This window comes from Chitinophaga hostae (assembly GCF_018224885.1).
Lineage (GTDB): Bacteria > Bacteroidota > Bacteroidia > Chitinophagales > Chitinophagaceae > Chitinophaga > Chitinophaga hostae.
Genome location: NZ_JAGTXB010000010.1, coordinates 173,014 through 230,684, shown reverse-complemented (window position 1 = coordinate 230,684; position 57,671 = coordinate 173,014). Strand labels below are relative to the sequence as shown.

General features: G+C 47.2%; 41 protein-coding genes and 4 tRNA genes (2 of these 45 only partly in view). 28 read left to right on the top strand and 17 right to left on the bottom strand.

The window, feature by feature from the left end; genetic code table 11:
* Nucleotides 1-343: the end of a hypothetical protein gene (locus tag KE626_RS20755; protein ID WP_211974849.1), read on the top strand. The gene continues 416 nt to the left of window position 1, outside the view; the window shows 343 of its 759 coding nt (coding positions 417-759); its start codon lies off the left edge, out of view; the stop codon is at nt 341-343.
* Between the two features lie 33 nt (nt 344-376).
* Entirely contained in the window at nt 377-1,960 is a 1,584-nt protein-coding gene (locus KE626_RS20750) for a S41 family peptidase (RefSeq protein WP_211974848.1), read from the top strand.
* Nucleotides 1,961-2,016: 56 nt separating this feature from the next.
* Here KE626_RS20750 and KE626_RS20745 read toward each other — a convergent pair whose 3' ends face one another.
* The 3 genes from KE626_RS20745 to KE626_RS20735 all read right to left on the bottom strand — a co-directional run bounded on the left by KE626_RS20745 (nt 2,017) and on the right by KE626_RS20735 (nt 22,349).
* Nucleotides 2,017-4,269 carry a glycoside hydrolase family 20 protein gene (locus tag KE626_RS20745; protein ID WP_211974847.1) on the bottom strand — a complete coding sequence of 751 codons (2,253 nt, stop codon included), beginning with the start codon at nt 4,267-4,269 and terminating at the stop codon, nt 2,017-2,019.
* A 149-nt stretch (nt 4,270-4,418) separates the two neighbouring features.
* On the bottom strand, nt 4,419-4,712 hold the full coding sequence (locus tag KE626_RS20740) for a phosphoribosylpyrophosphate synthetase (RefSeq protein ID WP_211974846.1): 294 nt from the start codon (nt 4,710-4,712) through the stop codon (nt 4,419-4,421).
* Between the two features lie 99 nt (nt 4,713-4,811).
* Complete coding sequence (locus tag KE626_RS20735) at nt 4,812-22,349, bottom strand: HYR-like domain-containing protein (RefSeq protein ID WP_211974845.1); 17,538 nt, start codon at nt 22,347-22,349, stop codon at nt 4,812-4,814.
* Between the two features lie 427 nt (nt 22,350-22,776).
* On the opposite strand from KE626_RS20735, the gene rpmI reads away from it, so the two are divergent.
* Complete coding sequence (gene rpmI / locus KE626_RS20730) at nt 22,777-22,974, top strand: 50S ribosomal protein L35 (RefSeq protein ID WP_211974844.1); 198 nt, start codon at nt 22,777-22,779, stop codon at nt 22,972-22,974.
* A gap of 49 nt (nt 22,975-23,023) precedes the next feature.
* Nucleotides 23,024-23,368 carry a 50S ribosomal protein L20 gene (gene rplT / locus KE626_RS20725; protein ID WP_078673350.1) on the top strand — a complete coding sequence of 115 codons (345 nt, stop codon included), beginning with the start codon at nt 23,024-23,026 and terminating at the stop codon, nt 23,366-23,368.
* A 3-nt stretch (nt 23,369-23,371) separates the two neighbouring features.
* Here the strand turns inward: rplT and ispE are convergent, their stop codons facing one another.
* The 4 genes from ispE to KE626_RS20705 all read right to left on the bottom strand — a co-directional run bounded on the left by ispE (nt 23,372) and on the right by KE626_RS20705 (nt 26,793).
* A complete protein-coding gene (gene ispE / locus KE626_RS20720) occupies nt 23,372-24,181 on the bottom strand; it encodes a 4-(cytidine 5'-diphospho)-2-C-methyl-D-erythritol kinase (RefSeq protein WP_211974843.1) in 810 nt (269 codons plus the stop codon).
* Between the two features lie 73 nt (nt 24,182-24,254).
* On the bottom strand, nt 24,255-24,854 hold the full coding sequence (locus tag KE626_RS20715; RefSeq protein ID WP_211974842.1) for a bifunctional nuclease family protein: 600 nt from the start codon (nt 24,852-24,854) through the stop codon (nt 24,255-24,257).
* Between the two features lie 189 nt (nt 24,855-25,043).
* Entirely contained in the window at nt 25,044-26,015 is a 972-nt protein-coding gene (locus KE626_RS20710) for an electron transfer flavoprotein subunit alpha/FixB family protein (RefSeq protein WP_211974841.1), read from the bottom strand.
* Between the two features lie 37 nt (nt 26,016-26,052).
* A complete protein-coding gene (locus tag KE626_RS20705) occupies nt 26,053-26,793 on the bottom strand; it encodes an electron transfer flavoprotein subunit beta/FixA family protein (RefSeq protein WP_211974840.1) in 741 nt (246 codons plus the stop codon).
* A 135-nt stretch (nt 26,794-26,928) separates the two neighbouring features.
* Between KE626_RS20705 and KE626_RS20700 the strand changes: the two genes are divergently transcribed.
* Nucleotides 26,929-27,240, top strand: a complete 312-nt coding sequence (locus tag KE626_RS20700) for a tetratricopeptide repeat protein (RefSeq protein ID WP_211974839.1) — start codon at nt 26,929-26,931, stop codon at nt 27,238-27,240.
* 23 nt (nt 27,241-27,263) lie between these two features.
* Nucleotides 27,264-28,601 carry a tRNA lysidine(34) synthetase TilS gene (gene tilS, locus KE626_RS20695; RefSeq protein WP_211974838.1) on the top strand — a complete coding sequence of 446 codons (1,338 nt, stop codon included), beginning with the start codon at nt 27,264-27,266 and terminating at the stop codon, nt 28,599-28,601.
* Nucleotides 28,602-28,648: 47 nt separating this feature from the next.
* Here tilS and KE626_RS20690 read toward each other — a convergent pair whose 3' ends face one another.
* Both KE626_RS20690 and KE626_RS20685 read right to left on the bottom strand, forming a co-directional pair.
* Nucleotides 28,649-29,275, bottom strand: a complete 627-nt coding sequence (locus KE626_RS20690; protein WP_211974837.1) for a rhomboid family intramembrane serine protease — start codon at nt 29,273-29,275, stop codon at nt 28,649-28,651.
* A gap of 33 nt (nt 29,276-29,308) precedes the next feature.
* On the bottom strand, nt 29,309-29,782 hold the full coding sequence (locus KE626_RS20685; RefSeq protein WP_211974836.1) for a 23S rRNA (pseudouridine(1915)-N(3))-methyltransferase RlmH: 474 nt from the start codon (nt 29,780-29,782) through the stop codon (nt 29,309-29,311).
* 122 nt (nt 29,783-29,904) lie between these two features.
* Between KE626_RS20685 and KE626_RS20680 the strand changes: the two genes are divergently transcribed.
* The 11 genes from KE626_RS20680 to KE626_RS20630 all read left to right on the top strand — a co-directional run bounded on the left by KE626_RS20680 (nt 29,905) and on the right by KE626_RS20630 (nt 38,504).
* Nucleotides 29,905-29,978, top strand: a tRNA-Arg gene (locus tag KE626_RS20680).
* 245 nt (nt 29,979-30,223) lie between these two features.
* On the top strand, nt 30,224-30,667 hold the full coding sequence (locus tag KE626_RS20675) for an L-rhamnose mutarotase (RefSeq protein ID WP_211974835.1): 444 nt from the start codon (nt 30,224-30,226) through the stop codon (nt 30,665-30,667).
* An 89-nt stretch (nt 30,668-30,756) separates the two neighbouring features.
* The gene (locus KE626_RS20670; RefSeq protein ID WP_211974834.1) at nt 30,757-31,077 is read left to right on the top strand and encodes a hypothetical protein; all 321 of its coding nucleotides are present in this window, start codon (nt 30,757-30,759) and stop codon (nt 31,075-31,077) included.
* 135 nt (nt 31,078-31,212) lie between these two features.
* Nucleotides 31,213-31,286 (top strand) — tRNA-Arg (locus tag KE626_RS20665).
* A 349-nt stretch (nt 31,287-31,635) separates the two neighbouring features.
* Nucleotides 31,636-32,868 (top strand): NAD(P)/FAD-dependent oxidoreductase, encoded by a 1,233-nt coding sequence (locus KE626_RS20660; RefSeq protein ID WP_211974833.1) that lies wholly within the window; start codon nt 31,636-31,638, stop codon nt 32,866-32,868.
* A gap of 75 nt (nt 32,869-32,943) precedes the next feature.
* Nucleotides 32,944-34,056 carry an alkaline phosphatase family protein gene (locus KE626_RS20655; protein ID WP_211974832.1) on the top strand — a complete coding sequence of 371 codons (1,113 nt, stop codon included), beginning with the start codon at nt 32,944-32,946 and terminating at the stop codon, nt 34,054-34,056.
* A gap of 1 nt (nt 34,057) precedes the next feature.
* Nucleotides 34,058-35,062 carry a metallophosphoesterase family protein gene (locus tag KE626_RS20650; RefSeq protein WP_211974831.1) on the top strand — a complete coding sequence of 335 codons (1,005 nt, stop codon included), beginning with the start codon at nt 34,058-34,060 and terminating at the stop codon, nt 35,060-35,062.
* A gap of 21 nt (nt 35,063-35,083) precedes the next feature.
* A complete protein-coding gene (locus tag KE626_RS20645) occupies nt 35,084-36,685 on the top strand; it encodes an endonuclease/exonuclease/phosphatase family protein (protein ID WP_211974830.1) in 1,602 nt (533 codons plus the stop codon).
* A gap of 266 nt (nt 36,686-36,951) precedes the next feature.
* Nucleotides 36,952-37,028: transfer RNA gene (locus KE626_RS20640), tRNA-Arg, on the top strand.
* A gap of 141 nt (nt 37,029-37,169) precedes the next feature.
* Nucleotides 37,170-37,246: transfer RNA gene (locus tag KE626_RS20635), tRNA-Arg, on the top strand.
* Between the two features lie 250 nt (nt 37,247-37,496).
* Nucleotides 37,497-38,504 (top strand): glycoside hydrolase family 130 protein, encoded by a 1,008-nt coding sequence (locus KE626_RS20630; RefSeq protein ID WP_211974829.1) that lies wholly within the window; start codon nt 37,497-37,499, stop codon nt 38,502-38,504.
* Here KE626_RS20630 and KE626_RS20625 read toward each other — a convergent pair.
* From KE626_RS20625 to KE626_RS20600, 6 genes are all read right to left on the bottom strand, one after another.
* Nucleotides 38,489-39,238, bottom strand: coding sequence for an HAD-IIB family hydrolase (locus KE626_RS20625; RefSeq protein ID WP_211974828.1), 750 nt, complete (start codon nt 39,236-39,238; stop codon nt 38,489-38,491). The two genes, KE626_RS20630 and KE626_RS20625, sit on opposite strands and share 16 nt — an antisense overlap.
* 7 nt (nt 39,239-39,245) lie before the next feature.
* Complete coding sequence (tkt, locus tag KE626_RS20620) at nt 39,246-41,324, bottom strand: transketolase (protein WP_211974827.1); 2,079 nt, start codon at nt 41,322-41,324, stop codon at nt 39,246-39,248.
* 137 nt (nt 41,325-41,461) lie between these two features.
* Nucleotides 41,462-41,875, bottom strand: a complete 414-nt coding sequence (locus KE626_RS20615) for a hypothetical protein (protein ID WP_211974826.1) — start codon at nt 41,873-41,875, stop codon at nt 41,462-41,464.
* A 10-nt stretch (nt 41,876-41,885) separates the two neighbouring features.
* Nucleotides 41,886-42,248, bottom strand: coding sequence for a DUF1304 domain-containing protein (locus KE626_RS20610; RefSeq protein WP_211974825.1), 363 nt, complete (start codon nt 42,246-42,248; stop codon nt 41,886-41,888).
* Nucleotides 42,249-42,282: 34 nt separating this feature from the next.
* On the bottom strand, nt 42,283-42,666 hold the full coding sequence (locus KE626_RS20605; protein ID WP_211974824.1) for a ribosomal maturation YjgA family protein: 384 nt from the start codon (nt 42,664-42,666) through the stop codon (nt 42,283-42,285).
* Nucleotides 42,667-42,776: 110 nt separating this feature from the next.
* Complete coding sequence (locus KE626_RS20600) at nt 42,777-43,097, bottom strand: KGG domain-containing protein (RefSeq protein WP_211974823.1); 321 nt, start codon at nt 43,095-43,097, stop codon at nt 42,777-42,779.
* A gap of 269 nt (nt 43,098-43,366) precedes the next feature.
* Between KE626_RS20600 and KE626_RS34730 the strand changes: the two genes are divergently transcribed.
* The 3 genes from KE626_RS34730 to KE626_RS20585 all read left to right on the top strand — a co-directional run bounded on the left by KE626_RS34730 (nt 43,367) and on the right by KE626_RS20585 (nt 45,080).
* Entirely contained in the window at nt 43,367-43,771 is a 405-nt protein-coding gene (locus tag KE626_RS34730; protein WP_249207601.1) for a DUF6496 domain-containing protein, read from the top strand.
* A gap of 106 nt (nt 43,772-43,877) precedes the next feature.
* A complete protein-coding gene (locus KE626_RS20590) occupies nt 43,878-44,132 on the top strand; it encodes a hypothetical protein (RefSeq protein WP_211974822.1) in 255 nt (84 codons plus the stop codon).
* Nucleotides 44,133-44,198: 66 nt separating this feature from the next.
* Entirely contained in the window at nt 44,199-45,080 is an 882-nt protein-coding gene (locus tag KE626_RS20585) for a mechanosensitive ion channel family protein (protein WP_211974821.1), read from the top strand.
* On the opposite strand, the gene KE626_RS20580 is transcribed toward KE626_RS20585, so the two are convergent.
* On the bottom strand, nt 45,077-46,207 hold the full coding sequence (locus tag KE626_RS20580) for a histidine decarboxylase (RefSeq protein ID WP_211974820.1): 1,131 nt from the start codon (nt 46,205-46,207) through the stop codon (nt 45,077-45,079). The two genes, KE626_RS20585 and KE626_RS20580, sit on opposite strands and share 4 nt — an antisense overlap.
* 165 nt (nt 46,208-46,372) lie before the next feature.
* On the opposite strand from KE626_RS20580, the gene KE626_RS20575 reads away from it, so the two are divergent.
* On the top strand, nt 46,373-46,837 hold the full coding sequence (locus KE626_RS20575; protein WP_211974819.1) for an Lrp/AsnC family transcriptional regulator: 465 nt from the start codon (nt 46,373-46,375) through the stop codon (nt 46,835-46,837).
* Here KE626_RS20575 and KE626_RS20570 read toward each other — a convergent pair whose 3' ends face one another.
* Complete coding sequence (locus tag KE626_RS20570; protein WP_211974818.1) at nt 46,838-48,883, bottom strand: tetratricopeptide repeat-containing sensor histidine kinase; 2,046 nt, start codon at nt 48,881-48,883, stop codon at nt 46,838-46,840.
* 233 nt (nt 48,884-49,116) lie between these two features.
* Here KE626_RS20570 and KE626_RS20565 point away from each other — a divergent pair, with 233 nt between their 5' ends.
* The 7 genes from KE626_RS20565 to KE626_RS20535 all read left to right on the top strand — a co-directional run.
* On the top strand, nt 49,117-49,395 hold the full coding sequence (locus KE626_RS20565) for an Rdx family protein (protein WP_211974817.1): 279 nt from the start codon (nt 49,117-49,119) through the stop codon (nt 49,393-49,395).
* A gap of 86 nt (nt 49,396-49,481) precedes the next feature.
* Nucleotides 49,482-50,666 carry a BamA/TamA family outer membrane protein gene (locus KE626_RS20560; RefSeq protein WP_211974816.1) on the top strand — a complete coding sequence of 395 codons (1,185 nt, stop codon included), beginning with the start codon at nt 49,482-49,484 and terminating at the stop codon, nt 50,664-50,666.
* Nucleotides 50,667-50,746: 80 nt separating this feature from the next.
* Nucleotides 50,747-51,766, top strand: a complete 1,020-nt coding sequence (locus KE626_RS20555; protein WP_211974815.1) for an outer membrane beta-barrel protein — start codon at nt 50,747-50,749, stop codon at nt 51,764-51,766.
* A 177-nt stretch (nt 51,767-51,943) separates the two neighbouring features.
* On the top strand, nt 51,944-52,762 hold the full coding sequence (locus tag KE626_RS20550; RefSeq protein WP_211974814.1) for a DUF6630 family protein: 819 nt from the start codon (nt 51,944-51,946) through the stop codon (nt 52,760-52,762).
* Between the two features lie 88 nt (nt 52,763-52,850).
* On the top strand, nt 52,851-53,207 hold the full coding sequence (locus tag KE626_RS20545; RefSeq protein ID WP_211974813.1) for a hypothetical protein: 357 nt from the start codon (nt 52,851-52,853) through the stop codon (nt 53,205-53,207).
* Nucleotides 53,208-53,267: 60 nt separating this feature from the next.
* The gene (locus KE626_RS20540) at nt 53,268-54,653 is read left to right on the top strand and encodes a TolC family protein (protein ID WP_211974812.1); all 1,386 of its coding nucleotides are present in this window, start codon (nt 53,268-53,270) and stop codon (nt 54,651-54,653) included.
* 10 nt (nt 54,654-54,663) lie between these two features.
* Nucleotides 54,664-57,671: the 5' portion of an efflux RND transporter permease subunit gene (locus KE626_RS20535; RefSeq protein ID WP_211974811.1), read on the top strand. The gene runs 199 nt beyond the window's last position; the window shows 3,008 of its 3,207 coding nt (coding positions 1-3,008); its start codon is at nt 54,664-54,666; its stop codon lies off the right edge, out of view.

The following is a 57,671-nucleotide window of genomic DNA, read 5'->3' as shown; positions in this document are numbered from 1 at the left end:
TAACCTCAAGGAGATAAAAGTTGACGGGTTTGATAGTATCCCCAACGGCAATATTCCGGTACAGAATACGTTTGGTATTCTATCAGCAGCTGGTTATGAAGCATCCGGCAACCTGGTGTGTGAACTGGCAGTTCCGCTGAAAGTATTGGGTATACCAGCCGGCAGTGAACAACCCATCGCCTATCATTTTAAGGTGAATGCTATGAAGAAAGAGGATAAAAAAGAATTGGAGGCAAAACGAGAGAAAGGACAACCGGCTCCGATGCCTGGTGAATATGCTGATCATTTCGCTTTGTATTATTCTGCAGACTTCTGGACCAGGCAAACACTGGCCACCCACTAGCCTGCAAAACGCAAATCAGTCTTAACCGCTTTTATGTATAAGAAACTGTTTTATACGGGAACTAAAGCCATACTGGCCGGGGCTTTCTGTGCAGGGATGCTCGCGTCCTGTCACAAAGACAATAATCCTTCTCCGTCAAATCCAAATGACACTTCGCAGCTTTCGGCGTCATTGGCGGAAGATTCACTGAAGTATCTCATGTACCAGATCATGCAGGTAACCTATGGTGATGGCGGACGTACAGGCAGCACCGGGTTGCCGACCTACTTCTGGTACACGTCGGTACCTGCCCTGGATCCGTTCAGCAGCACCTATCCTAATGCCGATACCCTGCTCAACGTGATGAAAAGGTATGCGATCAACCCCGCCACTTCGGCGCCATATGATCATTACAGCTTCCTGGACAGGAATGGTACCCTGACCAATAAACTCATGAACGGTGTTTCTTCCCGTACCTTCGCTGCTACCAACAGCGACTTTGGACTGGAGTATGCACCGGTATTGGCAGCTGCCAACAGTAACCAGGTAAGGCTGTATGTGTTGTATGCCGATAAAAACAGCCCGGCAGGCAAAGCCGGAATCGACAGAGGATGCGAAATTACTTCGGTAAACGGGACTACTTCCTTTACCAATACCAGCAGCTCCCTGTCGTTTGTTTATAACGCAATTCTGAAGTCAACATCTACCGTAACACTGGGCATCAAACGGGCGGATAACACCACCTTTACCACCACGCTTAACCCGGTGGGCTACGATATAAACCCGGTGTTGTTTGATACCGTTTACACGGCAAACAACAATACCAAGGTAGGTTACTTTGGATTGTACACATTTGCCAGCGTCATTAATGATAAAGGACAGGCTACTTTTACCAAAACAGCGCTCGACAAAGTATTTGCCAGGTTTGCTTCCAGCGGTATCAAAAACCTGATCGTAGATCTGCGTTACAATGGCGGAGGGGCCACCACCACCGCCGAATACCTCGATAGCGCCATCGCACCGTCTTCGGCCGCCGGCAAAACAATGTATACCTATAAGTATAATGATAAACTTACTGCAAACCTGAAGGCCACGGGGTTAACAGAAACCGTTAAGTTCCCGGTAGGTACAGGTGGTTTAGCGCTCAATAATGTGTTTTTTATTACCAGCAGCAACACTGCTTCTGCCAGTGAACTAACATTGAACAACCTTAAGCCGTATGTAAAAGTATTGCTGGTGGGAGAGAAGACGTATGGGAAACCTGTAGGATTTATTGACTTCAATATCTCGGCCTATAATCCTTCCGGTTCGAAGAAATACCTGGCAGATCTTTATGCGATTAACTTTGCCACACATAATGCCGCCGGGACGGGCGACTATTACACCGGCATTCCAGTAGACAAAGACGCGATTGACTATGTAAATGTTCCCTGGGGTTCTACCGTTAATGATGATAACCTCAAAAAGATCATGAATTATATCAACACCGGATCTTTCCCAACTGCAAGGGCGGCACAGCTCAGTACTGAAACCATTGGCGGGCTGCGTACTGCTATCCCCAATGCGAAGCCGCTCAGCAGCTTCAATGGTATGGTCGATTATCGCCTCAGCAAAGAAATAGGAAAAAGAAACTTTTAGCTTTAAACGTTTAGGGTTTCTGAAACGCATTGTTTCAGAAACCCTAAACGTCTTTATCAATAAACGATGATTTCGTCTGCAAACAGAAAACCATGTTGTTCGTTCTTCGCGTGAACCCTGATAAACCGCGCTTTCTGACCAACCAGGTCAAATTTAAAATCCTTCAAAACAAGCGTCGAAAGACTGACAGGAACATCGTTGTTTAGCTGTTTCAACTGGTTGAAATTTTTACCATCTTCACTTGTCAGCAGCTCTACAAAAGCAGGGATGTATACACCAGGGCCGGTCAGTTGCATAAATGTAACGGATAAACGATGGAGGGAAGTAAGGTCGCCCATATCGATGGTGACATCCATATCCTTTCCTTCAAATCCTTGCCACTGGCCATCTCCATAGGTCAGCGAACCACGGTAACCATTTACCAGCGTGGCTTCCCGTTGCGCGGGATAACCTTTACTGTAAGGCAGATTGTAAATTACTTTTTTCCCGATAGCAATATGATCATCCAGTTGTAAAAAAGCGGGCTTGCCCTGTACCAGGCTGTCTTTAAAGATGGCCGCCGTTACAGGAGCGCTGCCCTTTACTTCAAACGGAGCGGTATATAACTGCGACTGGCTATCAGGTGTGCTGCCGTCGAGTGTGTAACGGATCTGCGGACGGTATTGCTCGGAAGTGAATGAAATCACGGTGCGGTGATGGGCGGCATCTATTTCCGGGTGGATAGTGATGCTATTGGAAGGGCGATAGTAATTTACGTTTAGCCGTTGGAGTAAGCGGTAATGAGTTTGCAACCGCCGCTGAAAATCGGGCAGGTTTTTATGTGCGGTATCAGACCATACCACTTCCGATAAAGCCAGCAAACGCGGATACACCATGTATTCCAGGTGATAAGTGGTTGGTATGTATTCCGTCCATATATTAGCCTGTGCCCCGAGTACGTGTTTGGCAGCTGCGGCGTCGAGTTCTTTTGGAATGGGCTCGTAGCTGTAAACTTTTTCCAGTGGAAGATATCCGCCGATGGCTTCCGGTTGGGTGGCGGGATCCGCCTGGTAACTATCAAAATAACAGTAAGCGCCAGGCGTCATGATCACGTTATGGCCTTCTCTGGCGGCCGCAATGCCGCCGCTTTCGCCGCGCCACGACATAACAGTAGCTTCGGGGGCGAGGCCGCCTTCGAGTATTTCGTCCCATCCCAGCAGTTTACGTTTATGCGCCAGGAGGAACTTTTCCATCCGCCGGATCGCATAACTCTGCAGTTCATGCTCGTCTTTCAGCTTTTCAGTGCGGATGCGTTGCTGGCATTTTGGACAGCCTTTCCAGGCTTTTTTATCTGCTTCATCGCCACCAATATGGATATAGGAAGATGGAAAAATGTCCATCACTTCCGTTAATACATTTTCCAGGAAGTTGAAGGTAGCTTCATTACCCAGGCATAGCTCCGAGTTTTTATAAGGTATGCCGGAGCAGGAAAGTTGCGGGTACACGGCCAACACTTCTTCTGAATGCCCGGGCATTTCTATTTCAGGAATAATGGTGATACCGCGTTGTGCTGCATAGGCCACTATTTCGCGGGCCTGGGCCTGGGTGTAATAACCGCCGTAGGCATTGGGATCATCTTCCTGTGAGTACCGCCGGCCTTTTGTCCACCAGTCTTTCCAGTTGCCATATTCGCGCCAGGCGGCTGTTTTCGTCAATTCCGGGTAACGTTTGATTTCCAGTCTCCAGCCGGCGCCGTCTGTAAGATGCCAGTGGAAAGTATTCATCTTATACAGGGCCATCAGGTCGATGAAACGTTTGATATACGGAGCAGGAAAAAAGTTCCTGGACACATCAAGGTGTACGCCGCGGTAGCCAAACCGGGGATGGTCTTCAATATCTGCGCAGGGCAGGATGCCGGGATCCGGCTGTAGCAGTTGCAGCTGCAATAATGATTGCATGGCATGGAGTGCGCCGGTTTGGGTGCGCGCCAGTACCAGTGTATTATTGGGGGTGATCTTCAGCCGGTATCCCGCAGTATCCGGAACAGCTGTTTTATCGGCCAGGCTGAATACAATACTGTGTACAGGAATTACTTTTGCCCTGGTCAGCGCGGGCTGCGGCAAATGGGCGGTTGCTGCAAACAATGATGCAACGGCTTTGAATGCCGGGTCAGTGTACACCCTGGTTTGGGGTGTAACCGCAAATGTTCCCTGGGCAGGCGACACTACTGCTGGCCTGGGAATCAGGTCGAGGTTGCCGGCAGACTGGCTATGGGCAGTGAGGCCGCAACCAAGTGCCAACACAGATAAAAAGCTGATACGTTTCAACATATACTTTATTGGTAACCCGTGAAAATAATGTGTTTTTTATGAAAAGGAAATGATACGATGAGAAAGTACCGGGAAGGGTGAAGATACTATAAAAGAAACAGGTCCGGGTACTACTACCCGGACCTGTTTCTTTTATTAATGATGGCTGGTTATTTTGATCCGAGCTTCCGGATCATGTCGGCAGACATATCTTCTGAATAAACACCATACCCGTACATCAATACTCCTTTGACGCCTGTTTTAGTTTCAATGGCATAAACCACTGCTTCATCTCCCGGATCGGTATCGCCCTCGAAACGGTAGGTTTCTGTGATGTCAAAATCCTGTGGATGAATTTTGGTTTCTCCTGCGTGTATGCAGTCGAAAAGCAGGTTGAAGTCTGCCGTGTATCCACGTTTGCGCAGGTCTTCCATGGCTGCCGTGACCGTGTCGTAAACTTTCATATTCGTGATGATTTCTGGTTATCCGCTAAGGTAGCAAAAAGCAGAAAGCAAAAGGACAATCGCCTTTTGCTTTCTGCTTTTGTGTTATGTTGGTACGTATTAGCGTACTACCGTTACTTCACCTTTGAGAACGTTGGATTTTCCTCCGGCTACTTTCTTGTAGTTCAGCCACCATACGTAGGTGCCAATATCTACAGGAACGCCTTTGTATTTACCATCCCATCCTCTGTGGTCATCGGAAGTCATAAAGATTAATTCACCCCAGCGGTTAAAGATCCGCAGTTCATAGTCGAACATTTGTCCTCTTACTACCGGTCTGAATACATCGTTACGTCCATCGCCGTTTGGTGAGAAGGCATTTGGTATGGTCGGTTTAGGTTCGCATACCACAAAGTCTACTGTGATATCGTCGGTGGCGGATCCGCAATCGTTGAACACAGTTACTTTATATGTGCCTCCGTTTGTCACCGTGAGAGAAGGAGCCGATGATCCGTTATCCCATCTTACACCGGTGATGCCACCGCCTTCGGCGCGCAGGATCAGGGTTTCACCTTTACAGAGTGTTGTGTCTCTGCCCAGGTTAATGACTGGTAAACCGGTGATGTTCACGTTTACGCTGTCGATGAATACGCGTTGACAGAATCTATCCATTACTGCCAGTTTGTATTTGCCGGCCTGCGTAATTTGTTTAACCGGGTTTGGATCGCCGTCATTCCAGAGGTAGGAAACCGCATCCGGGTTGGTACCGTTCAGGGTAATGCTGCCGCCAGGGCAGATGTTCCTGTCTGGTCCCAGATCCAGGGTGATCGATGGTTTAAGTCTTACGTTCACCGTATCTCTTACCACGCAGTTGTCTCTGCTTACCGCGACCCAGTAGCCACCAGGCTGATTTACCACGATGGAATTGCTGGTTTCGCCTGTCTGCCATTTAATACGGCCGCCATTTGAATTCACGGTGAGCATGATAGACTGATCAGGACAGATCGAAGTATCACGACTCAGGCTGATATCTGGTGGAGGATTTACACTCACTTTCACGGTATCGATAGTGATACATCCGGACTTCATCACTTTCACCCAGAATTGTTCCTGGGTGCCCACCAGGATAGAAGGAGCGGTGGAACCATTACTCCAGAGGTATTGTGCACCGTCTACGTATGCATCCAGTTTCACGGACTGACCGCGGCAGATGGTAGTATCCGGGATATCTACCAGTGGTGTTGGAACGAGACCAACATGAATGGTATCTGTTGTGGCACATTCGCCGTTGCTTACATTTACCCAGTAGGTGCCGGCCTGATTAATGTTGATCCGCTGCGTAGTTGCGCCGGTAGACCATTTAATCTGGTAAGCGAAGTTGGCTGGTCCTGCATCCAGTACGAGGCTGTTGCCGCCGCAGATGGTGGTATCGTTACCGAGGTTCACCATTGGTTTCTGGATATAGGTCAGGTTGTACGTTACCGTGTCGGAAGAACAACCTGTTCTGCCATCTGTAATGATGAATGATGCAGAAGTAGCGCCATTCAGGTTGAACACATTGTTGCTTTGTGTACGTGGTAAGCCTGTTACCGCATTGGAAGGTGTTACGCTTACCAGTGTGAAGGTCGGCAGGTATACGTCACCCACTTTGCGTAATGCAATTCTTCCGTTATCGGAGCAGTTGGAAGGCAGGGTAGCCTCCAGCTGCGGTTTAGCACAAGGGTTGATGATCACCCGCTGGATAACGTCGTTGGCTTTATTGCCGCAGGCATCCATGATGCTCCATCTTCTTACAATCGTATAGCCGTTACAGATATCTGCCACATATGGATCTTCCGTATAGATAGCTCTTTTCGGGAAGGTATTATCACAGTTGTCTGTTGCTGTTAACACAGGAGGAGCAGGGATCTTATCCTGGCAGAACAGTACTACATCTGCCGGAGCAGGCATAATTACCGGTCTGGTGGTATCCTTCACTGTTACAATCTGCGTGATGGTAGTGGTATTGCCACAGGCATCTTTCGCAATCCATGTTCTGATGATGCGGTAGTTACCTGCACATTCACCAGGTGTTCTTTCTGTGGTAATACGGCGGCTTACGGTTAACCCGTTTCCGATGCTGCTGCAATTATCTGTTACCTGAACATCTGTGGAAGGAGCAGGGATGTTATCGCAGCTCACCGTTGTATCTGCAGGAGGTTTCACCGTGAATACCGGCTTAGTGGTATCCTGTACAGTGATGGTCTGCTGCATGGTGGATTTGTTACCGCAATCATCGGTTACGGTCCAGGTACGTGTTTCCTGGTAGTTACCGGCACAGTTGCCTGGTAATTTCACCGTTTTAGTGCTCGTGAATACCTGTACGGTAGCACTGCAGTTATCGGTGGCGGTAATCGGCGGCCATGCAGGAACCTTATCGCAATCCACCGTGGTGTCTTTCGGAGCCGGCATGCTGAATACCGGTTTAGTGGTATCCTGTACCCTGATAATCTGTTGTACTGCACGTGCATTACCACATTCATCGAAGGCTGTCCATTTCCTGTAGATCACATAGTTATTAGCACAGTTCTGGTTATTGCGTGCGATCGAGTCTTTCGGTACTACGGTGATCACACCGGCGGTACAGTTGTCGTCTGCTGTAAGATTGAATCCTGCAGGTACTTTGTCGCAATCTACCGTGGTATCAGCAGGTGTTGCTACGTTGAATACCGGTGCGGTCATATCTTTCACCGTGATCACCTGTTTCAGGGTTACACCGGTGTTGCAGGCGTCTTTCGCTGTCCAGGTGCGGATCAGCAGGTAGCTGTTTGCGCAGCTGCCTGGAACATCCTGTCGAACTTCTACCATTGGTATGGTAATTTCTCCGGCACAGTCGTCCATTACTTTCAGGTCTTTCGCCGCAGGTACCTTGTCACAATCTACTGTGGTATCAGCAGGGGCAGGAGTAGTAAACACCGGTGCCCTGGTATCCTTTATGGTGATCGTCTGAGAAGCGCTTACAGATAATCCGCATCTGTCTGTAGCCGTCCAGGTACGGGTAATGGTGCTGAGACAAGGCGATGTTACCACAGTTACATCATTATAAGTAACGGTCAGTGCTTCGCCGTCATAAGGTGCATGACTGAATACCGGTTCTCCGAAGAGGGTGGTATAGTCTTTACCTTTTTCACATTCTGTAGTGATAGCAGGAGGAGTGGAGGTCACAATCGGACGGAGTGTCACCACGGTGATCTTCACGGCGTTGCTGATGTTGTTGATACAAGCACCGGATGCTACCACTCTTCTGTACCAGGTATTGGCGGAGAGTACACCAGGCTGGTAGATATCGCTGTTGGCGCCATTAATATTGGTAAATGGTCCGGCAGCGCCTGCGGTACTTTGTTGCCATTGGTAAGTATAGGTACCGTTACCGCCGCTCAGTGCAATACCACGTATAGCCATTGGCGTTTCAGTGATACAAACGGTCTGATCAGCCTGAATGGTGTTACCCAGTATTGGTTTGCGGTTGATCAGCGTTACACTTGAGCTGGAGGCGTCGCAAACACCGTTGCTTACAACCCAGGTCAGCTGAGCTGTTTCCCCGGCAGGTACGGTGATGGTAGCATCTTTCTGATTGATGTTGCTGATAGTGATCAGCGCAGCGTTATTGCTGGTCACAATCCAGGTACCTTTTGCACCTGCTACACCAGGGTCGCTGGCATTCATTTTAAACGCAGCATCATCACAATGTTCCTGGTCAGGTCCCGCGTTGGCCGCAATTGGTAACCGGTAATTGATGAGTGTTACATCATCCCAGGTAGCACTGCATACGCCGTTGGTAACTGTCCAGCGTAAGGTAACGGTGTCGCCAACGTTAACATTTACCGCTGAAACAGGGCTGTTGATGGATCTGATAACAGCGTTTCCTTTAACGATAGACCAGAATCCTCTGGCACTTGGTACTGACGGAGCAGTAGCTGCCATGGTAAAGTCCCCGGTATTGTTACACATTTCGATATCTGCGCCTGCATTGGCATCATCTGCCTTCTTATAATTAATGAGTGTTACAATGCTGCTGCTGCTGGTACAAGTACCGTTGGAAACGGTCCATTTCAGTATAACGGTATCGCCTATAGGTACTGTTACATTGGTAAACGGATCATTTGGTGACTTGATCGTTGCACGGCCCGGGATGCGACTTACGTCTTCCCAAACACCTGTTGCACTGCTGGATCCAGGCTCACTTGCCTTCATGCTGAAGTCGGCAGTGGTATTACATTTTTCCTGGTTAGGTCCTGCGTTGGCGGTAACCGCTGCTTTGTAATTGATGATGGTAACTCTGCTGAAAGTAGTGTCACATACACCATTGGCGATTGCCCACTGTAATACAACGGTATCACCAACCGGTACGCTTACCGCAGTAGTCGGGCTGTTAGGCGATTTAATGGTGGCTCTGCCAGGTACGCGGCTGATATCCGTCCATATGCCTTTGGCCGTTGGTACGCCTGGTGTATTTGCCTGCATGATAAAGTCAGCTGTATTGTTACAGATTCTCTGGTCAGGACCGGCATTCGCCTTGTTGGCGGTGGCGTAGTTGGTGATATTGATGGTTGCTTTAGTAGAATCACAAACGCCGTTGGTAATCCACCAGGTGAATGGCACCGTGTTACCTGCTTTAACGATCACGGTAGTGTTGCCTTTGGAGCTGTCGGTAATGATAACCGCACCATTGAAGGCTGCCGGATAACGCCATACACCTTTTGCAAGATAGCCTGAAGGGGTATTACCCGTTAATGTGAACAGTGAATCGTTACAATGTTCCTGGTCTTTTCCAACAGTGGCAACCGCAGGGAGGTTGTAGTTGGTGATGGTCACTTTAGCATTTGTAGAATCACAAACCCCGTTGGTGATCCACCAGGTAAATACCACAGACTGACCGGCCGGTACAATTACCTTAGAATTGTAGAGCGTACTATCTGCAATCTTCACACCTACCGCAGTGTTCGGATATCTCCATACACCTTTCGCACCGTAGGTGTTCGGGTTGTTACCGGTTAAGGTAAACACTGAGTCGTTACAATGTGCAGCGATTGGTCTTGTTGTCGCCACGTTTGGTTGTGGATAGTTAGTGATGGTCACTTTAGCGCTGGTAGAGTCGCAGACGCCGTTAGTCACCCACCAGGTAAATACTACAGACTGGCCCGCCGGTACAATTACTTTGGAATTGTAGAGGGTACTATCTGTAATTTTCACACCCACTGCGGTGTTTGGATATCTCCACACACCCCTGGCACCAAAAGTATTCGGGTTATTACCTGTTAAGATAAATACTGAATCGTTACAATGCGCCGCGATAGGAGCAGTGGTAGCGGTGTTAGGTTTAGGATAGTTGATGACAGTTACTTTGGCGCTGGTAGAGTCGCAGACACCATTAGTTACCCACCAGGTAAATACCACAGACTGACCCGCCGGTACAATAACCTGAGAATTATACAGCGTACTATCAGTGATCTTCACACCTGTTGCAGTATTAGGATATCTCCATACACCCTTCGCACCATAGCTGTTCGGGTTGTTACCGGTTAAGGTAAACACCGAGTCGTTACAATGTGCTGCAATTGGTCTTGTTGTCGCCAGGTTTGGCTGCGCATAATTAGTAATGGTTACTTTGGCGCCGGTAGAATCGCATACGCCGTTGGTGATCCACCAGGTAAATGCTACAGACTGGCCCGCCGGTACAATTACTTTGGAATTGTAAAGTGTACTATCTGCGATTTTTATACCCACTGCGGTGTTTGGATATCTCCATACACCTTTCGCACCAAATGTATTCGGATTGTTACCAGTTAAGATAAATACCGAGTCATTACAACGCGCCGCGATAGGAGCGGTGGTAGCGGTGTTTGGTTTAGGATAATTAGTGATGGTCACTTTGGCGCTGGTAGAATCGCAGACACCATTGGTTACCCACCACGTAAATACCACAGACTGACCCGCCGGTACAATTACTTTAGAATTGTAAAGCGTACTATCAGTGAATTTTACACCCACAGCCGTGTTTGGATATCTCCATACACCCTTGGCGCCAAATGTATTCGGGTTATTACCTGTTAAGATAAATACCGAGTCGTTACAATGTGCCGGTATTGGCGCAGTGGTAGCGGTGTTTGGTTTAGGATAATTAGTGATGGTTACCTTGGCGCTGGTAGAGTCGCATACACCGTTGGTGATCCACCAGGTGAATACAACAGACTGACCGGCCGGTACAATTACTTTGAAATTGTAGCGCGTACTATCAGTGATTTTCACACCCATAGCCGTGTTAGGATATCTCCATACACCCTTGGCGCCAAATGTATTCGGGTTATTACCTGTTAAGATAAATACCGAGTCGTTACAATGTGCCGCGATAGGCGCTGTAGTAGCAACATTTGGTTTCGGATAATTAGTGATGGTCACCTTAGCGTTGGTAGAATCGCATACACCATTGGTGATCCACCAGGTGAATACCACTGACTGGCCCGCCGGTACAATTACTTTGGAATTGTAGAGCGTGCTATCAGTAATTTTTACACCTACAGCCGTGTTTGGATATCTCCATACACCTTTCGCCCCAAACGTAGTTGGTCTGTTACCGGTCAAGATAAATACAGAGTCGTTACAATGTGCGGCAATAGGCGCAGTGGTAGCCAGGTTTGGTTTCGGATAATTAGTGATGGTTACTTTAGCGCTGGTAGAATCGCATACACCATTGGTTACCCACCAGGTAAATACCACGGACTGTCCTGCTGGTACAATTACATTGGAATTGTAGAGCGTACTATCGGTAATTTTCACCCCCACAGCTGTGTTTGGATATCTCCAAACACCTTTGGCACCAAACGTAGTCGGTCTGTTACCGGTTAAGATAAATGCCGAGTCGTTACAATGTGCCGCAATAGGCGCAGTGGTAGCGGTGTTCGGTTTAGGATAGTTAGTGATGGTTACTTTGGCGCTGGTAGAATCGCATACACCATTGGTGATCCACCAGGTGAATACCACAGACTGACCGGCCGGAACAATTACTTTGGAATTGGAGAGTGTACTATCAGTGATTTTCACACCCACAGCGGTGTTTGGATATCTCCATACACCCTTAGCACCAAACGTAGTCGGATTGTTACCTGTTAAGATAAATACCGAGTCGTTACAATGTGCCGCGATAGGCGCCGTGGTGGCTACGTTTGGTTTAGGATAATTGGTGATGGTCACTTTGGCATTGGTAGAGTCGCATACGCCATTGGTTACCCACCAGGTGAATACCACAGATTGACCCGCCGGTACAATCACTTTGGAATTGTAGAGCGTACTATCGGTGATTTTTACACCTACCGCAGTGTTTGGATATCTCCACACGCCTTTAGCGCCAAATGTATTCGGATTGTTACCTGTTAAGATAAATACCGAGTCATTACAATGTGCGGCGATAGGCGCTGTGGTAGCAATGTTTGGTTTAGGATAATTGGTAATGGTCACTTTAGCGCTGGTAGAATCACACACGCCATTGGTGATCCACCAGGTGAATACCACTGACTGGCCCGCTGGTACAATTACTTTGGAATTATACAGCGTGCTATCAGTGATTTTCACACCCACAGCTGTGTTCGGATATCTCCATACACCCTTAGCACCAAACGTAGTCAGATTGTTACCTGTTAAGATAAATACCGAGTCGTTACAATGTGCGGTGATAGGCGCTGTGGTAGCAACATTTGGTTTAGGATAATTGGTAATGGTCACTTTAGCGCTGGTAGAATCACACACGCCATTGGTGATCCACCAGGTGAACACCACTGACTGGCCCGCTGGTACAATTACTTTGGAATTGTAGCGCGTGCTATCGGTGATTTTCACACCTACAGCCGTGTTTGGATATCTCCATACCCCTTTGGCCCCAAATGTATTCGGATTATTACCTGTTAAGATAAATACCGAGTCGTTACAATGTGTAGCTATTGGCGCTGTGGTAGCAATGTTTGGTTTAGGATAGTTAGTGATAGTCACTTTAGCGCTGCTGGAATCGCATACACCATTGGTGATCCACCATGTAAACACGACTGATTGTCCTGCCGGTACAATTACTTTGGAATTGTGGAGCGTACTATCAGTGAGCTTCACACCCACAGCGGTGCTTGGATATCTCCATACGCCTTTCGCGCCAAACGTCGTCGGTCTGTTACCCGTTAAGATAAATACTGAGTCGTTACAATGTGCGGCAATTGGTGCTGCGGTAGCAACATTAGGCTTAGGATAATTGGTGATGGTTACTTTAGCGCTGGTAGAGTCGCATACGCCATTGGTGATCCACCAGGTAAATGCCACGGAGTTACCCGCTGGTACAATTACTTTGGAGTTGTACCGGGTACTGTCGGTGATAATCACACCCGGAGTGGCCGGGAATCTCCATACCCCCTTGGCACCAAATGTATTCGGATTGTTACCCGTTAAGATAAATACCGAATCGTTACAATGCGCCGCAATCGGCACAGTAGTCGCAACATTTGGTTTAGGATAGTTCGTGATGGTTACTTTGGCGCTGGTAGAGTCGCAGATACCATTGGTGATCCACCAGGTAAATGCCACGGAGTTACCCGCCGGAACAATTACTTTGGTATTGTACCGGGTACTGTCGGTGATGATCACACCCGGAGTGGCCGGATATCTCCATACCCCTTTGGCGCCAAACGTAGTTGGATTGTTACCAGTTAAGATAAATACCGAATCGTTACAATGTGCAGCTATTGGCGCTGTGGTAGCAATGTTCGGTTTAGGATAATTGGTGATGGTTACTTTGGCGCTGGAAGAATCGCATACGCCGTTGGTGATCCACCAGGTGAATACCACAGATTGACCGGCCGGTACAATTACTTTGGAATTGTAGAGCGTACTATCGGTGATTTTCACACCCACTGCCGTGTTTGGATATCTCCATACACCCTTCGCACCAAACGTAGTTGGATTGTTACCTGTTAAGATAAATACCGAGTCGTTACAATGTGCAGCGATTGGCGTTGTTGTGGCAATATTCGGTTTCGGATAATTGGTGATGGTTACTTTGGCGCTGGTAGAGTCGCAGACACCATTGGTGATCCACCAGGTAAATACCACAGACTGACCGGCCGGTACAATTACTTTGGAATTGTAGAGCGTACTGTCGGTGATTTTTACACCTACAGCCGTGTTAGGATATCTCCATACACCCTTGGCACCAAATGTATTCGGATTATTACCTGTTAAGGTAAATACCGAATCATTACAATGTGCCGCGATAGGCGCTGTAGTAGCAATGTTTGGTTTCGGATAATTGGTGATGGTCACTTTAGCGCTGGTAGAGTCGCAGAAGCCATTTGTGATCCACCAGGTAAATACCACAGACTGACCTGCCGGTACGATCACTTTGGAATTGTAGAGTGTACTGTCGGTTATTTTTACACCTACTGCAGTGTTTGGATATCTCCATACACCCTTTGCACCAAATGTGTTCGGGTTATTACCTGTTAAGATAAATACCGAGTCGTTACAATGTGCCGGTATTGGCGCAGTGGTAGCGGTGTTAGGTTTAGGATAATTAGTGATGGTTACTTTAGCGCTGGTAGAATCGCATACACCGTTGGTTACCCACCAGGTAAATACCAGTGAGTTGCCTGCCGGTACAATTACTTTAGAATTGTACAGCGTGCTATCGGTGATGATTACACCCGGAGTGGCCGGGAATCTCCACACGCCTTTAGCACCAAACGTATTCGGGTTGTTACCGGTTAAGACAAATACCGAGTCGTTACAGTGTGCCGCAATTGGCGCAGTGGTGGCGGTGTTTGGCTTAGGATAGTTGGTGATGGTTACTTTAGCGCTGGAAGAATCGCATACGCCATTGGTTACCCACCAGGTAAATACGACTGATTGTCCTGCCGGAACAATTACTTTGGAATTGTAGAGCGTACTATCAGTGATTTTCACACCTACAGCCGTGTTTGGATATCTCCATACCCCTTTGGCACCAAATGTATTCGGGTTATTACCTGTTAAGATAAATACTGAATCATTACAATGTGCCGCAATAGGGTTAGTGGTAGCGGTGTTTGGTTTAGGATAATTAGTGATGGTTACTTTGGCGCTGGTAGAATCGCAGACACCATTGGTTACCCACCAGGTAAATACCACAGCGTTGCCCGCCGGTACAATTACTTTAGAATTGTACAGCGTACTATCGGTGATAATCACACCCGGAGTAGCCGGGAATCTCCATACCCCTTTAGCACCAAACGTATTAGGGTTGTTACCTGTTAAGATAAATACCGAGTCGTTACAATGTGCCGCGATAGGAGTGGTGGTAGCAGTATTCGGTTTCGGGTAGTTAGTGATGGTTACCTTGGCGCTGGTGGAATCGCAGAGACCATTGGTGATCCACCAGGTAAATACCACAGATTGACCCGCCGGTACAATTACTTTAGAATTATAGAGCGTACTATCAGTGATCTTCACACCAACCGCGGTGTTGGGATATCTCCATACGCCTTTAGCACCAAAAGTATTGGGGTTGTTACCGGTTAAGATAAATACCGAATCATTACAATGTGCCGTGATAGGCGCTGTAGTAGCAATGTTTGGTTTAGGATAATTAGTGATGGTTACTTTAGCGCTGGTAGAATCGCATACACCATTGGTTACCCACCAGGTAAATACTACTGAGTTTCCTGCTGGTACAATTACTTTAGAATTGTACAGGGTGCTGTCGGTGATAATTACACCCGGAGTAGCCGGATATCTCCATACGCCTTTGGCGCCAAAAGTATTCGGGTTATTACCTGTTAAGATAAATACCGAATCGTTACAATGTGCCGCGATAGGAGCAGTGGTAGCAGTATTAGGTTTAGGGTAGTTAGTGATGGTCACTTTGGCGCTGGTAGAGTCACATACGCCATTGGTTACCCACCAGGTAAATACTACAGACTGACCCGCTGGTACAATTACTTTAGAATTATACAAGGTACTATCAGTGATAACTATACCCGGAGTGGCCGGATATCTCCACACGCCTTTAGCACCAAAAGTATTCGGGTTGTTACCTGTTAAGATAAATACCGAATCGTTACAATGTGCCGCGATTGGCGCAGTGGTAGCGGTGTTCGGTTTAGGATAGTTAGTGATGGTCACTTTGGCGCTGGTAGAGTCGCATACACCATTGGTTATCCACCAGGTAAATACTACAGACTGTCCAGCAGGTACAATTACTTTAGAATTGTAGAGGGTAGCATCCGTAATGATCACACCCGGAGTAGCCGGGTATCTCCATATACCTTTCGCACCAAATGCAGTTGGATTATTACCTGTTAAGATAAATGCCGAGTCATTACAATGCGCCGCAATTGGTGTGGTGGTAGCGGTATTTGGTTTAGGGTAGTTGGTGATAGTCACCTTGGCGCTGGTGGAATCGCAGACACCATTAGTTACCCACCAGGTGAATACCACGGAGTTGCCGGCGGGTACAATTACTTTGGAATTGTAGAGGGTAGCATCCGTAATGATCACACCCGGAGTAGCCGGGTATCTCCATATACCTTTCGCACCAAATGCAGTCGGATTATTACCGGTTAAGATAAATGCCGAGTCATTACAATGCGCCGGGATAGGCGTGGTGGTAGCGGTATTCGGCGTAGGATAATTAGTGATAGTCACCTTAGCGCTGGTAGAATCGCAGACACCGTTGGTTACCCACCAGGTAAATACTACAGACTGTCCAGCCGGAACAATTACTTTGGAATTGTAGAGGGTAGCATCGGTAATGATCACACCCGGAGTAGCCGGGTATCTCCATATTCCCTTAGCGCCAAATGCAGTTGGGTTATTACCGGTTAAGATAAATGCCGAGTCATTACAATGCGCCGGGATAGGCGTGGTGGTAGCGGTATTCGGCGTAGGATAATTAGTGACGGTCACCTTAGCGCTGGTAGAATCGCAGACACCATTGGTTACCCACCAGGTGAATACTACGGAGTTGCCGGCCGGTACAATTACTTTAGAATTGTAGAGGGTAGCATCCGTAATGATTACGCCCGGAGTAGCCGGGTATCTCCAAATTCCCTTAGCGCCAAATGCAGTCGGATTATTACCGGTTAAGATAAATGCCGAGTCATTACAATGCGCCGTAATTGGTGTGGTGGTAGCGGTATTTGGTTTAGGGTAGTTGGTGATAGTCACCTTAGCGCTGGTGGAATCGCAGACACCATTAGTTACCCACCAGGTGAATACCACGGAGTTGCCGGCGGGTACAATTACTTTAGAATTGTACAGGGTAGCATCCGTAATGATCACACCCGGAGTAGCCGGGTATCTCCATATACCTTTCGCACCAAATGCAGTCGGATTATTACCGGTTAAAATAAATGCCGAGTCATTACAATGCGCCGGGATAGGCGTGGTGGTAGCGGTATTCGGCGTAGGATAATTAGTAATAGTCACCTTAGCGCTGGTAGAATCGCAGACACCGTTGGTTACCCACCAGGTAAATACTACAGACTGTCCAGCCGGAACAATTACTTTAGAATTGTAGAGGGTAGCATCCGTAATGATCACACCCGGAGTAGCCGGGTATCTCCATATTCCCTTAGCGCCAAATGCAGTCGGGTTATTACCGGTTAAGATAAATGCCGAGTCATTACAATGCGCCGGGATAGGCGTGGTGGTAGCGGTATTGGGCGTAGGATAATTAGTGATAGTCACCTTAGCGCTGGTAGAATCGCAGACACCGTTGGTTACCCACCAGGTAAATACTACAGACTGTCCAGCCGGTACAATTACTTTAGAATTGTAGAGGGTAGCATCCGTAATGATCACACCCGGAGTAGCCGGGTATCTCCATATACCTTTCGCACCAAATGCAGTCGGGTTATTACCAGTTAAGATAAATGCCGAGTCATTACAATGCGCCGCGATAGGTGTGGTGGTAGCGGTATTAGGTTTAGGATAGTTAGTGATGGTCACTTTAGCGCTGGTCGAATCGCAGACACCATTAGTTACCCACCAGGTAAATACTACGGAGTTGCCCGCCGGTACAATTACTTTAGAATTGTACAGGGTGGCATCCGTAATGATCACGCCCGGAGTAGCCGGGTATCTCCATATACCTTTCGCACCAAATGCAGTCGGGTTATTACCTGTTAAGATAAATGCCGAGTCATTACAATGTGCCGCGATAGGCGTGGTGGTAGCAGTGTTAGGCGTAGGATAGTTGGTGATGGTCACCTTAGCACTGGTGGAATCGCAGACGCCATTGGTTACCCACCAGGTAAATACTACGGAGTTGCCCGCCGGTACAATTACTTTAGAATTGTAGAGGGTAGCATCCGTAATGATTACGCCCGGAGTAGCCGGGTATCTCCAAATTCCCTTAGCGCCAAATGCAGTCGGATTATTACCGGTTAAGATAAATGCCGAGTCATTACAATGCGCCGGGATAGGCGTGGTGGTAGCGGTATTCGGCGTAGGGTAATTAGTGACGGTCACCTTAGCGCTGGTGGAATCGCAGACACCGTTGGTTACCCACCAGGTAAATACTACAGACTGTCCCGCCGGTACAATTACTTTAGAATTGTAGAGGGTAGCATCCGTAATGATCACACCCGGAGTAGCCGGGTATCTCCATATACCTTTCGCACCAAATGCAGTTGGGTTATTACCGGTTAAGATAAATGCCGAGTCATTACAATGCGCCGGGATAGGCGTGGTGGTAGCGGTATTAGGCGTAGGATAGTTGGTGATGGTCACCTTAGCACTGGTGGAATCGCAGACGCCATTGGTTACCCACCAGGTAAATACTACAGACTGTCCAGCCGGCACAATTACTTTAGAATTGTAGAGGGTAGCATCCGTAATGATTACGCCCGGAGTAGCCGGGTATCTCCATATACCTTTCGCACCAAATGCAGTCGGATTATTACCGGTTAAGATAAATGCCGAGTCATTACAATGCGCCGCTATTGGTGTGGTGGTGGCAGTATTCGGCGTAGGATAATTAGTGATAGTCACCTTAGCATTGGTGGAATCGCAGACACCGTTGGTTACCCACCAGGTAAATACTACAGACTGTCCAGCCGGTACAATTACTTTAGAATTGTAGAGGGTAGCATCCGTGATGATCACACCCGGAGTAGCCGGGTATCTCCATATTCCTTTAGCACCGAATGCAGTTGGGTTATTACCAGTTAAGATAAATGCCGAGTCATTACAATGTGCTGTGATAGGCGTTGTAGTAGCGGTATTAGGCTTCGGATAATTAGTGATAGTTACTTTGGCGCTGGTAGAATCGCAGACACCGTTAGTAATCCACCAGGTAAATACTACGGAGTTGCCGGCTGGTACAATTACTTTAGAATTGTACAGGGTGCTATCGGTGATAATTACACCTGGGGTAGCCGGATATCTCCATACACCTTTTGCTCCTGCCGACGGAGCATTACCTGTTAAGATAAATGCAGAGTCGCTACAATGCGCTGCAATGGGCGTTGTGGCGGCTACATTAGGTTGTGCGAAAACTATTACTGTAACGGAAGCACAGCCAGTAGCGGCGCAGGCGGTTACGCCTTCAGCACGTACATAATAAGTAGTAGTAGTGGTAACATTATTAAAAGTTACAATAGAGCTGTCGGCATTGGAGGAGGCAGGGTAAACCCGTTTGCTGCCGGGCGTTAAGGGGCATCCGCCTGTGTACCATTTCCATGTAGCTGCTTTACCGGTGGAGTCAGTTCCGAGGGAACCGCCGGTAACCGTTAAGGTAGTATTGGCTTTAACGCAGATACTATCTATTGTAGCAGTTACAGTTGTTGGTGCAGTAGAAGGTTTTTCAACTGACAGGGAGAAGACAACCGTTTTGCCACATCCTGTCAGCGTGCCTTCTTTTACGGTAATTACAAAATCGTAATTGCCTGCAGGGGTATTGGCCGGCAGTTTCACGTTAAATGAACCAGCAGCATTAGCGTTGGGCCATGTACCACTTACCTGGGTGAAGCCTGGCATCTTCCTGGTAACTGCTGCGGTTGGTAATACATCCAGCACATAATTCAGGATGGTGCCCGTTTTGCCGGTATAGGCTATGTTGAATGAATCAACGGTATTACATACTGCTGCAGCTGTGATGTTCACGGTTGGCGACTTCTTCAGCGTCAGGTTGATGCTGGTGGAATTCGGACCAGGACATACACCGTTGGAAATAGTCCAGATCAGCTGAACTGTTTTCGGACGGGTTGCACCGAGAATGGTGGCAATTGCATTGTATGCCGTATCGTAGTCGATTGAAACATCGAGCGCTGTTGTACCGGCTCCAAGGGTCCATTTGCCTTTTTCTCCGTTATTAAGGGGGCGACTGGCATTCAACCGGAAAGTAGTGGTGTCACATTGTACCATATCTGTACCCGCTACGCTTGGCGTGAGCGGTTTAGTATTGATCAATGTTACCCGGTTGGTATCGGTACAGGCAGCAAGTGATTTGTTGGTGATCACCCAGAACAGGCGAACGGTATCTCCAGGTTGCACACCAGACACTGTTGTTTGCGGGTTGGTGGTACTACCGGTGATGGTGGCGCCTTTAGAGGGACCATCGAATATCCATTTACCTTGCTGGTCAGCCGGAGGTGTACTCCTTTTTACCGTGAAATTGTTTGTGTTACACTGTGTGTAAGTGGTATCCACATCCGCATTAGGCAGGGATCTTACATTTACAAATACAGAATCTGCAGCGCTACAGGTGTGGTTATTCAGTATAACTTTATACTTCTTGGTGCCTGTATCTGCAGGAGTGTGGTTTAAGGTAACATCATTCAGGTTACCAATGTTGGCGCCATTGTATTGCCATCTCCAGGAGATACTGTCTACAGGCGCGCCCGAATGGGTTTCGCTTAGTTTGACCTGGCTGCCCAAACAAATATCCAGCGGAGTAGCGGTGGCTTTGATAACAGGTTGCTGATCCACAATTACTTTAGCGTAACCGGTATCTGTACATACTCTCGGTTCATTTTTTACGCTATTCCATCCATAGTTGGCGATACCAATGGCTGAAAATGTTGTATTCACCGTAGGTGAAGCCGTCATTTTCGGGCCTTTAATAACAGGAGTGGTTTGCCATTCATACGCACTGTAACCGCCGCTGGCGGTTAATAATACTGAATCACCGATACATATCCTGCCGGAAGAGATGGTCACTTTCGGCTTAGGCAGTACGGTGATCTTGGTATATAATGATGGCGACGCACAGTTGCTGGGGTTACCGGTTTCAATGATATTTACACGGAAGTAATAATCAACAATCTGGTTGGGATCTCCCTTGAGTGTGCCCGGAGGAAAAGTTAATACAGCCGTATTGATGCCTGTAACTCCCGCAGGGAAGGTTGAAGGGGTACCGCTTGCAGGCCAGTGCAGGGTATCCTGTGTGTATTGCCACTCGTAGGTAGGATTGGTAAAATAATTTAAAGGACTATAAACTGCTTTGATCGTTACGGGGGCGCCTTCACATAATGAATCCATTCTCAACGGTGGTTTGTCCTGCCCGTCGATAAAAGAGTAGATGTAGGGACTGCAATATTTAAAACTAATATCGTCAATGGCAATATCGTTTCCACAATCTCCCAATCGGTCGTTCACAATGCTCAACGTAACACTGGTAACATTTGCAGGAGTTTTAAATCCTCCTCCATACATCTGCCATTCAGGTCCGTCGAGGTTCATGGATACGTCGTACGTTTTGAATTTGGCGAGGACTGTTCCTGTGGCATTATCACTGATAAGGAAGCTTACACCGGCATAGTGATAGCCATCTGAGTTACCATCCGCACAACCTGTTCCGGAGTTACCGTTAAATACTTTCAGCGGGTTCAGGTTCATAAACCAGGCACTGAAATTATACAGGGAACCAGGACATACAGGTACTCCTTTTCTGATATAGAATGTTTTCTTTTCAATCGCTGAGTTAGCAACGAGCATACCTCCCACGGAGTCCGGGGAGGTATTGGGGCTATGATCGAGCGACCATACCCAGTCTGTTCTTACCTGTGTATTAGACCATATGGTATAGCTATTATCAGGAAAGGAACCATTGGAAGCTATCGGCAGTTGCACATATTTGTATCCGTCCAATGGACCAGGCGTGGCGGCAGGAGGGGGAACATAAGGACTGCTCCGGCTTACGTTATCGCCATTTTTAAATTTGCCAAAGTCCTCCAGGAAATCTCCCACACCAGTATTTTGTCCCTGGCAGGTAATGATCGAACAATCTTTTACCACAATTTTTTTGGTAACGGGATAGGTGCGACCTCTATAATATAGTGTTGCGGTAATAGTAAATGTTCCGGTGCTGGTGAATACGAGTGTCAGGGCATTCTTTTTATAGGCAGGCTCGGGTAGCTGGCCTATCATCGGATTGTTCTGATCACTGGTATAGTAGATATTATATGTTCCGCCGGTGACGACCCAGTCAGCCTTTTCGACAGTACTTCCCTTCCAGAAGAAGGCGTTCATACTGACATAACTGCCCATGCAGACAGTATCAGGTAGGTTCATAAAGGCTGGTGTAGAGGCGGTTTGTGCTTCCGAACGGATGTTCAGCAACACAATTCCCAACAACAGGAACAGAAAGGTTAATAGACGTTTCATAGGTGCAAGCAGTTAAGTAAAAAAAGTATCAGTCTGAGCAGATCGGTCCGCTCAGTTCCTGTTGTTCCTCAACTCTTTACATCGATAGTAATGACCGGCGAGGGATATCCGGCCCATAGTGGCAAATGGGTAAAATGGTTTCATAGGCGTCAGGTGTTTATACATGGTATGGCTAAAATATATAAATAAACTAAAATTAAAATTATAAATAATATAGGTAAATAAAAAAAGTGTTGATTTTTATAATATGAATAAGGACCAGATAAGTTGGAAAGGAGGGGGACGAAAAACTGATAGTCAATTGCTTGTGGGAGGGTAAAAAAATATTAATAAGTTATCCACATTCCGGTTAAACCTTTATTTATTTGCACAAGACTGTGCTTTATTAAATTATTTCCTTACCTTTGCAGACCAAATTTGATGTAAGATGCCCAAAGTAAAGACACATTCCCGTGCCAAGAAAACGTTCAAGGTTGGTGGGAACGGACAGATTAAGCGGTTCATGGCCTTCAAAAGCCACTTACTGACTAAAAAATCTACGAAAAGAAAACGTAGCTTAAGAGGTAGTACGCTGGTAAACGAAGCAAATCTTAACCTGGTTAAGAGAATGCTCGGAATGCGCTAGTATCTGTCAAAAGAATCGAATTTTATAACCTGAGAAAAAAACAAAGCAAATGCCTCGTTCAGTTAATGCCGTAGCTTCAAGAGCCCGGAGAAAAAGGATCTTAAAGCAAGCCAAAGGCTTCTACGGTAAGAGAAAAAATGTTTACACAGTAGCGAAGAACGTTCTGGAAAAAGGACTCACTTATAGCTACGTTGGTCGTAAATTAAAGAAAAGAAACTACCGCCAGCTGTGGATCGCCCGTATCAACGCTGCTGTTAGAGCAGAAGGGTTGACCTATTCTGTGTTTATGAACAAATTAGCCGGTAAAAACATCGACCTGAACAGAAAAGTTCTGGCTGATCTGGCTATGAATGAACCAGAAACTTTTAAAGCACTGGTAGCTTCTGTAAAGTAAGACTTACCTGATAGTAAATACCCGATAGCTGGCATCCCACAGGATGTCAGCTATTTTGTTTTTGGGGAAGATGCCCAACACAGCAGAGCCGCTGCCACTCATAGCCGAATACACCGCTCCTGCAGCATATAATTGTTCCTTTATTTTTCCAATGGCGGGATGCGCCGCAAATACAGCTTCCTCAAAATCATTCACCAGCACATCTTTCCACGTGGTTACCGGTTGCCCGATGATCTCTTTTAATGCATAAGCCGGCGCTTTAGGCGTCAGCTGTTTAAATGCCCAACCTGTATTTACATGAATGCCCGGATGCACCAGCATGAATGAATAGCCCGACAAATCAAGTGTCAGCGGCTCTATTATTTCGCCCCGGCCGGTAGCGAAACAAGGCTTATTGATAATAAAGAAAGGACAATCACTGCCCAACTGTGCCGCATAAACGAGCAGCGCTGCTTCCGTCAGGCCCAGCTGAAACTTCTGATCAATCAACCGGAGCATAAATGCCGCATCAGCCGAGCCGCCGCCCAATCCCGCACCAATAGGGATATGTTTATGCAGGTGAATATGCAATGCCGGTAGCTGAGGGAAGTCCTGCTTTAACAAATGAAAGGCTTTCAAACACAGGTTGTCAGCCGCGTTGCCCGGAACCGGGATACCACTGCTCTCAAACTGCAATTCGCTGTGGGTAATAGCCTCCAGCGCATCATTCACCGGCAACGGATAGAAAACAGTCTCCAGGTCATGAAAACCATCCGGCCGCTTATTGGTAACATGTAAGCCAAGGTTTATTTTACAATTAGGAAATAGTATCATGGGCGCATTCATTGCATAGCAAATCAACAGCAACACTGTAGTACTGTGGCTGCATTGATCTTACTGAAAAAAATTATTTGCTTTTGCGGCTGTTTATCTCATCGCGTATGGCGATGGCACGAATGTAATCTTCCTGTTCCAATACTTCCTGCAACAGTGTAGTCAGCTCCTCTACATTCATTGCCTTAAGGTCATCCTCAACGCCTTTCTCATGCTCTGAAATAGTAGGGGTAACCGGTTTATTACTCTTCTTACCGGCAGGGTCATCCAGCAAGATACCCGCACTGTTGAGAATATTCTCAAAGGTGTAAATAGGGCAACCAAAGCGAACAGCGAGGGCTAAGGCATCTGATGTGCGGGAATCTATCTCGATTGTTTCATCGTTATTGGAACAGATAAGTTTGGAATAAAAAATGCCTTCCTGCAAATTACTGATGACCACCTCCTGTAATTCTACATTAAAGGCGTTCATGAAGTTCTTCATCAGGTCATGTGTTAAAGGCCGGCTGGGTTGCATTTTTTCGAGGGCTACTGCAATCGCCTGCGCTTCAAAGCCTCCAATCACAATCGGCAAACGGCGTAACCCGTTCACTTCTCCCAGTACCACGGCATATGAATGAGTCTGCGTAATGCTGTGCGATAAAGCAACTATTTCCAGTTCTATTTTTCTCATATCTGTCTTGCGTTGTCGCTGAATAGTTTGTAAGACCGTGAAGTTAGAAAAATATTCCTTATCTAAAAAAAATCTATAGTGATAAATGCCTAATATAGTAATTACGAATTAAGAATTACGAATCAGGGATCAACACGATCTTAAAGTTTATATCCGTTATTCGTAATTCTTAATTCGCAATTCTTAATCTTATGCTTCTTTAAACTTCTTCACCGCCTGTGTCAGCGCAGGTACTACTTCAAACGCATCGCCCACAATGCCATAGTCTGCCGCCTTAAAGAAAGGCGCTTCAGGGTCTTTATTGATCACCACAATCACCTTGCTGCCGTTCACACCTGCGAGGTGCTGTATGGCCCCTGAAATGCCGATTGCAACGTATAAATTAGGTCTTACTGTTAACCCGGTCTGACCCACGTGTTCGTGATGAGGACGCCATCCAGCATCCGCCACCGGACGGGAGCTTGCAGTGGCGGCACCCAGCGCCTTAGCCAGGTCTTCCAGTATACCCCAGTTTTCAGGGCCCTTTAATCCACGGCCACCGCTCACAATGATCTCCGCCTCCGTTAAAGGAATATCGCCGCTCACCGTTTCTGTTTTCACCACCTTTACTTTGAAGTCAGCGTCGTTGATAGCCGGTGCAAAAGCCTCCACCGCAGCAGTAGCAGTGCCCGGAGCTACCGGGAATGTATTCGGTATAATGGCAATAACCTTTATGTCGGATGTAATGTTGATGTTGGCGAAGGCTTTACCGGAGAACACATTTTTCTTTACCACAAAACCATTGGCGGTATCAGGATAGGAAATAGCGCCTGATACCAGTCCGGCCTTTAATCTTGCTGCTACCCGCGGCGCTACGGCCTTGCCGTCAAAATTATGGGGGAAGATAATCACCATGCTGCCTTCTTTTCCGGCAGCTTCTGCAATGACCTTGGTATATACGATACTTTCCACTTCGTGTAAACGGGTGTCGGCTGCATGTAACACCTTCTGGGCGCCATAGTTGCCCAATGCCACCAGCTCACTGGCTTCTACAGGTCCCAGCACCAGCGCAGTGGCAGTGGTACCCAGTTGTTCCGCTACTTTGGCTCCGTATTGAATGGCTTCCAGTGCCGCTTTTTTGATCTTACCCTGTGCCTGATCGGCGAATATTAATATAGACATGAATAATTTAAATTAGTTGTTGAGAGATGCGGTACCCTTAGATCACTTTTGCTTCTTCATGCAGTAACTTCACCAGTTCGTCCATGTTATCAGGACTGATGAGTTTAACGCCGGCTTTTGCCGGTGGCAGTTCAAAGCTTACCACGGTGGTCAGCGTATCTGCAGCAGCAGGTTCTGCTACGGTCAACGGTTTGGTCCTGGCGGCCATAATACCACGCATATTCGGGATACGGGCTTCTGCCATACCTTTCTGACAGGAAACCACTACCGGCAGCGATACTTCACACACTTCCTCCCCGCCTTCAATTTCCCTGTTTACAGTGGCTACTGTACCATTCAGATCAAATTTGGCGGCAATAGATACATAGGGCAGTTCCAGCAGTTCCGCCACCATGCCGCCTATACCGGAACCATTATAATCAATGGTTTCTTTACCGGTAAGAATAATATCGTATTGTTTATCCTTCGCATGCGCAGCTATCTGCGATGCAATGTAATAACTGTCAGCACTATCCGCATTTATACGGAAAGCCTCATCACCACCCAGCGCAAGCGCTTTGCGGATTACAGGATCGCAATCTGCTCCTCCTACCGTAATGAGGTGAACATCAGCTCCTATGGTTTCTTTCAGCTCCAGCGCCCTCACCAATGCATACCATTCATCGTACGGATTAATAATAAACTGTACACCAGCCTCATTGAATTTCGTGTTATTGTCCGTGAAAGCTATTTTTGCAGTCGTGTCCGGAGTTTTGCTGATACATACTAAAATCTTCATGGCCTTAAACTGTTTTATTTAAAAATGCGGTAATAGCAAATATATCTAAATAATGTACGCCAACCGCAGGGCAGGAAGATGATTTTAATCAGCAGAATAATTGACATATTGTATAATTAAATAATAACAAAGGGGATGGACAGAATCGCACAAATAAAGCAGTTACTGCTGGCAACGCCGAACGACAGCTTTCTCAAACACGCGCTGGCACTGGAATACATAAAACTCAACGATGATGCGGCTGCCCGTCAGCAGTTTGAAGAACTCCTCGCACACGAACCCGGTTATGTAGGTTCCTATTATCACCTGGGTAAGTTGCTGGAACGCGCGGGCGACAAAGCCGCCGCCATCAGCGTATATGAAAAAGGAATGCAAATGGCCAAAGCCGGTAATGAAAGACACGCATACAACGAATTACAGTCGGCCTACGAAGAGCTGGTATATTGATATTTTAAATCCAACAAAAACGGATGCCTCAACATTTAGTCACTGATTTTTCAGCATACATTTCCCGGCAACAATTATTCGATCCTGCACAGAAGATACTCCTGGCTGTAAGCGGTGGAGTAGATTCCATTGTAATGGCCTGGCTGTTTAAACAGGCGGGCTATCACGCAGGTATTGCCCACTGCAATTTTCAACTGCGCGGAGCCGAATCTGCGCGGGATGAAGCCTTTGTAAAACAAATGGCCGATACCCTGGAATTACCGCTATACACTACACAATTTGATACCAATGCCTATGTTGCCCAACATCGTGTAACCATACAGGTAGCAGCCAGGGAACTGCGTTATAACTGGCTGGAGCAGATCCGCGCAGCGGAGGGATATGCTTACATTGCTACTGCGCATCATATGCAGGACAGTGTGGAGACCGCACTCATGAACTTTACAAAAGGTACAGGCATTGCGGGTTTGCACGGTATACTCCCCAAACAGGAACATCTTATACGGCCGCTGTTATTTACCGAAAAGGATAGGTTGGTGGCTTATGCTGCGCTGCATAATATTCTTTATGTGGAAGACAGTTCAAATATAACGGATAAGTATACACGTAATTTTTACCGGCACCAGGTTATTCCGCGTTTGCAGGAAGCATTTCCGGGGGCGGTAAAAAATATGGCGGCTACCATTGAACGGGTGAAGGAAGCAGAGCTGCTTTACCAGGAGGCATTGGAGAAGCACCGCAAACGGTTATTATTTGTAGAAGGCAATACCTGGAAAGTACCGGTAGGCAAACTGCAGAAAACCGTGCCAGTGCAAACCATTGCCTGGGAATTGTTTCGCGGGTTTGGCTGCTCTCCGGCGCAAACACAACAGGTATTACAGTTGCTGGAGAGCGATTCCGGCAGATACGTGGAAACAGCCACACACCGCATTATCCGTAACCGTCAGTGGCTGCTGATCACGCCGCTGGCAACGCAGGAGGCGGCAGTGGTGGTCATCGAACCGGGGCAGTCGCATATTCATTTTGGCGGCGGACAATTACAGGTCCGCCGGCAGGAGAGAGGTACAACCGCTATTCCCGTGGCTCCTGAAACAGCCTGGCTGGATGCAGCACAGATCGCCTGGCCCCTGATCCTCAGAAAATGGAAACAAGGGGATTATTTTTATCCGCTGGGAATGCCCAAGAAAAAGAAATTAAGCCGCTTCCTGATAGATCAGAAGTTGTCGTTGCCGCAAAAGGAAAATGTTTGGGTGCTGGAATCCAATAAAAGAATTGTGTGGATCATAGGGATGAGGGTGGATGACCGGGTGAAGATAACCCCCAAAACGAAAGAGGTATTGAGCTTGGAGTTTAGCAGATAGGCAGGATGGATTTAGTTACTTCTCCCGTAACTAAATCCATCTGTTACTTACCCCGCAAATTGTGAGCGGTGCGTAAGCATGTAAATAAAATCAGTGCCCAACTGGGGATGGAATATCAAAGGGAACACAATACCAAATAAAGCGCCCCATAAATGCGCATCGTGATTGATGTTGCCGCCGCCTTTCCTGGATAGGTAGGCAGATATTGCCAGGAATAAAACGCCGTAAATAACTGCCGGTAGTTTAAGCGCAAAAAACAGGTAGATAGATGCCCACGGATTGACAAGTATCGCTGTGAACACGATAGCGGAAATGGCTCCCGAAGCCCCCAGGGAAGAGTAATTGGAGTTGTTGCGGTTTTTAATATAAGATGGGATATTGGCGACTATAATACCAAGAATATAATAGGCAACATACACCAGTTTATTTTGAAACAAACTGGTAAACACATCTTCAATAAAACGGCCGAAGAACCATAACGTCAGCATATTAAAAAGCAGATGCTGATAATCGGCATGCACAAAACCGGAGGTGACAAAACGGTAATATTGATTATAACGGCTTACCATATACGGTTGCAGGCTCAGTTTGTCCAACTGATCATAATTCTGTAATGCCATATAAGATATCACACAGGTGATGATGATGATAATTAAGCTGATAGAAAAAGTCATATAAGCGGGTTGTTATTTTATAGGTAAATGTAACTATTGATGATGATATTTCTCCCGGTTTAATACCGTATAGGCACGATATAACTGTTCTGTAAAAATGAGCCGCACCAGCTGATGCGGAAAGGTGAGGGGGGATAGTGATAACTGCAGCTGCGCGCGCTGTAACAGCGTTTGATCAATGCCAAAAGCGCCGCCAATCAAAATGATAAGCTGCTTCGTACCGGCATTATTGCGCTGTTGCAGGAAGTCAGCAAATTGTATGGTGGTCATCATTTTACCCTTTTCATCGAGCGCCAGCAGGAAGTCGGTAGGCTGTAACATATCCATGATAATTTTGGCCTCCTGCTTTTTTAGCTCGGGAACCGATAAACTGGCGGCCTGTTTTACGGTGGGAATCAGCTTTACCTCAAAATCCACATAATGCTGTAATCTTTTTTGAAAAACAGCAATACCGTCCCTGATATAGGGATCATGTTCCTTTCCGATGCTCCAGAGTTGAATTTTCACTTCTTATAAGAATTAAGCAATTCCTGTAAAAGTAAGTGTAAATCAGAAGATTGCAGAAGTTTTTTTTGCCGGATATTGGGCATTTTCAAAAAAACGCCTACCTTTGTTTTTTCGGTAAAAATGGCTCCGTAGCTCAATTGAATAGAGCATCTGACTACGGATCAGAAGGTTTCAGGTTTGAATCCTGACGGGGTCACAAAAAGGCTTTGGCATTCGCTGAAGCCTTTTTTATGCAGATTACTGAACTACGTATATACGTAACCGGTAGTACCGGCGTATACACTCGAATTAGCACCCTTCCTGATGATACCTGTTGGCGCCGGGTACCTCCATGCAGACGGTTAAAGTCAAAATTGTGCTGAAATAAGTCAAGGACTTCAAACGCCGGTAAGTCTTTCCGGGTTAACTTCATACACAATTCACCCATCATAATTCCACCGTATGAAAAGAATGATGAAAATATACAGCTGCTTGCTATTGGTATGTTTCCTGTCATGCAGGGAAAACCACCAACCGGTTCAACGCTTCGGATCCGTTACCGGCATTGTCCCGGAGAAGATAGCCACCTATAAATCACTGCACGCCAAAGTGTGGCCGGATGTCCTGAAAATGATCGGGGAATGCCATATCCGTAATTATTCCATCTATCTTAAACGGATAAACGATAACTGGTACCTGTTTAGCTATTTTGAATATACAGGTAAAGATTTTAATGCGGATATGGAGAAGATGAAGGCTGATAGCACTACGCAGCGCTGGTGGAGGGAGACTGCTCCCTGTCAGCTGCCATTGCCCGACGCCGCTGCAAAGGGTGCCACCTGGTCGGATATGGAAGAAGTATTTCATGCTGATCAATCTACCAGCATCGTTCAATCCATCCAGTAAAAAAATTAATGAAATCCGGTATATTATAGTATAAATAATTTATATATTGTGTGCATTACGCATACGCGTGTAAGCCTTAAAACGCTACTATGATATTTTTTTATGGCCGGAGAAGCCTGTGTATGAAAGCTTTTCAGCTGGCGGACATTGGCATTTTCAACGATGCTCCTGATTTTGTTCAGTTTGAACTGAGGCAGGAATATGCCCATCTGTACTGGATCCCGCTGTTTCCTATTGGTAAAGTATGGTGTGTCCGCAAAACGGACGACAAGCTATACAACGTTAATGAAGAGTTGCTGCCCCTGCTGGAAGCATTGCCTCATCCGCGTGTTTCATGGCTGGCCTTTGCAGGGCCAATACTCATTGCAGGTGGATTGCTGTTTTCCTGGCTGGTATCGGCGTTTCACTAGCAACCACGCTATAACGGAGATGAATAAACGAAAACTATGGTTGTTCACCAGCGAAAAAGTTTATTCAAAAATTTCTTTGTTTTTATTTGCTAAAATTTAAAAGTTCCCGCATATTTGCAGTCCCAAACAGGGAATGGCTCCGTAGCTCAACTGAATAGAGCATTTGACTACGAATCAAAAGGTTTCTGGTTTGAATCCAGACGGAGTCACAAAAGGTTTCAGCATTTTGCCGGAACCTTTTTTTATTTGCCTCACGCCAGTCACCTCCCGGTGTTATCTCAAAGAATAGTTTAGTATAAATTAACATAAAGTCTATTTGAGCCTTATTTTTATGCCATTTCTGTATTTATTTTAAAAATAAATGTTTAGTATAAATAAACATTGTGTAACTTTTTTGTTTATGTTTGTTGAATAACGAAGTGATGTCACAGGCACACAGCCACGTTTTAAAACTATTTCGCGTTCAAAATACCAGCTAGATACTGCTCCACATGATGGGCAACGGATGTGCGTTATCGTAAAACATTTTATTACCTGTAACAGTCAAACCGTAAACAGATGAACATGAAGGTTGAAAAAGCAGCCGTAGTAGTAATTGGCGGCGGCATATTTGGTTGCGCCACCGCCTACTATTACACCCGCAACTATCCCGGGAGAAAAATTATTGTGCTGGAGCGTAATGAGCTTTGTAATGCCGCTACCAGCCGCGCCGCCGCCTTAATGACAAGGATCCGTTCCAAAAAGGCTTTTATCCCGCTTTCCCTCGAAACCTATAATGCAATAAGTGCCATGGAGCAACAACTCGGCGAAAGCATGGATGTAAAAAGGGTGGGAGTGATGCATGTGGCAGCCACCGAGGGCAGCGTAAAAGAGCTGGAAGCCCTGATGGCTGTTGCCGCCGAATTCGGTGAGCCAACCTCCTGGATCAGCAATAGTGAAGCGCATAACAGGGCGCCCTGGCTGAATACGGAAGAGGCTATACGCATTGGCTATATCCCCGGAGAAGCCTATTGTGATCCCTACCTGTTAGGCACCTTCTATGCGCGTTGTGCTAAAATGCAGGGCGCTGATATCCGGCAGGGGGTAACCGTTACAGAAGTGATCATGGACGGACAAACAGCCGTTGGCGTGCGCACGGAACACGGTGAAATAAGGGCCGGTAAGGTAATTGTGGCAGCCGGCGCCTGGGCGCCGCTCTTTGCTGCACAGGCGGGAATCGGGTTGCCCATGGCCCCGGTAAGAAGCCAGTACTGGATCACAGACAAGGCCGGTATATTTCCGGCAGATTCGCCTATCGTATTATTACCCGATGCGCAGGCCTATGCAAGACCGGAAGGAGGAAGCCTGCTGTTTGGCATCCGGGAGAAGAAATCATTTGCCGCTTCTCCTGAAAGCATCCCTGCCGATATCCATCATTTTTCATTTAGTCCCGATAAAGGCATGCAGGACCTGTCGGAAGTGATAGAAAAACTCGCCCGTTTTTTTCCTGGTGTTTATGATGTAGGACTACGGTATTACGTGGCAGGATTCTCCGGTTACACGCCGGATAATAACCTCACCATGGGTATACCGGATGGCGTGGAGAATTTGTTGCTGGCCACCGGATGTGTGGGCGCAGGCATTGCCGTTTCGGGTGGGGTAGGACGGGCTTTTGCCGCATTGGCAGCCGGGGAACCAAACCCGTATGACTTCAGCAGTTTTGATATTCACCGGTTTGGAAAAATAGACCCGTTAAGCCCGGAATGGCTGGAAAGATGCGCCATGGCCAGGTCGCTGAAGAAAAGCGGTTGAGCTGCTGAAAGAGTTTTACATATGCCGGAACGCCAGTAATCAATACCACACTATTCACTTTATTTTTTTTGAACAATGAAAACGAAGTTATTACTTCCACTACTTTTTCTGTTGGCGGGTATCGCCGTCAATGCGCAACCAAAGCGCAGTACCAGGAATATTATTTATATCTCCATTGATGGCTATCGCTGGAAAGAGCTTTTCAGAGGAGCCGAACATGCGCTACTGGTAAATAAAAAATATAATTCAACGGATACTGCTGACTTATTAAAAAAGTATTGGGCAGAAGATATTAAAGAAAGAAGAAAATTGCTGATGCCTTTTACCTGGGATTTTATTCAGAAGAATGGCCAGCTATATGGTAACCGTGATCTGGGTAACCTGGTAAATGTACGTAACAAGGCCTGGATCTCTTACCCCGGACGCTCTGAGAGTATAACCGGTTATGCTGATCCTGCCATCATTTCCAACGGTCATCCCGATAATCCAAATGAAAACGTACTGGAATTTTTGAATAACCAACCATCATTTAAAGGCAAGGTGGTCACCTTTGCTTCCTGGGATGCGGTAGGCCGGATTGTAAACAGGAACCGCAACGGTATGCTCGTAAATATTCCGTTTGATAACCTGCAGGGCAATAACCTGACGGAAGCAGAGCAGCTCGCAAATGAAACCCAGCATTATGCCCCAAAGATCTGGGGGAATGGCGAAAGACTGGATGCCAATACCTATGCCATTGCAAAGTCCTATATCGTAGCACGCCATCCGCGTGTGGTATACCTGGATCTGGCCGATACCGATGAATATGCACACGAAGGAAAGTACGATGCCTACCTGGATGCCATTCACGGTATTGATGCAATGATTGGCAGTTTGTGGCAAACCTTGCAGCAGGATGATTTCTATAAAAACAAAACTACTTTCATCATAGCACCGGACCATGGCCGGGGCGATGATCACCAGTGGACCAGCCACGGGGCTTCGATCGCACACGCCAATGACACCTGGTTACTGGTGATGGGCCCGGATTCCGCTCCCCTTGGTGAAGTGAAAAACACGCAGCAGATTTACCAGGATCAGTTTGCAAAAACGCTGGCATGCCTGCTGGGCGTTGATTATACCAGTAAGCAACATCCCGTGGGAGAAGTGATCCCCGGCGTAGCCGGAACAACCAATAAATCAAGGTAACATGCAAAACAGGAGAAAATTTTTGCAGCAGCTGGGGGGAGCGTCTGCCGCCATACTATTGCCTTTTACCGCTGTGGCATTATCCGGGCAGCCAATGTCCCGTCCGCTGAAGTTTGCAATGGTAGCCGATCCTCACCGGGATTTGATTCCTGATGCCGACAGACGGCTGGACGCTTTTATGGAACAGGTGGATCATGAAAAACCGGACTTTATTATCAATCTTGGTGACTTTTGTTTTGGCAAAGAGAAAAACAAATCATTCCTGCAACGTTTCAAACAGTTTGCCGGTCCGGGGTACCATGTACTGGGAAATCATGATATGGACATGAACACGAAGGCCGAGATGGTAGCGTTCCTGGAAATGAGTAACCGGTATTATTCCTTTGATTGCAAGGACTATCACTTTGTAGTACTCGATGCCAATCATTTATACCAGGACGGGAAATTCATTGATTACCAGCATGGCAATTTTTATGTAGACGATACTCTCCGCGAGTTTATTGATGATACACAAATTGCCTGGTTTAAAGCAGATATAGCGGCTACTACCAGGCCGGTGATTGTATTTTCCCATCAAAGCCTGTTTCATTATCTCTACGGCGTGAAGAACCGGTTAGCGCTGCAGCTGATCATGGAGGAAGAAAATAAACGGGCAGGTTTTAAAAAGGTGATTGCCTGCTTTAACGGGCATGATCATATTGACCTGCACCGGGAACTGAATGGTATCAATTATTTTGAGATCAACAGTCTGTCATACCAGTGGTTCAATACTAAAAACTTTGACCGCTATGATAAAAAGTTATATGATGAATATAAAATGCTGCCGAATATTGCCATGTATAAAGATCCCCTCTATGCCTTTGTCAGCATTGATAACAGGCAACTAACGGTAAAGGGTATACGTAGTAGCTGGATCCCGCCATCTCCGTATGATGCCGGTATTCCGAAGGCGATTTACGGAAATGAATGCACACCGGTTATATCAGATTATATAATAAAAAGATAGGGTTCTGCAACGACGTTAAATATGAAACAGATAAAAAAAATGATGCTGCTGTTGGCTGGAATGGTATGCGGCGCAGGCGCGGTTGCTCAGCAACCGGTGTATACCCTGGACTTTGACGGGAGTAATTTTAAGGAGCCTGTCACACCCGAAGCGGAGGCGGTTTATAAAGTTGATTTGCAGCGGTCGCAGTTTACAAAAGGCATTAGCGGTTATGCCCTGGACTTGTCTGCGGATGCAGCGTTAAGGCGACCGGTAAAACTAATGAGAAATGAGCTGCCTTCATTCAAAGAAAACACCTCTTTTTCCGTGCAGATCTGGCTTAGAACAAAACCCGGCGCGCTGATGGGGACACCGGTCATCGGTAATAAGAAAGCTGACAACCCGGGCACGGCCGGATGGCAGATCTATACACAGGAAAACGGCGCTTGGGCGCTGATAATGAACGATGGGAAGAACCGGTACGATTATAAGCCTACCGTCCAACGGCAGGGTATCAACGATGGTAGATGGCATCAGCTGCTTTTTACCGTGAACAGGGACAGGCAGGAACTCCGGATGTATCTTGATGGGAGGAACAGGGCGATCTATAACATTGCCGGCGCCGGCAGTTTTGACAGTGATCTGGCCACAGTGGCCGGTGGCTCGGATGAAAAATGGGAGTACGGTTCCAACGCCCAGTGGAATGCGTTCAACGGTCATATCGACGATATAAAAATGTGGGATACAGCTATCTCTCCCGGGGAGGTACAGCAATTGTATACAAAATATTTGCCCGGCGAAGCGGAGGCTCCGCCGACTGTTCCCCGGCAGCTGAAGATCCTCTCCTGGAATATCTGGCATGGAGGCCATCGGTATGGACAACATGTAGGATTACAACGGCTGATAGATGTGATGAAGTTGGCCAATGCCGATGTGATTGGCCTGATTGAAACTTATGGTTCCGGTGAGGTGATTGCAGATTCGCTGGGGTATTACTTTTACCTTATCAGTTCCAATCTTTCTGTCATGAGCCGGTATCCCATTACCACTACCATTTCCGTAGGTAAACCATCCAATTTTGGCGGGGTAACTCTCATGCTGGGACCCGGGAAAGAACTTATTTTCCTGGATACCTGGTTACACTATCTGCCGGATGTTTCCGAAAGTATTATCGCCAAAAACAAATCACCGGAAGCGTTGATAGCCGGTGAAGCAGCAACCAGGCAGGCCGAAATTACAGCTATCCTCCAAAAAATACAACCGCTCACCATGAATGCAGACAAGCTACCGGTGGTGATGGTAGGGGACTTTAATATTGGTTCGCACCTCGACTGGATTGCTGCAACCAGCGCTATTCACTACAACCGTATGGTAGAATGGCCGGAAAGTAAGGCGATGAAAAATGCCGGCTTTATTGACAGTTACCGTAAATTGCACGTCAACCCTTTGCTGGATCCGGGGTTAACCTGGACGCCAAGGGCTGCTACGTCTTCCTTTAAATATGGCCTGAGAGATAGGATCGACTTCATTTACTATAAAGGACTTAACCTGCGACCAATTGCGTCAACGGTGATCGATTATCACCCGGTAATGTTCCCGTCTGATCATGCTGCGGTGATGACTGTTTTTGAATTAAAGGAATAGCGGTAAAGAGCTGACCGGTGGCAGATGGAGGAGAAGAGATACCCGTTGTTGCCACTTTATTTTCTGCCGCCGCTGGTTGGCTAACGTTATAGTATATACGAAATGCGCAGATCTTCGCTGCAACTTTCAAATACCGGGCTGCAACGGTATTTAGAACACCGGGACAATAACGTATACCCGTTAACGATAGCATCCGAAAAATATTTCAATATTTTTTTTGTTTAATTTAAAACAAATCCTACATTTGCAATCCCAAACGGGGAAATGGCTTCATAGCTCAACTGAATAGAGCATTTGACTACGAATCAAAAGGTTTCTGGTTTGAATCCAGATGAGGTCACCAAAAAATAGAAAAGCTGCACTTCAGTGCAGCTTTTTCTATCAAAACAAAAAATCTGAGGAAAAGCTGTCAGATATAAAAAGTTGAAAAATAATTTGTTAGAATAAAAAAATATTCTACATTTGCAATCCCGAAAGGGAAAACGGCTTCATAGCTCAACTGAATAGAGCATTTGACTACGAATCAAAAGGTTTCTGGTTTGAATCCAGATGAGGTCACCAACTAAAGGACGAATACGGGTTTTACCGGTTCGTCCTTTTTTTATGCCCGTCATTTTCGTACGGCCGTCACCACAGGAATATTTATAAGATATTTCGTTAATGTGATTTCGCTAACCGGTATCGCATTTTGTATCGAAAACCTTCCGGCTTCCACCTCCGCAAAAAACATTATCTTTTACTTGTTGTTAGTTGATTATACCGCGGAACTTACCGGTCGATAATCGTTTCACCCAAATGGAAACCAGGTGCTATGATACGGATAAAAAAAGAAGGTGTATTACTCAAGCAAACTACGCTTACATTCGAAAACGAAGGTGTATTAAACCCCGCCACTATCAGACACGGTGACGACGTATTATTTTACTACAGGGCGGTACAACATGGTAATCACTCCAGTATTGGTTTTTGCAAACTCAGCGGTCCGTTAACGGTAGCCGAACGTTTCGATAAACCGATCCTTTTTCCGGAACACGATTATGAGTCGAAAGGACTCGAAGATCCCCGTGTAGTGCAGATAGACGGCTTGTATTATCTCACCTATACGGCGTACGACGGTGTTAGCGCCTGTGGCGCACTGGCTACCTCTGCAGATGGAATTCATTTTAAAAAAGAAGGGCTGATAGTAGCACAGATGGATTACAAAAGGTTTAATGAGCTTGCTGCTACCCATACAAAGTTGGATGATAAATATCCTCTTTATAACGACTTCAATCCTAAACTATGGGATAAGGATGTGGTATTTTTCCCCCGCAGGATCAATGGTAAACTGTATTTCCTGCACCGGATAAAACCCGATATCCAGCTGGTAGCCATCCGGGATTTGTCGGAGTTGACGCCGGCTTTCTGGGAAGATTATTTTTTGCATTTTGCAGATCATATATTGCTCACCTCAAAGTATGCGCATGAAAACAGCTATGTGGGAGCTGGTTGTCCGCCTATAGAAACAGCATACGGCTGGTTGCTGATCTACCACGGGGTACACGAAACCAGGCATGGTTACGTATACGTTGGATGTGCTGCGTTGCTGGACCTGGATAATCCTCAAAAGGAAATAGCGCGGTTGCCGCATCCGATACTGGTTCCTGAGCGGGCATGGGAGGTCCGGGGAGATGTAGATAATGTTTGTTTTCCTACAGGCACCACTGTATTCGGCGATACTCTTTACATTTATTATGGCGCCGGCGATGAAGTGATTGCTACAGGGGCAGTGAGCATGACCACATTACTAAGCGAACTGCTGGCTCATAAAACCGTATAACATGCGATGATGGTCGCTATTACCCGTTTTGTTTCCTCGGGGTCCCGCACCTTAATACAATCCACGCCGGCTTCTTTTGCGGGATAGTCATTCCCACCGGGAAAAATGGCGTCACCTACAAAAAGCATTTCCTCCAAAGGAATATGCAAAATATCTCTCAGCTTCCGGATGCCATAAGCCTTGTCTATACCAGGTTTAGTAATATCTACAGAAGTAGTGCCGCCCAGGTTCACAGAAAACTCCGGGATAAGCCGGAGGAGCAATGTTTTCATCTGTTGCCTTTTGGCAAAGTCGGGATCCCATTTTTTCTTTTCTTCCAGCGGAGCCTCCTGTCCCAGCGCGGAGTAGGTGATCTGGCTGCCACGATCTTCAATCGCTTCTCCCCAAAGCTTCGGCGGTTGGTAATGGAGCTGATTGACTACTGTATCCAGCGTGTTAATGATCTTCTTTTTTTCGGCAGCGGTAAAATCTTCTGCATACAGCTGATGCCAGTCGCGGTTGTATTCATAGAATTGTGTGCCGCAGGTGGGGAGTATCGACAAACGCTGCAGCCGGTGATCTGCCGGCAAATGGGTAAGCACCTGTTTTTCAAACTGGGGCCAGGCGCCGCCGGAAATGACAGCGACCCTGGCTACCTGCAGGAGGGAATAAATTAAACCGCTCATTTCTTCGTCTACGGCAGATTTACTTTCTGCCAGGGTGCCATCCAGGTCAAAGACCACCAATTTTTTCATCGATCTATTATTTTTTCAATAAAGCCAGCGCGCGTTCGCAGATATTGTCGGCTGTAAAGCCAAATTCACGCATCAGCACCGGACCCGGAGCGGAAGCGCCGAAACGGTCAATGGCGATATTGCTTCCTTTATCGCCGGTATAACGTTGCCATCCCTGAGAAATACCTGCTTCTATCGATATGCGGGCGGTTATTTCCGGCGGCAGTACCTGGTCACGGTAATCCGTTGTTTGTGCTTCAAATAGTTCCCAGCTGGGCATGGATACAACGCGTACGGCTATATGAAATTCTTTCAGTTTCTCCTGTGCCGCTACTGCAAGGTCTACTTCCGAACCGGTGGCAATAAGAATGAGCGCAGGCTTGCCATCCGGGGCATCCGACAGTATGTAACCGCCAAATCGAACGCCATCGGCAGCGGCATATTTGCTGCGGTCAAGTGTAGGCATATGCTGCCGGGAAAGGATCAGTGCAACGGGTTTGTCGGGCAGCTGTATGGCCATCTGCCAGGCAACGATGGTTTCGTTGGCATCGCCCGGCCGGATCACTACCAGCTCCGGGATCGCGCGCAATGCAGCCAGCAGCTCCACCGGCTGGTGGGTAGGCCCGTCTTCACCCATCGCAATACTGTCGTGCGTAAATACATAGATCACTTTCAGCTCAGATAATGCCGCCAGCCGGATCGACGGCCGCATGTAATCGGAAAAGGTAAGGAAGGTGGCACAATAGGGGATAATGCCACCGTGTGCAGCCAGACCGTTGGAAATGGCGCCCATGGCATGTTCCCGTACTCCATATTGAATGTTTCGGCCTTCATAGCTCCATACGCCGCCGGCAGCGCCCTGTAGATCCCCGTTTTTCATCAGCGGACTTTCAAAATTGCCGGCATCTTTCAATTCTGTATTGGTGGAAGTATTGAGGTCAGCTGACCCACCTATAAAGCCCGGAAGGTGTTTGAAAAATGCCTGTATCACCTTTCCGGAGGCTGCTCTTGTAGCCATACCTTTTGGGTCGGCCGGAAATGGTGTAATGTCTTTGTCCCATCCTTCGGGCAAATGCTGGTGTATCAGCGAACGTAACTCCTGCGCAGGCCCGGGATATTGCTGTGCATAAATCACCATCTGCTCTTCCCATTTGCTCACCAACTGGTTACCAACGTCAACGGCTGCACGAAAATGATCTTTTGCTTCGGGAGGCACCAGGAAATCCGGTGTTACCGGCCAGCCCAGGTTTTCTTTCGTCAGCTTCACTTCCTCCGGACCCAGCGGCGAGCCATGTGCTGCCGTAGTATCTTGTTTATTGGGTGAACCGAAGCCAATATGTGTACGCACCAGGATAAGAGAGGGGCGGTCTGTTATTGTCTGCGCTGCCCGGATGGCCTGGTCAATGGCTTCGAGGTCGTTGCCGTCTTCTACTTTCTGCGTATGCCAGCCGTAGGATTCAAACCGCATGGCATGGTCTTCCGTAAAGGTGACCGGTGTGGCAGAAGCCAGCGTGATTCGGTTGTCGTCATATAAATAAATCAGTTTTCCCAGTCTCAGGTGTCCCGCCATTGAAGCTGCTTCAGCAGCCACACCTTCCATCAGGTCCCCATCACTCACCAGTGCATAGGTATAGTGATCTATTACCGTATCTCCGGGACGATTATATCGCGCAGCCAGGTAAGCTTCTGCCATAGCCACCCCCACGCCATTGGCAAATCCCTGTCCCAGCGGACCTGTGGTCACTTCCACGCCGGGTGCTATACCGCGTTCGGGATGCCCGGGAGTTTTACTGCCCCATTGCCGGAACTGCTTTATTTCTTCTATTGATAAATCATAACCGGTTAAATGCAGCAAACTGTACAGCAATGCCGATCCATGACCGGCAGATAATATAAACCGGTCGCGGTTAAACCAGTTTGGATCGGCAGGAGCATGACGTAAAAATCTTGTCCAAAGCACATAAGCCATCGGAGCAGCACCCAATGGCAGCCCCGGGTGACCACTGTCCGCTTTTTGTACGGCATCCACAGCCAGGAACCGGATCGTGTTCACACACAGTTCATCCAGCGCTGCGGAGTTGGGAATAAGAGAGGTGTTGGTACTCATGGATTCCGTTTTTTTAAGTATAAAAAAGTCATACATAGGTCAACAAACATCATGCTCATAAGGTTGCAAAACCATCACCACCCGGATAATAAAAGGTGATGGTACGGTATTATTCAAGCCGGAAAAGGGGAAATAAATTATTCAAACAGGGTGAGCTCATCGCGTGTAATGGCGTGGAAAAGATTTTGCAGCTGATGCACATGCACAATAGGCCGGCCATAGGCTACAAGCCCTTCAGCAGCATCAGTAAGCGGCTGAAACGCGTTCTTTTCAGATCTAACGTGTACGCTGTGGAGATGGCTGTATTTGAGGGAGTATACATTCACATCTTCTCCATAATCAGGATCGCCTTTGATAAAGCCAAAGCGGGAAAGCAGGTAAAGATCCAGCACTACCGGGTTGGCCTTTTCACAATGTAATTTACTGAGGGGAAGACCAGAATTATAAATATATCCTTCCAGGATGCCTTCTACTACGAAGGCTGTTTCTTCCATGTTATAGTCAAAGTAGGAAACGTAATTACCTATACGGATATCAGACTCCTGTATCATGCAGCAGATCTTAAGAAAACAAAATCAATAAAAGAGGGATCAGGGCAGGTAAGGCCTGCACAAAAAATATCTTTTTGTCGGCCGTCAGTGCACCATACATACCTGCCACCACTACACAGCTTAAAAAGAAAATGGCTACTCTTCCGGCCCATAAGGGATCATTGATGAAAAATGTCCAGGCCAGGCCTGCAGCCAGAAACCCGTTATATAATCCCTGGTTGGCGGCCAGCGATTTGGTAGGAGGAAAGAGTTCCTTTGGAAATTGCCGGAATACTTTGGGTCCCCTGCTGGTCCAGGCAAACATTTCGAGCCATAGAATGTAGAGGTGTTCCAGCATAACTACAGCGATAAGGATCTTGATAATTACCAGCATATTGCATTTATTAGTTGATGTATGATAAATATAATCAAATTATCTTTTCAAGCAGCCAGGCAAAGGAGAAGGCAATCAGGGTACCTGCGGCATAGCACACACAATCGCTCCACAGGAAGCCATGCCCCAGCAGAATGCCCGCAGGGGTATTACGGAGCCTCACTGCCCAGTCGGCCTGATACAGCTGCTGCACTTCAATAAGAATACATACAAGATAATTACTGATACTGATTTTCCAGAGCGGTGTAACCGGGTAGAGGAACCGGATGCCAAAAAATATGCAGGTGGCAGATAATACATCTCCTCCATATATACGTATAAGGTCCGGAAAATATTGGGGAGCCCACCTGGTGGCCAGTCCTAAAGGGATGTTGAGTAAAATTATCAGAAAATAGATCCAGCGGCGTTTTGCTACCATATAAAAAAAGCAATAAATATAAGAAAGATATTCCTATATGTATTGCTACCGGGAAATGGATGGCAGGGAAGTCCCTCCATCCAAACAAAAAAAGCAATAACCCTGATGGGTTATTGCTGGCTATCGTTTTCTACGTTGTTTTTCTTTTTTCCACGGTTGGTACCACCTTTACGACCAATGGCCGCCATGTGTTCGCGATTTTTGCTCACGGCCTCACCGCCTTTTTTACCTGCAGCCCGTGCTTCCTCAGATGTGAATTTGTGGGCTACTCCCTGCTGATGTGCAGCTTTTCCACCTTCTCTGGATATTGCGCGTTGCTGTTCAGGGTCCATAGAAGCAAATCCGCGTTTACTATGCTTACTTTTTTGTTCCGGATTTTTCTCCTCTAAATGAGTTACTGGCGTGGCATGTTGAAATCTGATGTCTTCCATAATCCTGAAGTTTTTATAGTGATAGTAGTTAAATATTCCGCTTAGGGCGATCAAGATATGTGCCACCGCCGATTTTCAATACCACAGGCTATGTCGGGCAACATGGGTGGGATAGATAGGGTAATACATTCCACAATTCATTGAATTTTTAACACACTTTAGATGTCACTTCCACATTTAACCGCCGGAAATGCCTCATTTTCCGTGGCTTACATTTTGTTTTTCAAATACAGTTATTTCTTTTTTTAACCCATCTAAATTTTATTGCCATGGCAAAATATTCAGAAGAATCGCAGCGTAAGGTCGAAAAAACTATGCATGAAATGCACGAGGGAAAATTAAAAAGCGGAAGAAGCAATAAAAAAGTAACCAATCCTAAACAAGCCATTGCGATAGGCTTGTCTGAAGCAAGAGCCGAAGGCGCAAAAGTGCCCAAAAAAGCAGCGGTAAAAAAGAGTACCGCAAAGAAGGCGACCCCGAAAAAAGCGACGGCTAAAAAAGCCGCTTCCAAAAAAACAACGGCTAAAAAAACAACCGCTAAGCGTGCTGCTCCCAAAAAGGCAGCAGGAAGGAAAACTACTGCCAAAAAAGCAACTGCCAAAAAGACCGGTACAAAAAAAGCAGCGCCAAAAAGAAAGTCAGCAGCGCGTAAAAAATCTGCCGCTACAACCTGAATAACCGGCGTTTTCGAGCGTTTTATCCTTCCAATATATACATAAAGACCGGTGACTGCACAGCACCGGTCTTTATTTGTGGTATATGGCTTGCGACATCTTATTTATGGAAAAGCACAGCATAACTGTGATCATAAAAGGTAAACCCTACGGGTTGGTCATCACGATCGATAAGGGAGCTTTGGAGACCGCATTTCAAGTGATTCCTGACGTAAGCGAGCATGTACTGGAAGAATACGAACCCCACAACCGTACTTTTACCGCTGATCACACAGATACGCTCGAGGGCAGTATACGCACCGTGGAAACTGAACAGATAGCCCGGATCATCTGGGAAGATATCCTGGATAAGATGAAATAAAGAACGGTTGCGTCACAAATTGAAATCCCGGTTGTACCTTCGCAAGCAAAGCGAGCGAGTATTGTTATGATGGTAACCGATAAAACCTATAAAAACACCAATCGCAGGGAGCGGATTATATTCCTGGTGAAATTGTTAGTATACCTGAGCATCGTGTATTTCAATATTGAGCATCCGGCGATGTATGATAAATTTGTCTGGTTATTTAAGCTAACGAATGCCCTTACCTTCTTCCTGGGCGCCAACCTGATCATCTCCCTGGCCTGGCTCCTGATTTTATCCTGGTATACACGCCGCAACCGCACCAAACCCATCGAAAAAGATAATTTCATCCTGGGTATTAACCGCATTTCGTCTGTACTCAACACGGTTTTCCTCCTGCTGGCCATCACCTTCTTTTTTGGTGTGAACCCGTTGAAATTTATCACCAGCATCACCATCGTAGCAGCTGCCATCGCCCTCCTCACCAAAGATTATATCACCAACATGATCAATGGGCTGATCATTATGTTTTCCGATCAGCTGTCACTCGGAGATCATGTGCGCATAGGGGAGTATAAAGGAAAAGTAATGGACATCACCCTTATAAATGTAGTGTTGCAGAATGAGGACGACGACATCGTGATCATCCCCAATTCCGTGGTATTTACCTCCATCGTATTGAACCAGTCTAAACAAAATATCAAAAAGCTCACGCTGGAATTTGAGCTGGATCATAAACATCCCTTCACCATCAGGGGGCTGGAAGAGCGGCTGAGAAACTCCGTGGAAGAGTATGCCCGCAGTTTTACCCCCGAAAGCTTTGCACTGAAAACAATTGAGATCAAAAAGGATTTTGTGCAGTTTAAAGTACAGTTACTGATGCCGCATGGCAACAAGGAAACCGAGCGTTTGATCAGGCGCGCACTCAACACTGAAATCATGGCCATCGCAGAAGGTATTGATTAAACAGCGACCATCGCGCTTGTTAAAGTGGCAATGAAATCATCTACCTGTTCCTTACTCACATTGGGCATACAGATAATATGCGAACACCCGTTCTCAGAGGCCAGCTGCCATTTACGGCGAATACTTGCCGGAGGGTCCGGGAACACCACGGTAATGGCATCGGGATTACGCCATGCGGGTATGCCGTTGTCGTTTAAACGTGTTACGGCGTAAGCGGCTACCGCAAGACTATGCCCCGCCCTTGCCTTTAACCCGGCATGGCCCAGGCTTTTGAGTGCATACCATAGGAATAACGGACTATGGCCGTTCCTGGAACCGGTAATGGTTGTATCCATGCTGCCGATATAGGCAACAGAACGGGCAATCCTGTCGCGGTTCGATTTCCGGGCCACCACCACGCCGCAGGGAATAGGAGCGCCAACAAATTTGTGCCCGCTGATGGCAATACTATCCGCCCCGTCTGCAAAATCAAATGCCGGCCGCGGCTCCAGGAAGGCGCTGTAACTGCCGGACAACGCACCGTCGGCATGAATGTAATGATGTTTGATCGCCAGGTTTTTCAGGATGCCTTTAATCCGCCTTACGTCATCGCGGGCTTCCGTCATCGTAGTACCTATATTGGCCAGCATGATCACCGGCAGATGCCTGTTCATCCGGATGGTGTTTTCCAGGTCGTCGTAATCAATTTCTCCGTTCGGCAACGTGCGGATGATAATGCCTGGCATGTTCAGCAGGTGCAGGTTTTTCTGCACACTGTAATGCGTGGCCTCCGAATAATATACCATGCCTTTGGGATACAGCTCCCTGGCCAGGTATAAACCATATAAATTGCCCTCAGAACCCCCATTGGTAACATAACCCCACCAGTCATCTTCAGGGGCACGGAAAAGGTCCGCAAAAAAGGATACCACGTACTTTTCCATCTCCCTTGACCCAACCGCATAGGTAGAAGGTACAAAGGGATCCCCCAGGTTGTTCAGCGGGTATTGCAGGAAGGGAAGCAATGACGAATAGTCAAAGTCTTTAGATACAGGATAGCCCAGGAAATCCCTGGTACAAGTTTGTACCTGCGCCAACAGTTCATTCAGCGCCGCTGCGTCGGGTGCAGCCAGCCGATGCTCTTTCATAATCGTTAATTACAGGTGTATGATACTGCTAAATTATATCTTACTAAGTAAATAAAACTAGTATTATGTGTAATTTAGAAAACAGATACTGTTTTAGGTTAAATTGTAGTTTAAATTAACTATTTTGAAGTCCCGGAATCATTTTTTAAGATAAATATAACTGCCATGGATACACTGGATAAAACAGACCGCAGCATATTGCAGGTATTGCAAAACGACGCCCGTTTAAATACCAAGGAGATTGCGCATCGTATCGGTTTATCCGTTACACCTACTTATGAACGCCTGAAGAAGATCGAGAAAAGCGGGGTAATCAGGCGTTATGTCACCCTGTTGGATGGAGAAAAGGTGGGTAAAACCCTGATGGCTTTCTGCAATGTGTCGCTGCAGCTGCATTCGCAGCCGCTGATAAAAAAATTTGAAACCGCCATTGCCAGGATGGAAGAGGTCATGGAATGTTATCACGTGGCCGGCACGTACGATTATCTCTTAAAAGTAGTGGTTGATGACATGCGCAGCTACCAGCATTTTTTAACCAATAAACTGGCGGCAGTGGAAAACATAGGGCAGGTACACAGCTCTTTTGTGATGACGGAAATTAAGCACACTACGGCATTTAAGCTGGTATGATCATCGCCTGAGCAAACTTACGCCGCCCAGCGGATGGTCCTGTACTACCACGGTGTAGCCCCGCGGATTGAGGTCCTGGTCGTCGGATAACGGCAGGGTAAAGGAGAAGCTGCTGCCGCTGCCAGGCATACTGTTAAACCAGATCTGGCCCTGATTACGTTCTACAAAGTCTTTGGAAAGATGTAATCCCAGGCCACAACCTTTTTCATTTTGTGTACCAGTGGTAGAGTAGTAGATATTGGAGAAAATGCGGTGCTGGTTCTCGAGCGGAATGCCTGTGCCATTGTCTTTCACCGTAATTTCGGCCGTTTCATTATGCTGTTGTGCGGTGATCATCACCTCACCGCCGGAAGGGGTGAATTTAATGGCATTGTTAATCAGGTTACGCAACACGAGCCGGATCATATCCGGATCTGCGTATACAAAGATGCTTTGATTTAGTTCATGCGATAACTTTACTTCTTTTTGTCTGGCCAAAGTGTGCAGCAGGTCAAATTCCCGGCTCAGCAGCAGGGTAACATCAAAATCATCGGGTTTTACGCCGATGCCTTTCATCTGGTTACTGGCCCATTGCAACATGTTATCCATCATATAGGCCGTATTTTTTACATCCCTCCACAGTTCATCGGTATACATCCGGAACTGGCCAGCATCAATTTTTTCATCTTTGAGCAGAAACAGCAAACCCTCCAGGATGGCCAGCGGCGAGCGAAGGTCATGGGAAATAACCGAGAATATTTTGTCTTTTACCTGGTTGAGATTTTCCAGCGTAGCATTCTGTTCCAGGATAATACGGTTCTGCATGGATACTTCCCTGTTCTTGTTGTTGAGTTCCAGGTAAAGTTCCTGCTGCCTTTTGTACAGGCGGTACACCATTACGGTAATCAGCAGTAATGCGAGGAACAATGCGGCGGCCGACAATACCAGCACCCGTTGTTGCTGTATGGTGGCCAGGTGCATATGCTGCTCTTTTTTCAGGAGAATGTTCTCGCGTTGTTTTTTCTCTGACTCATATCTTTCTTCCGAACGGGATATCTGGCGGCCTTTTTCCTGGTTGAAGAAGTCGATGTTACGTTTGCTGAATTCCTTATAATGATCAAAGGCGGCTACATAGTCGTTCCTGGCAGAATCCAGCTCATAGCGGATCTTGTAATAGATCATTTCATTTTTGAAATTTCCCAGTTTGTCGTTCAACGCTTTGGCGGTGTCCAGGTTCTTATCAGCATCCTTCAGGTTGCCCAGCATGATTTGCACTTCTGCCAGGTTCAGGCTGGCTTTCACCACTCCGGGCAGGTTAGCTGCTTCTTTATAATAGGTGGCCGACATCCGGTGGTAACGGAGGGCGTCCTCGTAATGTTCCTGTACCAGGGCCACAATACCCATGTTTTCATAAGTAAAGGCCAGCCCTTTCTGGTCGTTCAATGCTAACTTTATTTTTTCCGCCCGCTGAAGGAAGTACATGGCGGAATCGTACATTTTCAGAGAGATATAGGCGGATCCGATATTGTTCAGCGTTTTCGCGATCTCCGTTTTTTCGTTCCGCTTTAATTTGATGGCCAGGGATATTTTCAGGTAAGCGAGGGCATCACGGGGGCTGTTGAGCTCCGTGAAAATGTTACCTACATCATTATTCAGTACTCCCAGCGTATAGGGATCACCGGTTGCTTCGGCAAGCTGGAGGGCGTTAAGGGTGAGTTGCATCTGCTGGTCAAGATGACCTTTGGTATTTTCTACCAGGGCCAGGTTGCGTAATGCCCATATTTTTCCCTTGGTATAATGAAGACTGTCGCTGATATGAAGGGCCTCGTCGGCATACCTGGCAGCAGTAACGGCGTCTTTGGTAAAATAGCTTCTCGAAACCTGGTTTAACAGGTTGGCCCTGGCAGTATCTTTCTTTTCGTGCGATCGCAGTAATGACTGTAATGAATCACTCGTTGCCTGCTGTGCTGCGGCCGCGGACGACAACAACAGGAGGTAAAGTGGGATTAAAACGCATTTACTCAAAGGACCGGCCGGCAGCATAGTGTAAAGTGTTGGCTGTGACAAGGGTGGAGCGATTCGGGGACGGTCCACCATAATATAGGTTAAAATTAAAGATAATGTGCCACGATTCAAAGTAAGTTGAGATAAAAAGTGAATTAAAGGCCGGTGTATTTAGTGTTATATACCTATAAACCAAATAGGGTCGTATCTTTCGCCAAAATTTTATTTTTTTGTGAAGGGGGAAATTTGCCCGGAGGGGCGATTAACCCGGATAAATGCTTAAAATAACGACGTCAATGAAGCCTTTAATCACGATCGAATATTGTCCTAAATGCGGCTGGCTGCTGCGTGCTGCCTATATGGCCCAGGAACTGCTTACTACTTTTGCAACGGAACTGGGCGGGGTAACCCTGCGTCCCAGCGAAACCGGCGGCACCTATATCATATCGCTTAATGAAGAAATTATATTTGACCGCAAAGAAGCAGGGCATTTCCCGGAAATCAAAATCCTGAAACAACAGGTACGCGACCGGGTAAACCCAGAAAAAAGCCTGGGCCATTCCGACAGGCCGTAGTTGCGGCCAACCTTTCCAGTTCCCGGCCGGAAAAAATTTCCCGGCCGAAAGCCCGCTCCGTGTAATTTCTTTACATTTGCACCCTTATGCGTAAAAACCTCCATATCACGGCTTTATTGATTTTATTAGCAGCAGGCGCAAGGGCACAACAGGATAGCGTTACCAACAATACCCCCTCACGGGAAGGTCTATACGACAGTTTATGGTTGCGTAAACGTAGTTTCTTTCCGTTACCCGTACTTGGCTATTCCCAGGAAAAAGGACTGGAAATTGGGGCTGCCATGTTGTATGCCTTTTATACGGATAATAAAAATCCGGATCGCAGCACACGCAACTCTACCATTAACCTGATCCCTGCCGTTACCACGGAGAAGCAGTTTAAAATAGATCTCAAAACAAATATCTGGACCCGGTCCAATACCTGGCACTTTAAAAGCAACCTGCGTTACCATAATTACCCGCTTTACTTTTTTGGTATCGGGGATACCACGCATTATGATAACCGGTCGCTGGTAAAAAACACGCGGTATAAAGTCCAGGTGGAAGGGGAGCGGCGCGTGAGCGGGCATTTCTACGCAGGGGCTTCCGTCCTGTACCAGCACGATACTTATGGCAGCGGCGATAGTAAAGGTATTTATACCACTGTGCCGCTGGTAGACAAGGAAGGAGGCTATGTTACCTTTCTTGGACTGACCGGTATTTTTGATAACCGCGACAATGAAAACTTTACCAGGCGCGGATGGTGGCTGAAGCTGAACGCCGCATATGCACCGGCTTTCCTGAGCAAGCACCCGCTTTTTAAGCTTGAGGCGCAGGGTACACATTTTATTGCTTTCTCCCGGAAAAGTACCCTGGGCTTCCATGGTATTTTCAACAGCCTGCAGGGAGATAATCTGCCGTTTTACCTGTTGCCCGAAATGGGAAATGACCAGATCATGCGTGGATACTATGCAGGCAGATACCGGAACCAGAACTACCTGGCTGGTCAGGCAGAATATCGCTATCTCGTGGATCCCAAAATGCGTATTCATATCTGGTTTGTGGATATCAAACCCAAATTTGCGCTGGCAGCCTTTGCAGGAACGGGCACAGTGTTCAGCAATCATGATTTCCGCTTCGGCGGATTTAAGCCCAGCTATGGGGCAGGTATCCGTTACTTCTACGACGAAAATGCCCGGCTTACTATTCGTATAGACTATGCCGTGGGAGAAAAACGCAGTGGTGAATCAAGGCAAAAAGGATTGTATCTGTCGCTGGCGGAAGCATTTTAACAGGCGGTTTCAGCAATGGTTTTTTGGTAATAATTTATTAACTTTCAATAGTTTAATCCAATACACCAAAACCATTGCATATGAAAAAACTACGTTTGTTTGGTGCAGCCGCGCTGTTGATGGCTGTTTCAGTTGCGACCCAGGCCCAAAACGCTCCCAACACATCTTCCCACTCAAAATGGTATTTAAAAGTAGCCGGAGGTTATTTCTTTAGTGTATCTCCGGGACAGTTTCCCAATGTAGGCCCGTATCCTCCACAGGACCTGCGCACAGAATTTGCGCCAGGCGCAGGTTTGGATACCATCAGCCGCAAAGTGCTTACCGGGTCGTACGGAGAGGGGTTCAGAGGCGGCTTGTCTGTTGGTTATAACATCAACAGGTACCTGGCAGTAGAAGGAACGTTTAACTACTTCCATAGCAAGAAAAACCTGATGACCCGTCAACAAACAACGCTGAAAGGATCAACCAGGGAACTGGGACATGTGGAATCGCATGGTTATGTAAATGCGGTGGATTTTGCGCCCAGTCTTGTGGTGAGCCCCGGTTTCGAAAAAGTAAATCCCTATGTGCGTTTTGGCGTGGTAGTTCCGTTATGGGGACGCCTCTATATTGAAACAGATGCCAGCCAAACATCCACGCCGCCTGCAGGTTTGCCGGTGCCTCCCGGTTCGCAGATACATACCGCCATCAGCCGGAAGGAAGAAATCAAACCCAATATAACAATTGGCTTCCAGGGCGCATTGGGCGTGTCTTTCCAGGTGGCATCCCGGTTTGATGTGTTCGTGGAAACAGAATACAGGAACATACCGGTAAGAAGTAAAGAAAAAGAAATCACGCGGTATGAGGAAACCAATACCCTGATCAATGGCGCTACCGGCGCACCCATACAGGAGTTATCAAAACGCTCACTGAAAGACCTGAGCGTAGCGGAAAAAAATACCGTTTATCAAACCACGCTGGACCAGAATTCCAACACACCGGTAAATCAACAGGGTACCAAAGTAATTTATAAGGATGATAACAAGCCCTCCAATGACCTGAAATCATATATCAATATAGGTGGCCTTGGGGTAAATGCGGGCCTCAAATTCCGACTTTGATTAAGGTGATTCATTTGATGATCCTGCTGATCATAAAAGTGCAGGACCCACCTGATAAAATATCAGACGGGTCCTGCGCTTTTATGATCAGCAGTTAATCTCCGCTCACCAGGCTCATCAAATTAATCACTTTAATCAAAGTATTAACTATTTTTGTTCCTCATCGGATTAAATTATATGCCAGTTCAGATACCTGAAATTTCACGTGAAGATTTTACCTGGTTAACACAGACCTATGGGAGAGATACCGGTTATTCGCACATAGATACCAAAGAAAGCGTGGTACATGAAATATTTAAGGACAAAGTGCTCATCGGCACTTCATTTCTTAATTACGCCTCCTATGAGCTTTCCTTTGGTATGCACGAATTGCTTATCCGCAAAAGCAGGCTGGATAATTACAAGCTGCAGGACAAGGCAGTATTGATCACTGATGATATGAATGAGGAAGATGAGGAAGAACTGTTGTTGCGTTGGAACACCCTGATACAGGAACTGAAGTTGCTGGAAAAGCTGAATGGCATGACCAATGCCCGTGAGCCACTGGAGCAATTGTACCTTGATATTTTTAAAGAAGACGATGCCGAAGAACTGATTGGCCGGTTACCGGAAATTGTATCCCCCAACTCAGTGGCTATCTGGGAAGAATTGCATGCGGCTTTGTCTGCCACCGGTAACGTAGTGGAATTTGAATGGCAGGAATTTGCTGCCATTGGTATCGACAGTCTCAATGAACTTAGGCCTTTACAGGAAGCCGGTATCACGCTGGAGGCGCCGGATCCGGCTGCCTATGAAGAGATTGTGGCTGCAGAAGATTTTGCAAAAGCGATACTCGATTTTGTCAATGAACAAATTGATGCGAAGGACCTGAAAATAGTAGCCGTAGGAACGGTGCTGGATGAATACCAATCTTTCGCCTGCCTGAATATGCAGGATTTCCGCCTGGCCAATGCCCTTTTAAAAATGGAAGAACTTTGCCTGGTTTGTTTTTTCTAGCAGATTAAAATTTGGTTAAAATACCGGGCAATATTGTACTTTACCTGCCAGTATTGAATACCTTAGTGAATTCATAGCTGTATACCACATGAAATTATTCAGGCAATTATTTTTTGTATTGATCAGTGTGATGATCCTGCCGCAATTGCAGGGGCATAGCCTGTTTGTACAAAAAACAGCCGCCGGTAATATTCATGAAACCCGGATGGCTGCTACTAACGCTGCCATAAAAGCACCCCGGCTCCGGGCTACAATAAACAGGTTTAAACGCCGGCCGGTGGGTATCAACGACAGCCATGGCCATGAAAGGGTTTGCCCTTTATTCCTGTCAGTAGTTACCGCAGAATTTATTTATGTAGACAAAGTCCCCCAGGGATTTTATTTTAATCCTTACCTCAGCGTACCCATACCGCTGAGAAGCTGGAGAGGCCCGCCCACCGCCTGATAACCCGTTTATCTATTTTCTTTTATTTCATTCTTTTTTCAGCGACTTATGAATTTACATATGATCGCGAGAAAGTGGTGTTGGTGGTTGCTATGTATTTTTCCCTTCACTTCTTTGTTCGCACAATCTGCAGCGGATAGCTTTTCGCTGCACCGGGCTATTGCGCTCACCCTTGAGCATTACCCGGCATTAAAAGCAAAACAGGCCCAGGTAAAAGCGGGCAAGGCCAGCCTTACAGACACAAAGCATAACTGGTACCCGGCCGTAAAACTGCATGAGCAGCTGGATGCGGGAACAGACAACAGTATCTACGGATCCTATTTTACCATGGGCATGATCCCGTCTACTTCCGGAGGGATCCGTGCGGAAAACAATAATGCCCTGATGAGCGGCAACATTGCTATGGCGGCCATGACATGGGAAGTATATAATTTTGGCGCATACGGCAGTGAACAAAAAGAAGCAACACAGGCGCTCAAAGTACAGCAAACTGATTTGAGTAATACAGCCAACCAGCTTACGGTTGCCGTCATCGAAAATTATCTCGAATGCCTGCGGTTACAGGCATTACGCAAAATTGCTTCCGATAATATCCAACGAAATGCAGAAGTGCTGAGGGCCGTTACCGCCACGGTGTTACATGGGCTGAAGCCTGGTGTAGACAGTGCCATAGCAGCGGCCGAGTTATCCAAAGCACGGTTAAATCTTCTCGATATCAAAAATAAATACAACCAGGTACGCATCCGGCTATCCACCTTTACAGGGTTGGACACTGCACAGATACAGCCCGATACGGTTAACAATGAACGCCTGTTTTCCCTGTTGGACGTGGTGGCGCCGGATAGTATCAGTGGTCATCCCATGCTGGAGTACTACAACGCCGTTTACCGGCAACAGCGCGCATCAGAACAGGTGATCCGTAAATCACGGCTCCCAAAGGTAAACCTGATGGCAGCCGGATGGATGCGCGGTTCCAGCGGATCCTTCAATGATGTATACGACAAAAATCTGTGGAGTGGCCTGGGATACAGCAGGTACAATTACCTGCTGGGGTTGGGGATCACCTACAATCTTACGGACCTGAAACGAACACACGAAAAAGTGGCAGTACAGCAATACAGGTCAGAAGTGGCACAGCAACAGCTGGAAACCACGCGTACCACGCTTACGGGGCTGTTGCAACAGGCACAATCGGATATTCAGACATCGAAAGATAAACTGCTGGAACTGCCTTTGCAGTTGGCCGCCGCGCGGGCAGCCGCCAGGCAGAAAATGGCATTGTATAAAGGAGGGCTTACCAATATCATAGAGGTAACCACTGCTTTATTTGTATTGAACCGTGCTGAAACCGACCTGGTACAAACCCGCGATGCTGCCTGGAAAGCCTTGTTTCGCGCGGCTTATGCCGGTAACACCATTTCACAACTTTTACCTGATCTGAACTAAATGTTTTATTATGTCTTTCGTTTCTTCGGCACTGAAAAAGCCTATCGCCGTGGTGGTGATCACCGGCGGCCTGTTGCTGTTTGCGGTGCTGTCTATATTTAGTATACCCATCGATATTTTTCCTAAGCTCAATTTGCCCACTATCTATGTAATAGAGCCTTACGGAGGGATGTCGCCGCAGCAGATGGAAGGTTTTTTTGCCACCCGGCTGCAGGACCAGTTCCTGTATGTGAACGGGGTGAAAAATATCTCTACTAAAAACATACAGGGGTTAACGTTATTAAAGCTCACCTTCTATGAAAATACGGACATGGCGGAAGCCTCTGCCCAGGTGGCGTTGCAGGTGAACCGTGCCATGAAGTTTTTCCCGCCGGGCGCGCTGCCACCACAGGTAATGCGTTTTGATGCGTCTTCCCTGCCGGTAGGAGAGCTGGTATTCAGCAGTCCCAAAAAATCGCTGAAAGAAATTTACGATCTCGCGGCCACCCGTATCAGGCCGATGTTTGCCTCAGTCCCCGGATTGTCGGCGCCACCGCCATTTGGCGCCAACTCGCGTTCCGTGGTGGTAAACGTAGATCCGCAAAAACTGCGCAGCTTCAACCTGAGTGCCGATGAAGTAGTAGAGGCCATTGCAAAGAATAATGTGATGACCCCTTCGGGCAACATTCGCATCAACAACACCATGTTTGTAACAACGATCAATTCACTGGAAAAACAGGTGGCTGATTTTGGAGATATTCCTATTGTGACCAATGGCAACAATAATGTGTTTATCCGGGATGTGGCCAGGGTAGCGGATGCCACGGATGTAACGGTGGACTATGCACTGGTAAACGGCAAACGATCCGTATATATTCCCGTGGTGAAAACCGCAGATGCTTCTACCTGGGAAGTAGTAAAAACGCTGAAGTCAAAAATACCGGAAATGCAAAGTCTGCTACCCGACGATGTAAAGGTGTCGTACGAATTTGACCAGTCGGTATTTGTGATCAACGCCGTAAAGAGTCTCATTACAGAAGGTGCGCTGGGTGCGTTGCTGACGGGGTTGATGGTGTTATTATTCCTGCGCGACCTGCGCAGTTGTCTCGTGGTGGTAGTCACCATCCCGGTGGCTGTGTTATGCGCGGTGATGGGATTGAAACTGGCGGGCCAAACCATCAATATTATGACACTGAGCGGACTGGCGCTGGCCATTGGTATCCTGGTGGACCAGGCCACGGTGACGATAGAAAATATCCACCAGCACCTGGAAATGGGCAAGTCCAAACGGCAGGCCATATACGATGCCTGTGAAGAGATAGCCTTCCCGCTGGTGCTGATCCTGCTTTGTATCCTGGCGGTGTTTGCGCCGTCGTTTATTATGACTGGCGTACCTCGCGCCATGTTCCTGCCACTGTCGCTATCCATCGGGTTTGCCATGATCGCCTCTTTCTTTGCTGCGCAAACCCTGGTGCCCGTCATTGCCAACTGGTGGCTGAAAGCAGACAGGTACCAGCACGCGCATGCCGGACTGGCACTTGATGCTGCGGAGATAAAAGAAATAGATGATCACCTGCACAGGGAGCAGCAACGCCCGGAAAAAGCGACCGGCTTTGAGCGGTTTAAATTATCGTTCATGCGGGCGCTGGAAAACGGTATGAATAAATCGCGTATAGTCGTTACCGTTTATATCACCGGTTCCTTGTTGTTGGCAGGAGGCTGTTACCTATGGATAGGAAAAGACCTCATGCCCCATGTGAACGCCGGGCAGTTCCAGTTGAGGCTACGCATGCCTGACGGCACGCGGCTGGAGCGTACGGAAGAGGGATTACACCAGGTGCTGGCAATTGTAGACAGCACCGTACACGGTCATGTGGCGATTAGCTCAGCCTATGTAGGACTCATTCCCAGCAGTTATGGCACCAGCAACCTTTATGTTTTTAATAGCGGCACGCATGAAGCGGTACTGCAGGTAAACCTGGAAGAGGATTATAAGGTAGATATTGAAAAACTGAAGGACGAACTCAGAGCGAATATAAAAGCGAAAATCCCGGAGCTGCGGTTGTCGTTTGAGCCTATCGATCTCACAGAAAAAATTATGAGCCAGGGCGCGGCTACGCCTATTGAGGTACGGGTAGCCGGTAAAGATATGCGGCAGATCTCCGGGTATGCACAACAGCTGGTAGATCATCTGAAAAATGTGCCATTCCTCCGTGATGTACAGATTGCGCAGCCGCTGCATTTTCCGGTGATCAGTATCAGCATCGACCGGCTTAAACTGGCGCAGATGGGATTGAACATTTACCAGGTGGCGCGTTCGGTAACGGCGTCTACCTCGTCCAGCCGTTTTACAGAAAAGAACCAATGGCTCGATGAAAAAGTAGCCTATACCTACCAGGTACAGGTGCAGGTGCCGGAATACAATATGACCGCATTAAACGACCTGAAAGAAATACCGCTGGTAAAAGGTCAGCCAAGGCCGGTATTGGCGGATGTAGCCACCTTTAGCATGACGGAGATGCCGGGGGAATTTGACCGCGCCGGTCCTCGTAGGTTCGTGACCGTTAGTGCCAATATTTCCGGTAAAGATCTGGGTGCAGCAACCGCAGCAGTGCAGAAGGCCATCAGCGAATCGGGCACGCCGCCTAAGGGTTTGATTACAGAATTGAAAGGCGCTTCCAGTTTGCTCGTAGAAACGCTGGGTAGTTTACAGAATGGATTGATAGTAGCGGTGGTGGTCATCTTCCTGTTACTGGCAGCCAACTATCAGTCATTTAAATTATCACTGGTGGTGCTCACCACCATACCTGCAGTAATTGCGGGCGCGCTGATCGCCCTGCTGCTTACAGGCGCCACGCTGAATCTGCAGTCGTACATGGGTATGATCATGTCTACCGGTGTATCAGTGGCCAATGCGATTTTGATTGTGACCAATGCCGAAAAGCTGAGAGGGGAGTACCGCGATGCGCGGAAAGCGGCAGTGGTAAGTGCCGGCGTGCGGCTACGACCCATCCTGATGACCAGCTTGGCGATGGTGGC

Excerpts from the sequence above, each read along its gene's own strand:
- KE626_RS20585 (WP_211974821.1), top strand. The coding sequence starts at position 44,199 with ATGATGGTAACCGATAAAACCTATAAAAACACCAATCGCAGGGAGCGG.
- KE626_RS20625 (WP_211974828.1), bottom strand. The coding sequence starts at position 39,238 with ATGAAAAAATTGGTGGTCTTTGACCTGGATGGCACCCTGGCAGAAAGT.
- tkt (WP_211974827.1), bottom strand. The coding sequence starts at position 41,324 with ATGAGTACCAACACCTCTCTTATTCCCAACTCCGCAGCGCTGGATGAA.
- KE626_RS34730 (WP_249207601.1), top strand. The coding sequence starts at position 43,367 with ATGGCAAAATATTCAGAAGAATCGCAGCGTAAGGTCGAAAAAACTATG.
- KE626_RS20655 (WP_211974832.1), top strand. The coding sequence starts at position 32,944 with ATGAAAACGAAGTTATTACTTCCACTACTTTTTCTGTTGGCGGGTATC.
- KE626_RS20560 (WP_211974816.1), top strand. The coding sequence starts at position 49,482 with ATGCGTAAAAACCTCCATATCACGGCTTTATTGATTTTATTAGCAGCA.
- KE626_RS20650 (WP_211974831.1), top strand. The coding sequence starts at position 34,058 with ATGCAAAACAGGAGAAAATTTTTGCAGCAGCTGGGGGGAGCGTCTGCC.
- KE626_RS20545 (WP_211974813.1), top strand. The coding sequence starts at position 52,851 with ATGAAATTATTCAGGCAATTATTTTTTGTATTGATCAGTGTGATGATC.
- KE626_RS20550 (WP_211974814.1), top strand. The coding sequence starts at position 51,944 with ATGCCAGTTCAGATACCTGAAATTTCACGTGAAGATTTTACCTGGTTA.
- KE626_RS20590 (WP_211974822.1), top strand. The coding sequence starts at position 43,878 with ATGGAAAAGCACAGCATAACTGTGATCATAAAAGGTAAACCCTACGGG.
- KE626_RS20745 (WP_211974847.1), bottom strand. The coding sequence starts at position 4,269 with ATGTTGAAACGTATCAGCTTTTTATCTGTGTTGGCACTTGGTTGCGGC.
- KE626_RS20705 (WP_211974840.1), bottom strand. The coding sequence starts at position 26,793 with ATGAAGATTTTAGTATGTATCAGCAAAACTCCGGACACGACTGCAAAA.
- KE626_RS20750 (WP_211974848.1), top strand. The coding sequence starts at position 377 with ATGTATAAGAAACTGTTTTATACGGGAACTAAAGCCATACTGGCCGGG.
- rpmI (WP_211974844.1), top strand. The coding sequence starts at position 22,777 with ATGCCCAAAGTAAAGACACATTCCCGTGCCAAGAAAACGTTCAAGGTT.
- KE626_RS20565 (WP_211974817.1), top strand. The coding sequence starts at position 49,117 with ATGAAGCCTTTAATCACGATCGAATATTGTCCTAAATGCGGCTGGCTG.
- KE626_RS20555 (WP_211974815.1), top strand. The coding sequence starts at position 50,747 with ATGAAAAAACTACGTTTGTTTGGTGCAGCCGCGCTGTTGATGGCTGTT.
- KE626_RS20610 (WP_211974825.1), bottom strand. The coding sequence starts at position 42,248 with ATGCTGGTAATTATCAAGATCCTTATCGCTGTAGTTATGCTGGAACAC.
- KE626_RS20675 (WP_211974835.1), top strand. The coding sequence starts at position 30,224 with ATGAAAAGAATGATGAAAATATACAGCTGCTTGCTATTGGTATGTTTC.
- KE626_RS20580 (WP_211974820.1), bottom strand. The coding sequence starts at position 46,207 with ATGAAAGAGCATCGGCTGGCTGCACCCGACGCAGCGGCGCTGAATGAA.
- KE626_RS20615 (WP_211974826.1), bottom strand. The coding sequence starts at position 41,875 with ATGATACAGGAGTCTGATATCCGTATAGGTAATTACGTTTCCTACTTT.
- ispE (WP_211974843.1), bottom strand. The coding sequence starts at position 24,181 with ATGATACTATTTCCTAATTGTAAAATAAACCTTGGCTTACATGTTACC.
- KE626_RS20660 (WP_211974833.1), top strand. The coding sequence starts at position 31,636 with ATGAACATGAAGGTTGAAAAAGCAGCCGTAGTAGTAATTGGCGGCGGC.
- tilS (WP_211974838.1), top strand. The coding sequence starts at position 27,264 with ATGCCTCAACATTTAGTCACTGATTTTTCAGCATACATTTCCCGGCAA.
- KE626_RS20600 (WP_211974823.1), bottom strand. The coding sequence starts at position 43,097 with ATGGAAGACATCAGATTTCAACATGCCACGCCAGTAACTCATTTAGAG.
- KE626_RS20575 (WP_211974819.1), top strand. The coding sequence starts at position 46,373 with ATGGATACACTGGATAAAACAGACCGCAGCATATTGCAGGTATTGCAA.
- KE626_RS20700 (WP_211974839.1), top strand. The coding sequence starts at position 26,929 with ATGGACAGAATCGCACAAATAAAGCAGTTACTGCTGGCAACGCCGAAC.
- KE626_RS20690 (WP_211974837.1), bottom strand. The coding sequence starts at position 29,275 with ATGACTTTTTCTATCAGCTTAATTATCATCATCATCACCTGTGTGATA.
- KE626_RS20645 (WP_211974830.1), top strand. The coding sequence starts at position 35,084 with ATGAAACAGATAAAAAAAATGATGCTGCTGTTGGCTGGAATGGTATGC.
- KE626_RS20710 (WP_211974841.1), bottom strand. The coding sequence starts at position 26,015 with ATGTCTATATTAATATTCGCCGATCAGGCACAGGGTAAGATCAAAAAA.
- KE626_RS20735 (WP_211974845.1), bottom strand. The coding sequence starts at position 22,349 with ATGAAACGTCTATTAACCTTTCTGTTCCTGTTGTTGGGAATTGTGTTG.
- rplT (WP_078673350.1), top strand. The coding sequence starts at position 23,024 with ATGCCTCGTTCAGTTAATGCCGTAGCTTCAAGAGCCCGGAGAAAAAGG.
- KE626_RS20605 (WP_211974824.1), bottom strand. The coding sequence starts at position 42,666 with ATGGTAGCAAAACGCCGCTGGATCTATTTTCTGATAATTTTACTCAAC.
- KE626_RS20740 (WP_211974846.1), bottom strand. The coding sequence starts at position 4,712 with ATGAAAGTTTACGACACGGTCACGGCAGCCATGGAAGACCTGCGCAAA.
- KE626_RS20670 (WP_211974834.1), top strand. The coding sequence starts at position 30,757 with ATGATATTTTTTTATGGCCGGAGAAGCCTGTGTATGAAAGCTTTTCAG.
- KE626_RS20540 (WP_211974812.1), top strand. The coding sequence starts at position 53,268 with ATGATCGCGAGAAAGTGGTGTTGGTGGTTGCTATGTATTTTTCCCTTC.
- KE626_RS20715 (WP_211974842.1), bottom strand. The coding sequence starts at position 24,854 with ATGAGAAAAATAGAACTGGAAATAGTTGCTTTATCGCACAGCATTACG.
- KE626_RS20630 (WP_211974829.1), top strand. The coding sequence starts at position 37,497 with ATGATACGGATAAAAAAAGAAGGTGTATTACTCAAGCAAACTACGCTT.